Source organism: Streptomyces tatrensis, assembly GCF_049310065.1.
Taxonomy (GTDB): Bacteria; Actinomycetota; Actinomycetes; order Streptomycetales; family Streptomycetaceae; genus Streptomyces.
This window is the reverse complement of record NZ_JBMDLB010000011.1, coordinates 5,033,573-5,088,886: the sequence shown is the minus strand read 5'-3', so window position 1 is coordinate 5,088,886 and position 55,314 is coordinate 5,033,573. Positions and strand designations below refer to the sequence as shown.

At 70.8% G+C, this 55,314-nt stretch carries 54 protein-coding genes and 2 pseudogenes (2 of these 56 only partly in view); 28 read left to right on the top strand and 28 right to left on the bottom strand.

The genetic code is table 11. The features are described 5' to 3' along the window. Positions 1–356, bottom strand: the 5' portion of a protein-coding gene (locus ACODT5_RS39095; protein WP_422523751.1) for a WXG100 family type VII secretion target. 52 nt of this gene lie to the left of the window's left edge; only the first 356 of its 408 coding nucleotides appear in the window; it begins with the start codon at positions 354–356; the stop codon falls past the left edge of the window. Between the two features lie 576 nt (positions 357–932). On the opposite strand from ACODT5_RS39095, the gene ACODT5_RS39090 reads away from it, so the two are divergent. Then, positions 933–1,226: a hypothetical protein gene (locus tag ACODT5_RS39090; RefSeq protein ID WP_422523750.1), complete on the top strand. Its 294-nt coding sequence runs from the start codon at positions 933–935 to the stop codon at positions 1,224–1,226. Between the two features lie 130 nt (positions 1,227–1,356). Here the strand turns inward: ACODT5_RS39090 and ACODT5_RS39085 are convergent. Further along, positions 1,357–2,249, bottom strand: a pseudogene (locus ACODT5_RS39085) (tyrosine-type recombinase/integrase); the annotation flags it as partial. Between the two features lie 530 nt (positions 2,250–2,779). Here ACODT5_RS39085 and ACODT5_RS39080 point away from each other — a divergent pair. Genes ACODT5_RS39080 through ACODT5_RS39060 form a run of 5 tightly spaced genes read left to right on the top strand, consistent with a single transcriptional unit; the run spans position 2,780 to position 7,004 of the window. Further along, positions 2,780–3,595, top strand: coding sequence for an ABC transporter ATP-binding protein (locus ACODT5_RS39080; RefSeq protein WP_422523749.1), 816 nt, complete (start codon positions 2,780–2,782; stop codon positions 3,593–3,595). Beyond that, positions 3,592–4,440, top strand: coding sequence for an ABC transporter permease (locus ACODT5_RS39075; RefSeq protein ID WP_422523748.1), 849 nt, complete (start codon positions 3,592–3,594; stop codon positions 4,438–4,440). Before ACODT5_RS39080 ends, ACODT5_RS39075 begins: the two co-directional genes overlap by 4 nt. An 11-nt stretch (positions 4,441–4,451) precedes the next feature. Next, a complete protein-coding gene (locus ACODT5_RS39070) occupies positions 4,452–5,432 on the top strand; it encodes an LLM class flavin-dependent oxidoreductase (protein ID WP_422523747.1) in 981 nt (326 codons plus the stop codon). After that, the gene (locus ACODT5_RS39065) at positions 5,425–6,060 is read left to right on the top strand and encodes a flavoprotein (RefSeq protein ID WP_422523746.1); all 636 of its coding nucleotides are present in this window, start codon (positions 5,425–5,427) and stop codon (positions 6,058–6,060) included. Before ACODT5_RS39070 ends, ACODT5_RS39065 begins: the two co-directional genes overlap by 8 nt. Then, a complete protein-coding gene (locus tag ACODT5_RS39060) occupies positions 6,057–7,004 on the top strand; it encodes a hypothetical protein (protein WP_422523745.1) in 948 nt (315 codons plus the stop codon). Before ACODT5_RS39065 ends, ACODT5_RS39060 begins: the two co-directional genes overlap by 4 nt. Positions 7,005–7,116: 112 nt before the next feature. Here ACODT5_RS39060 and ACODT5_RS39055 read toward each other — a convergent pair whose 3' ends face one another. From ACODT5_RS39055 to ACODT5_RS39045, 3 genes are all read right to left on the bottom strand, one after another. Continuing rightward, positions 7,117–7,500, bottom strand: coding sequence for a helix-turn-helix domain-containing protein (locus ACODT5_RS39055; protein ID WP_422523744.1), 384 nt, complete (start codon positions 7,498–7,500; stop codon positions 7,117–7,119). Positions 7,501–8,155: 655 nt separating this feature from the next. Beyond that, on the bottom strand, positions 8,156–9,577 hold the full coding sequence (locus ACODT5_RS39050) for a M16 family metallopeptidase (protein WP_422523743.1): 1,422 nt from the start codon (positions 9,575–9,577) through the stop codon (positions 8,156–8,158). A gap of 3 nt (positions 9,578–9,580) precedes the next feature. Continuing rightward, a complete protein-coding gene (locus tag ACODT5_RS39045; RefSeq protein ID WP_422523742.1) occupies positions 9,581–10,894 on the bottom strand; it encodes a M16 family metallopeptidase in 1,314 nt (437 codons plus the stop codon). Positions 10,895–11,087: 193 nt separating this feature from the next. Between ACODT5_RS39045 and lxmK the strand changes: the two genes are divergently transcribed. The 5 genes from lxmK (at position 11,088) to ACODT5_RS39020 (ending at position 14,506) form a co-directional block, all read left to right on the top strand. Continuing rightward, a complete protein-coding gene (lxmK, locus tag ACODT5_RS39040) occupies positions 11,088–12,224 on the top strand; it encodes a class V lanthionine synthetase subunit LxmK (protein WP_422523741.1) in 1,137 nt (378 codons plus the stop codon). Beyond that, positions 12,221–13,201, top strand: coding sequence for a T3SS effector HopA1 family protein (locus ACODT5_RS39035; protein WP_422523740.1), 981 nt, complete (start codon positions 12,221–12,223; stop codon positions 13,199–13,201). Before lxmK ends, ACODT5_RS39035 begins: the two co-directional genes overlap by 4 nt. An 18-nt stretch (positions 13,202–13,219) precedes the next feature. Then, positions 13,220–13,564 (top strand): helix-turn-helix domain-containing protein, encoded by a 345-nt coding sequence (locus ACODT5_RS39030; RefSeq protein WP_422523739.1) that lies wholly within the window; start codon positions 13,220–13,222, stop codon positions 13,562–13,564. Positions 13,565–13,839: 275 nt separating this feature from the next. Continuing rightward, positions 13,840–14,031 carry an LxmA leader domain family RiPP gene (locus tag ACODT5_RS39025; RefSeq protein WP_422523738.1) on the top strand — a complete coding sequence of 64 codons (192 nt, stop codon included), beginning with the start codon at positions 13,840–13,842 and terminating at the stop codon, positions 14,029–14,031. A gap of 274 nt (positions 14,032–14,305) precedes the next feature. Then, the gene (locus ACODT5_RS39020) at positions 14,306–14,506 is read left to right on the top strand and encodes an LxmA leader domain family RiPP (protein ID WP_422523737.1); all 201 of its coding nucleotides are present in this window, start codon (positions 14,306–14,308) and stop codon (positions 14,504–14,506) included. 72 nt (positions 14,507–14,578) lie between these two features. Here the strand turns inward: ACODT5_RS39020 and ACODT5_RS39015 are convergent, their stop codons facing one another. From ACODT5_RS39015 to ACODT5_RS39005, 3 genes are all read right to left on the bottom strand, one after another. Next, entirely contained in the window at positions 14,579–14,932 is a 354-nt protein-coding gene (locus ACODT5_RS39015; protein WP_422523736.1) for a transcriptional regulator, read from the bottom strand. Further along, entirely contained in the window at positions 14,929–15,396 is a 468-nt protein-coding gene (locus tag ACODT5_RS39010; RefSeq protein ID WP_422523735.1) for a hypothetical protein, read from the bottom strand. The genes ACODT5_RS39015 and ACODT5_RS39010 overlap by 4 nt, the downstream gene beginning before the upstream one ends. 176 nt (positions 15,397–15,572) lie before the next feature. Then, positions 15,573–15,893, bottom strand: a complete 321-nt coding sequence (locus tag ACODT5_RS39005; protein ID WP_422523734.1) for a hypothetical protein — start codon at positions 15,891–15,893, stop codon at positions 15,573–15,575. Positions 15,894–16,417: 524 nt separating this feature from the next. Between ACODT5_RS39005 and ACODT5_RS39000 the strand changes: the two genes are divergently transcribed. Beyond that, positions 16,418–18,190: an ABC transporter ATP-binding protein gene (locus ACODT5_RS39000; protein ID WP_422523733.1), complete on the top strand. Its 1,773-nt coding sequence runs from the start codon at positions 16,418–16,420 to the stop codon at positions 18,188–18,190. A gap of 389 nt (positions 18,191–18,579) precedes the next feature. On the opposite strand, the gene ACODT5_RS38995 is transcribed toward ACODT5_RS39000, so the two are convergent. The 4 genes from ACODT5_RS38995 to ACODT5_RS38980 all read right to left on the bottom strand — a co-directional run bounded on the left by ACODT5_RS38995 (position 18,580) and on the right by ACODT5_RS38980 (position 20,807). Continuing rightward, entirely contained in the window at positions 18,580–18,819 is a 240-nt protein-coding gene (locus tag ACODT5_RS38995; protein WP_422523732.1) for a hypothetical protein, read from the bottom strand. Then, positions 18,816–19,361, bottom strand: coding sequence for a hypothetical protein (locus ACODT5_RS38990; protein ID WP_422523731.1), 546 nt, complete (start codon positions 19,359–19,361; stop codon positions 18,816–18,818). Before ACODT5_RS38990 ends, ACODT5_RS38995 begins: the two co-directional genes overlap by 4 nt. Then, complete coding sequence (locus ACODT5_RS38985; protein WP_422523730.1) at positions 19,358–20,098, bottom strand: helix-turn-helix domain-containing protein; 741 nt, start codon at positions 20,096–20,098, stop codon at positions 19,358–19,360. The genes ACODT5_RS38990 and ACODT5_RS38985 overlap by 4 nt, the downstream gene beginning before the upstream one ends. Before the next feature lie 304 nt (positions 20,099–20,402). Next, positions 20,403–20,807 (bottom strand): hypothetical protein, encoded by a 405-nt coding sequence (locus ACODT5_RS38980; RefSeq protein ID WP_422523729.1) that lies wholly within the window; start codon positions 20,805–20,807, stop codon positions 20,403–20,405. 170 nt (positions 20,808–20,977) lie between these two features. Here ACODT5_RS38980 and sigJ point away from each other — a divergent pair, with 170 nt between their 5' ends. Continuing rightward, the gene (sigJ, locus tag ACODT5_RS38975; RefSeq protein WP_422523728.1) at positions 20,978–21,925 is read left to right on the top strand and encodes an RNA polymerase sigma factor SigJ; all 948 of its coding nucleotides are present in this window, start codon (positions 20,978–20,980) and stop codon (positions 21,923–21,925) included. A 286-nt stretch (positions 21,926–22,211) separates the two neighbouring features. Here sigJ and ACODT5_RS38970 read toward each other — a convergent pair whose 3' ends face one another. Next, complete coding sequence (locus tag ACODT5_RS38970; protein WP_422523727.1) at positions 22,212–23,126, bottom strand: LysR family transcriptional regulator; 915 nt, start codon at positions 23,124–23,126, stop codon at positions 22,212–22,214. A gap of 71 nt (positions 23,127–23,197) precedes the next feature. On the opposite strand from ACODT5_RS38970, the gene ACODT5_RS38965 reads away from it, so the two are divergent. Both ACODT5_RS38965 and ACODT5_RS38960 read left to right on the top strand, forming a co-directional pair. Beyond that, positions 23,198–23,851 (top strand): maleylpyruvate isomerase family mycothiol-dependent enzyme, encoded by a 654-nt coding sequence (locus ACODT5_RS38965; protein ID WP_422523726.1) that lies wholly within the window; start codon positions 23,198–23,200, stop codon positions 23,849–23,851. A 312-nt stretch (positions 23,852–24,163) separates the two neighbouring features. Continuing rightward, positions 24,164–25,747 (top strand): right-handed parallel beta-helix repeat-containing protein, encoded by a 1,584-nt coding sequence (locus ACODT5_RS38960; protein ID WP_422523725.1) that lies wholly within the window; start codon positions 24,164–24,166, stop codon positions 25,745–25,747. Here ACODT5_RS38960 and ACODT5_RS38955 read toward each other — a convergent pair. From ACODT5_RS38955 to ACODT5_RS38935, 5 genes are all read right to left on the bottom strand, one after another. Further along, positions 25,681–27,102, bottom strand: a complete 1,422-nt coding sequence (locus ACODT5_RS38955; protein WP_422523724.1) for a UDP-glucose dehydrogenase family protein — start codon at positions 27,100–27,102, stop codon at positions 25,681–25,683. The two genes, ACODT5_RS38960 and ACODT5_RS38955, sit on opposite strands and share 67 nt — an antisense overlap. Before the next feature lie 72 nt (positions 27,103–27,174). Then, positions 27,175–28,197 (bottom strand): UDP-glucose 4-epimerase GalE, encoded by a 1,023-nt coding sequence (gene galE, locus ACODT5_RS38950; protein ID WP_422523723.1) that lies wholly within the window; start codon positions 28,195–28,197, stop codon positions 27,175–27,177. 91 nt (positions 28,198–28,288) lie between these two features. Further along, entirely contained in the window at positions 28,289–30,163 is a 1,875-nt protein-coding gene (locus tag ACODT5_RS38945; protein ID WP_422525164.1) for a glycosyltransferase family 2 protein, read from the bottom strand. 185 nt (positions 30,164–30,348) lie between these two features. Beyond that, positions 30,349–31,395: a UDP-glucuronic acid decarboxylase family protein gene (locus ACODT5_RS38940; protein WP_422523722.1), complete on the bottom strand. Its 1,047-nt coding sequence runs from the start codon at positions 31,393–31,395 to the stop codon at positions 30,349–30,351. 448 nt (positions 31,396–31,843) lie between these two features. Continuing rightward, the gene (locus ACODT5_RS38935) at positions 31,844–32,293 is read right to left on the bottom strand and encodes a hypothetical protein (protein WP_422523721.1); all 450 of its coding nucleotides are present in this window, start codon (positions 32,291–32,293) and stop codon (positions 31,844–31,846) included. A gap of 417 nt (positions 32,294–32,710) precedes the next feature. Between ACODT5_RS38935 and ACODT5_RS38930 the strand changes: the two genes are divergently transcribed. The 9 genes from ACODT5_RS38930 to ACODT5_RS38890 all read left to right on the top strand — a co-directional run bounded on the left by ACODT5_RS38930 (position 32,711) and on the right by ACODT5_RS38890 (position 42,528). After that, the gene (locus tag ACODT5_RS38930) at positions 32,711–32,914 is read left to right on the top strand and encodes a cold-shock protein (protein WP_383956891.1); all 204 of its coding nucleotides are present in this window, start codon (positions 32,711–32,713) and stop codon (positions 32,912–32,914) included. A 305-nt stretch (positions 32,915–33,219) separates the two neighbouring features. Further along, positions 33,220–34,755, top strand: coding sequence for a DEAD/DEAH box helicase (locus ACODT5_RS38925; RefSeq protein ID WP_422523720.1), 1,536 nt, complete (start codon positions 33,220–33,222; stop codon positions 34,753–34,755). A gap of 219 nt (positions 34,756–34,974) precedes the next feature. Beyond that, positions 34,975–35,292 (top strand): SCO5918 family protein, encoded by a 318-nt coding sequence (locus ACODT5_RS38920; protein ID WP_422523719.1) that lies wholly within the window; start codon positions 34,975–34,977, stop codon positions 35,290–35,292. 279 nt (positions 35,293–35,571) lie between these two features. After that, positions 35,572–36,741, top strand: coding sequence for a N(5)-(carboxyethyl)ornithine synthase (locus ACODT5_RS38915; protein ID WP_422523718.1), 1,170 nt, complete (start codon positions 35,572–35,574; stop codon positions 36,739–36,741). A gap of 607 nt (positions 36,742–37,348) precedes the next feature. Next, a complete protein-coding gene (locus ACODT5_RS38910; protein ID WP_422523717.1) occupies positions 37,349–37,687 on the top strand; it encodes a MerR family transcriptional regulator in 339 nt (112 codons plus the stop codon). A 47-nt stretch (positions 37,688–37,734) separates the two neighbouring features. Continuing rightward, the gene (locus tag ACODT5_RS38905; RefSeq protein ID WP_422523716.1) at positions 37,735–38,196 is read left to right on the top strand and encodes a hypothetical protein; all 462 of its coding nucleotides are present in this window, start codon (positions 37,735–37,737) and stop codon (positions 38,194–38,196) included. A gap of 156 nt (positions 38,197–38,352) precedes the next feature. Next, positions 38,353–40,050 carry a carboxylesterase/lipase family protein gene (locus ACODT5_RS38900; protein ID WP_422523715.1) on the top strand — a complete coding sequence of 566 codons (1,698 nt, stop codon included), beginning with the start codon at positions 38,353–38,355 and terminating at the stop codon, positions 40,048–40,050. Between the two features lie 31 nt (positions 40,051–40,081). Continuing rightward, positions 40,082–41,011, top strand: coding sequence for a hypothetical protein (locus ACODT5_RS38895; protein ID WP_422523714.1), 930 nt, complete (start codon positions 40,082–40,084; stop codon positions 41,009–41,011). Positions 41,012–41,037: 26 nt separating this feature from the next. After that, the gene (locus ACODT5_RS38890) at positions 41,038–42,528 is read left to right on the top strand and encodes a hypothetical protein (protein WP_422523713.1); all 1,491 of its coding nucleotides are present in this window, start codon (positions 41,038–41,040) and stop codon (positions 42,526–42,528) included. A 19-nt stretch (positions 42,529–42,547) separates the two neighbouring features. On the opposite strand, the pseudogene ACODT5_RS38885 reads toward ACODT5_RS38890, so the two are convergent. Beyond that, positions 42,548–43,505, bottom strand: a pseudogene (locus ACODT5_RS38885) (sigma-70 family RNA polymerase sigma factor). A 301-nt stretch (positions 43,506–43,806) separates the two neighbouring features. Here ACODT5_RS38885 and ACODT5_RS38880 point away from each other — a divergent pair. After that, positions 43,807–44,331 (top strand): hypothetical protein, encoded by a 525-nt coding sequence (locus ACODT5_RS38880; RefSeq protein WP_422523712.1) that lies wholly within the window; start codon positions 43,807–43,809, stop codon positions 44,329–44,331. A gap of 74 nt (positions 44,332–44,405) precedes the next feature. On the opposite strand, the gene ACODT5_RS38875 is transcribed toward ACODT5_RS38880, so the two are convergent. Beyond that, positions 44,406–46,235: an alkyl/aryl-sulfatase gene (locus ACODT5_RS38875; RefSeq protein ID WP_422523711.1), complete on the bottom strand. Its 1,830-nt coding sequence runs from the start codon at positions 46,233–46,235 to the stop codon at positions 44,406–44,408. Between the two features lie 115 nt (positions 46,236–46,350). Beyond that, a complete protein-coding gene (locus ACODT5_RS38870) occupies positions 46,351–47,211 on the bottom strand; it encodes a helix-turn-helix transcriptional regulator (protein ID WP_422525163.1) in 861 nt (286 codons plus the stop codon). A gap of 218 nt (positions 47,212–47,429) precedes the next feature. Here ACODT5_RS38870 and ACODT5_RS38865 point away from each other — a divergent pair, with 218 nt between their 5' ends. Further along, positions 47,430–48,257 (top strand): alpha/beta fold hydrolase, encoded by an 828-nt coding sequence (locus tag ACODT5_RS38865; RefSeq protein ID WP_422523710.1) that lies wholly within the window; start codon positions 47,430–47,432, stop codon positions 48,255–48,257. Positions 48,258–48,271: 14 nt separating this feature from the next. Here the strand turns inward: ACODT5_RS38865 and ACODT5_RS38860 are convergent, their stop codons facing one another. Together ACODT5_RS38860 and ACODT5_RS38855 are read right to left on the bottom strand one after the other, a co-directional pair. Continuing rightward, on the bottom strand, positions 48,272–48,844 hold the full coding sequence (locus ACODT5_RS38860) for a GNAT family N-acetyltransferase (RefSeq protein WP_422523709.1): 573 nt from the start codon (positions 48,842–48,844) through the stop codon (positions 48,272–48,274). A 12-nt stretch (positions 48,845–48,856) separates the two neighbouring features. Beyond that, on the bottom strand, positions 48,857–49,483 hold the full coding sequence (locus tag ACODT5_RS38855) for a TetR/AcrR family transcriptional regulator (RefSeq protein WP_422523708.1): 627 nt from the start codon (positions 49,481–49,483) through the stop codon (positions 48,857–48,859). Positions 49,484–49,738: 255 nt separating this feature from the next. On the opposite strand from ACODT5_RS38855, the gene ACODT5_RS38850 reads away from it, so the two are divergent. Further along, positions 49,739–50,725 carry a GlxA family transcriptional regulator gene (locus ACODT5_RS38850; RefSeq protein ID WP_422525162.1) on the top strand — a complete coding sequence of 329 codons (987 nt, stop codon included), beginning with the start codon at positions 49,739–49,741 and terminating at the stop codon, positions 50,723–50,725. Positions 50,726–50,739: 14 nt separating this feature from the next. On the opposite strand, the gene ACODT5_RS38845 is transcribed toward ACODT5_RS38850, so the two are convergent. After that, on the bottom strand, positions 50,740–51,681 hold the full coding sequence (locus tag ACODT5_RS38845; protein ID WP_422523707.1) for an alpha/beta fold hydrolase: 942 nt from the start codon (positions 51,679–51,681) through the stop codon (positions 50,740–50,742). 142 nt (positions 51,682–51,823) lie between these two features. On the opposite strand from ACODT5_RS38845, the gene ACODT5_RS38840 reads away from it, so the two are divergent. Then, positions 51,824–52,474: a TetR/AcrR family transcriptional regulator gene (locus ACODT5_RS38840; protein ID WP_422523706.1), complete on the top strand. Its 651-nt coding sequence runs from the start codon at positions 51,824–51,826 to the stop codon at positions 52,472–52,474. Here the strand turns inward: ACODT5_RS38840 and ACODT5_RS38835 are convergent. From ACODT5_RS38835 to ACODT5_RS38820, 4 genes are all read right to left on the bottom strand, one after another. Continuing rightward, positions 52,416–53,930, bottom strand: coding sequence for an alpha/beta hydrolase (locus tag ACODT5_RS38835; RefSeq protein ID WP_422523705.1), 1,515 nt, complete (start codon positions 53,928–53,930; stop codon positions 52,416–52,418). The two genes, ACODT5_RS38840 and ACODT5_RS38835, sit on opposite strands and share 59 nt — an antisense overlap. A gap of 74 nt (positions 53,931–54,004) precedes the next feature. Continuing rightward, positions 54,005–54,367, bottom strand: coding sequence for a hypothetical protein (locus ACODT5_RS38830; RefSeq protein ID WP_422523704.1), 363 nt, complete (start codon positions 54,365–54,367; stop codon positions 54,005–54,007). 40 nt (positions 54,368–54,407) lie between these two features. Beyond that, complete coding sequence (locus ACODT5_RS38825) at positions 54,408–55,157, bottom strand: CbtA family protein (RefSeq protein ID WP_422523703.1); 750 nt, start codon at positions 55,155–55,157, stop codon at positions 54,408–54,410. A gap of 30 nt (positions 55,158–55,187) precedes the next feature. Then, positions 55,188–55,314, bottom strand: the 3' portion of a protein-coding gene (locus ACODT5_RS38820; RefSeq protein WP_422523702.1) for a CbtB domain-containing protein. It continues 92 nt past the right edge of the window; 127 of the gene's 219 nt are visible here — the last part of the coding sequence; its start codon lies beyond the right edge, outside the window — the gene reads right to left on this strand; it ends in the stop codon at positions 55,188–55,190.

Below are 55,314 nucleotides of genomic sequence, written 5' to 3'. Positions count from 1 at the left end.
GCCCCCTGGTCCGGTACGGTCAACGCCTCGGCGGCCCGGGACACGTCCTCCCGGCTCTGCACCCGCTTGAACGCGGCCAGGACCTCCAGCTCCTGGGCCGTGAAGCCGTCACGGGAGGCCCGGGTGGCTTCTTCAAGGAGGGAGAGCACCTGCCGGATCCGCACGGCGTCCTCGGCGGCTCCCCGGTGCAGAGCGCGATAGGCCGTGGCCGTGGGCCCTTGCCAACCTGCCGCGATGTTGTCGACCACCCTGTCCATATCGCGGATTTGCCGCTCCAGATGACCCTGCATCTGATCGAGATCGTCAGCGAGGCTGGTGAGGCCGTCCTCCGAGACCTTGAGGTCGCCGTCCTGCATGTCCACCCCTCTTAGGCGCTACTGTGCCAAAGAGGCACGTATGCCTAAGAGTTTCGCAGCGGCCTTCGGGTTCTTCTGCGTCGGGCTGTCGCCGATGGCCCTTCGCCTCCTGCGGCGACGCCGCGAGCGACCGCTTCGACGCCTCGTGCGAGATCGCCTTCCCGGTGTTCAGGTCCGGCCTGCTCGCCGAGCTGCTCGTACCGATCGCCGCCCGGGGTCTGCCCTGGCAGCGGCGGCACGCCCTCGACGCCTTCGCCACGCCTCTCGGCTGTACGGCTGGGCCGGCAGAGCCAATCTTGCCTGGGATGCGCGCTACGAGGAGCTGTATAGCGCAGAGGGGGGGTGGGGGGGCGGGGGCCGTGTACCGCAGTGACCAGGGATGCGGCTATGCCTCGCTGATGGTCATGACGGGCCCGCACCGAGGTGCCATCTGGGAGGATCTGAGACCAGCAGATCGAGGGATCGAGCCGACCGGACACGATTTCTCGCACTGGTACCTGAGCCGGCTCGACCGTACCGAGCAACAGCTCGAGACCTGACTGGGTGAGGACGATGCAGTACTGCGAGCGCCATGAAATGCACAACTGCGCAGACTGCGCTCCCCGCGTACCGCGCAGCGGCGCGCCCACCAGCGAATGGGACGGCTGGCCGACGGCTACGATCATCATCCACACCAGCGGCAAGGCCCACCTTCCTGGCTGCATGCACATCGTCCCGGCCGACATCCAGCCACCCCGCTACGGCTGGGTCCCCGCACCGTCCCCCGGGGCATGGCGACGTCTCGCGCCCTCCAACCCTCTCCGCGCCACCCAGGGCAACGCCGAGCGGGTGGCTGTGAGCCGCTGCGAGAGCTGCGACGCGACGCAATAGGGACGCTTACTCCCGGGCCGCGGTGACCCGGTACGGCGGCGCGATGCGTGACCCCGTGCCCCTACCGTGCCCTTCAGGGCGGTGAACAGCGGGCGGCCCGCGATGGGGGCCTACGTCACACGCTGGGGCGTCACCTCCTCCGAGCGGCCCCACCGGGAGCCGGAAGTCGTGGCACCAGCTTGTGGACGGTGGCTGCCGTGGTCCCGCCCTTGTGCCGGTCCGGCTGCGTGCGCCGGCGGCGGACATCGGCGTCGATGTTGTCGGCGAGCGCGCGCTGATGCTCCTTGGGGAGTGCTGGTAGATCAGCTGCGCCCGCTCCGAGGACTGGCCCGCGCGGACCATGAGGTCCTTCAGCTTGGCGCCGGTGTCCGCCGCGAGGGTGTTTCCGGTGTGGCGCAGGTCGTAGAAGCGGAACTCCGCCGACATGCCCATCGCGTCGCGAACCTTGCGCCGCTTGCGGCCGAAGGCGGTGCCGCGCAGGGCAGCGCCCTCCTCTCCCACGAACACCAGGCCCTCGGGTCCGGGCTGGGCGTACCAGTCCAGGTACCGGCGTACGTCGAGGATGACGAAGCCTGGCAGCATGATCTCCCGCTTGCCCGCCCGGGATTTGGGGTCGCCGATCACCCTGCGTCCGGTGTTCAGCTCCGGAGCCGCACGTCGGACGCGCACGGATCCGGTGTCGAGGCCGATGTCGCCACGGCGCAGCTCGGCCAGCTCCTCGGGTCTCATGGAGGCGAAGGCGCCCAGCAGCAGCATCAGTCGCCAGCGGATACCGATGGCCTGGGCGAGCGCGAAGACCTGGGCGATGGTGGCCACGGGCCGCTCGTCCGCGTCCTCGCGTCCCGCACCGCGGATGGAGCAGGGGTTCCGGCGGATCAACTCGTCCTCGACGGCTGTCTGCATGACGGCTTTCAGTAGCCGGTAGGACTTCGCCGTGGTGGTCGCACCGGTCGCCGTACGCCGTTCCGCGCACCAAGTCCGCGCCTTGGCAGGGCTGATGGCGTTGACGTACTGGCCGCCGAAGGCCCAGCGACCGCTGGGCCATCACCCGGTTCACCTCCGGGACAACAGGGCATCCGCCCCAATGACAGGGGCATTCCCCACCCCCGTGTGGTCTATGTGTGCACTGCGGCTTACTCCTTGAGCACACCTTCCGCCTGTTCAAGCAGACCGCCGACCTGCGGACCTGCCGACCTGTGGACCTGTGGACCTGTGGACCTGGCTGATCATCGCCGCCCACACCCGGCGGCGTGCTCCGGGGCGCCCCCGACCGTGCGGGGTGTCCACGCCGGGGCCCAAGCGGCTGCCAAGAAAGCACCGACGTCATTTAGTTGGGAAACCACGTGCCGGAGAATGCGTTTGCCCAGCTCAGAAGCCATATGTGGCGCGTGGGGGAGGACACATGGATGCTGGGCCAACTTCCTCCGGGAGGCCTGGCGAAGATCGTCTGATCGTTAAAGTCCAGCGATATGGCCCTTCCCTCAGCAGCGCCGCCGGTGACGGCGCCATCCCCCGAACCCGTCCCTCCCGCGATCCGTATCCGGAACCTGCGGATGCGCTACGGATCACGCGATGTGCTCCACGGAGTGAACCTGGACGTCCGGCGCGGGGAGGTGCTCGCGCTGCTGGGACCCAACGGGGCCGGCAAGAGCACCACCATCGAGATCCTCGAGGGGTTCCGCCGCCGTTCCAGCGGGGACGTCAGCGTGCTGGGGACCGATCCCGAGCACGCCGACGACGCCTGGCGGGCCCGGCTGGGCATCGTCATGCAGTCCTGGCGCGACCATGCCCGCTGGCGCGTGGGGGAGCTGGTCGAGCACTTCGCGCGGTACTACCCCGACCCCCGCGACCCGGCCGAGCTGCTGGAGACCGTCGGGCTGACCGAACAGGCCGGACAGGAATGCCAGAAACTCTCCGGCGGCCAACGGCGGCGCCTGGACGTGGCGCTGGGCATCATCGGCCGACCCGAACTGCTCTTCCTCGACGAGCCGACCACCGGATTCGACCCGGAGGCGCGCCGCGACTTCCATACCCTGGTGGAACGGCTCACCGCGGTCGAAGGCATGACGGTGCTGCTCACCACCCATGACCTGGCCGAGGCCGAACGCCTGGCCGACAGTATCGCGGTGCTGGTCTCGGGCCGGCTCATCGCCGCGGGGTCCATCGACCAACTGGCCGCGCAGATCCAGGCCGATGCCGAGGTGCGCTGGTCCGAGGCCGGTCAGCGGCGCCAGCAGCACACCAAGGACCCCTCCGCTGTGGTGTGGGACCTCCACGCCCGGCTCGGCGGCCCCATCCCTGACCTGGAGGTGCGCCGGCCCACGCTGGAAGACACCTATCTGGGCATGCTCCACCAGGAGGAAGCGTGATCAGCCGACAGTCCCTGGCCGTTGGGCTGCACCGGGGGACGACCGAACTGCGCCAGACCGCGCGCACCCCTCGCGAGTACCTCGGCCATCTGGGCAACCCGGTGATGTTCCTGCTCACCGCGTCGTTCCAGACCGGGAACATCCCGGGCAGCCCGGTGCCGTCCTCCCGTATGGTGATCGCCGGGAGCGTCGCCGCACTCCTGGTGATGATCGCGATGGTGTGGCTGCCGCAGCAACTGGCCACAGAACGCGAGGACGGCACGCTGCTGCGGCTGCGCGGCGTGCCCGGCGGCATGGCCGCCCACCTGGTGGGCAAGACCGTGATGGTCCTCGCGATCGCCGTGCTGAGCACCGTGCTGCTGCTGGTCGGCGGCGCGCTCACCTCCGGCTCCGGGTTCCCCCAGCGCCTGGACCAGTGGGGCACCCTGCTGTGGGTCATCACCCTGGGCCTGGTCGCGCTGTCCCTGCTGGGTGCGGCGATCGGCGCGGTGCTGCCCAACCCGCGCCAGGCCCTGGCCGGGGTGATGATCCCGATGCTCGGGCTGCTGTTCATCTCGGGGATCTTCTTCCCGGTCACGAGCATGCCGCAGTGGCTGCAGATCACCGGCCAGGTCTTCCCGCTGAAGTGGATCGCCCAGGGCATCCGCTCCGCCCTGCTGCCCGACAGTGCGCTGGTGGCCGAGACCGGCCAGAGCTGGCAGCACTGGCAGACCCTCGGCGTGCTCGGCGCCTGGACGCTGCTCGGGCTGCTGCTCGCCCCGCGGCTGCTGCTGAAGTCCTCCCGCCGGGAGTCCGGCAGCCGCCTGGCGGCCCGCCGTGAACTCGTCGGCCAACGTTCCTACTGAGGGGTGACCCCATGGCCTCCACACACAACACCAGCGTCATGTACCCGATCCAGCCCACCAACACCGGGCAGATCCTTCCCTTCGCCCGGCTGCTGCAACGCCGCGGCGCCGGCCGGCTGTGGCTGGGGCAGTCCCTGCGCCTGGACACCCACCAGCTCTTCGCGACCCTGGCCGGCATGGGCTACCGCATCCCGATGGGCAGCGGCGTCACCCTCGCACCCCTGCGCCACCCCTACGACGCCGCCGTGCAGGCCCGCTCGGTGGCCGCTCTCACCGGTGCCCCGTACGTGGCCGGCATCGGCCCGGCCGCCCCGGAGTTCCAGGACTCCCTGCTGCCCGAGCCCTACGCCAAGCCCCTCACCGCGATGCGGGAGTACATGACCTCCATGCGCGAGCTGCTCGACGGCCAGCTCGCCCGCCGCGATGGCGAGTACCACTCCATCGACGCCCAGCTCATCGCCCTGGACGCCCCGCCGGTCGAACTCGGCCTGGGGGTGCTGCGGCCGCGGATGGCCGCCATGGCCGGCGCGGTCGCCGACGTGGCCGTGACCTGGATGACCCCGGCCGACTACATCGCCGACACCCTGGTGCCCGCCCTGGCCGAGGGCGCCGCCGAAGTGGACCGCACGCCGCCGCGGGTGGCCACCGTGGTCCATGTCGCCGTCGCCCGCCCCGGCCGCGACATCCGCCTGGCCGCCCGCCGTGGCGCCGGCGCCCACCTCAGCGCCGCCCACTACACCGACATGCTGCGCCGCGCCGGCGTCCCGGCCTACGCGCACGACCCGGACGCGGGCGCGGACGCCCTGGTCGAGGCCGGAGTGTTCGTCGCCGGAACGCCCGACGAGATCGCCGCCGAACTCCACCGCTACCGCAAGAGCGGCGTCGACGAAGTCGTGCTCAATCCCGCCGGCGTGATGCATATCGAAGGGCTGGGCGCCGTCATGACCGACCTCCAGGACATCTTCGCCGCCCTGGACCGCCTCCATGGCTGAGACCGCCGCACCCCCGGCCGAGGCACCGGCTCCGCCCTTCGGCGCGGGCAAGGTGCTCTTCGTGGGCACCGGCTCCATCGGGGTGATGTTCATGCCGATGTGGCTCAACTGGCTGCGCACCGCCTATCCGGACACCGAAGTGCGCACCATGCTCACCCGGTCCGCGCAGCGGTTCGTCACCCGCGACGCGCTGACCGCGTTCGCGGGCGGGACGGTCCTGCAGGACGTCTGGCCGGACGAGCCGGAAGAAGGCGCCACCCACGTCGAGCTCGCCCAGTGGCCGGACGCGATCGTCATCCACCCGGCGACCTTCCACTTCGTCAGCCGCCTGGCCCTGGGCGTCGCCGACACCCCGCTGCTGCTGGCCCTGCAGTGCACCCAGGCGCCCATCGCCCTCGCCCCCGCGCTGCCGCCCGGCGGCGCGGAATCGTTCGCCTACCGCCAGCACGTCGCGGCACTGGCGGCGCGCCCCAATGTGACCGTGGTGCCCCCGCAGCCGGGTTACAGCGTGACGACCGGCCGCCCGGGCGCCACCGTCGCCACCCCCCTGCCCGCGATCATCCCCGCCCTGGAACGGCTCCGGGCCCGGCTGGCCGCCGTCCCCTCCCCCAACACGGAGCAGCAATGACGCCGACGACCGCGCCGGCGGTGGAGGAGTTCGCCACCGGCTTCCTGCGCACCGCCATCCACGCCGACGGCCCGGAGTTTGTGTGGATCCGCCGCCCGGGCGCCGACCGCCCCACCCCGCTGGGCGCGCCGAGCGCGCCGGTCCGTGCCGCGCTCAGCGCGCTGCGCCCGGACGGGCTACGGCTGGCGCTCCCGGAGGCGGTGGGTGACGCTCTGCATTACCAACTGCCGGGCCCGGTCCCGGTGGCCACGCTTTGCGTGGGCCGCGACCCGCGCCAGCGCCCCGACCTGGTGGCCGGGGCGCTGGCCGGGACGGGTGCGGCGCTGCGCTTGCTGCACACCGCGGTCCCGGCGTCTTTGGCGACCGCCGGGCCGCCGGGCCCGGCCCGGCTGGCCACGTGGATGCGCGACGGGCACGGGCCGCGGGCCGCGACGGGCTTCCACTCCATCGTCCGCCGCCAGTTCGGCACGGCCCGGTGGAACCGGGTGCAGGGCTGGTGCCAGGCCCTGGCCACCGACCTGGCCGGTGACGTCTTCCTGCACGGCGCCCCCAGCCTGGGCTCGGTCATCGTGGGCCACGCGCCGGACGGCGGCTGCCTGCTGGCCGGCGAGGATACCGCCCGCGGGCCGGCCGACTTCGATGTCGGCTGGCTGCTGGGGGAGTTCGTCGAATGGCGGATGGCCCTGCTGCGCCGGACGCCGGGCGTGGACCTGGATCCGGGCGACTTCCACGCCGCTCTGGCCGCCCTGGCCCGGGGGTACGACGTGCCGGCCGATCCGGTGGTGGCCGGGCGGGCGGCGGTCTTGCGGGTGTTCACCCATGCCCATGACTTCGCCGCGTACATGGGCTGGCATCCCGAGCTGCTCGAGTACGCGGTGAAGGTCGCGGAGCTGATCGACGACGAGGGTGCGCAGGCCCGGCCCGAGGCGCTGGCGCGGGTGTAGAGGAGTGCCGGACATGCCGGTGCCCCGGGCAGCGATCGCTGCCCGGGGCACCGGGGTCATCCGCGGATCATGTCGCGCTCAGCTGCACCGGCCCGATGGCCGGGCGCGTGATTCATCTTCCAGCGCGTGTAGGTACGCCGAGGGATTCCCAGGATCTCGCAGTACCTCGAGACATTGATCCTGGCATCCTCTCGGATGGCCTCGAGGTCTGAAAAGGGACCGTTCGGTACTCGCCCGACTTCCGCCGCACCCGCAGCTGGACGTATGCCTCGCCCAGTGCGGTCTTCAGTTCCGTGATTTCGGAAAGGAGATCGCGTTCACGCTGGGCGTTCCGTGACGTTCCGCCTTCGAGGCCGGTGCGTCCGCCCTCGAGGAACTGACGTTTCCAATTGCCTACGGACTGTTCGGATACGCTGGCACGGCGGGCGGCCTCGGCGATCGTCTGAGTGCCTGACAGCACCCCGAGGACAATATTCAGTTTATCGGCAGCTGGCATTACCGGAGGGCGTGACATCGCCTCTCGTCTCCAATTCATAACGCGCGGGACGCATGCATGGACCTACGTCCCGCAGCAGATCTGGCGGGGCGCCGGGCGGAGCGGAGGTCATCTCGTTCCGCCGGGCGCATCCCGCGTGAGCTGCAGCTCCTGCGAGTCCAGGTCCAAGCCAAACGGACTGAAAACCCAGCTCAAACAGTCCTGAGGCGGTTCACGAACATTCGCGGGAACCGGAATGCCGGCGGCGGACAGCGTCCGGGCAGGCGGGTGCGGCTCTGTTTTTTGGTGGCTCCACTTTGTTTCCCCCTCGGAAAGGCGGGTCAGGCCTTTCTCGTGAACTCGCGTCGGTCGTGCCGGTTTCCGGCAGCGGTAAGGCGTCCCACCCGGACTGCGAAAAGCTTTCCGCGCCCGCAGTGAATGACTTCCAACAACAAGATCATATCTCTGGCGCATTACGCGGGGCAACAAACTTGGGCCATATTTGAGGTTGCATGTTCCGGACATATCGCATCATAGGGGATGTGATGTTTCCGTCTCCGGAGTCCGCCGTCGAGGGGTTCGGATGAGGCCGGGGCCGGACGGGATCCGCCTGTGGGCGGCAAGCACGTGGGCGCTCATCACCTACGTCGAAGAACACGCTTGACCTCACGGCCGGTCAGGGCTGCGTCGCGGAGTCCGCGAGCTCGACTCCGCCGACCGCGCGCAGCCCGGAGGCCAAACGGTCCGCGTCCCCGACGATGACGCCGGCGAACGCCTCGGGAGCGAAGAAGTCCCGGGCCACTTGGGCGACCTGGCCGCGGGTGACGCTCCGCAGCAGTTCGGGAAAGGCCGTCACCCGCTCCGGTTCGTGCCCCAGGCACACCGCGGTGGCCACGCTGGAGGCGAACCCGGCCTGGGACGCCAGGGTGAGCATCGCCATGCCGACGGTGTACTCGCGCGCCGCGTCGACCTCCGCCGCCGACGGCGGCTCAGTTGCCAGGCGCCCCAGTTCGGCCCGGATTTCCTGGTAGGCCTGGACCGTTGCCTGCGTGGCGGTGTCCGCGTCGACCGTGAGCACCAGCTGGTCCAGGTGGTCCTCGAACCCCGCCTCCGCGCGGTAGGCCAGCCCCTTCTCCTCCCGGATGTTGGTCACCAGCCGGGAGGAGAAATAGCCGCCGAACACCAACGTGGCCAAGCTCAGGGCCGGGAAGCGGTCATCGGTGCGCGCGACCGCCGGGCGCACCAGCTTGATCTGGGACTGGACCGCGTCGGCCCGTGGCACCAGTGTGACCCGCCCACCGCGCAGCGGCGACAGCATGAGGGGCGGCACCGCCGGCCCGGTGTCGCTCCAGGACGCGGTGGCCGCGGCCACCAGCGCCACTGCGCGGTCCGGATCGAGGTCGCCCACCAGCACCAGCACCGTGCCGCGCGGGCGCAGTCGCTCCTGGTGCAGGGACCGGACCGAGTCGGCGGTGACGGCGGCGACCGGCGCGGGAAAGGGCACCTCCTGCAGGCCGGGCAGCGTGCCGTAGCAGTGCGTCACCAAGGCTTCTTGTGCGACCACTGGTGGCTGCGCGCGGATCATCGCGATCTGCCGCACCATCCGCTCGCGCACCGGTGTGATCTTCGCTTCGTCCGTGCCCGGGTGGGTGACCGCGTCGGCCAGCGCGTCCACCAGGGTGTCCAGCGCGCGGCCGGGTGCGGACCCCGACACCTGCAGCCACTGCGAGGAGCGGTGGGCGGCCAGGGTGACGCCGTGCCGGGCCATCGCGGCCTCCCGGCCCCCGTTCCCGCCGCGCCCGCCCCGGAACAGGACGGTGGCCAGGACTTCGGCGGTGGCCGCGTGCGCGAAGGTGGCGCCGGCGAAGGGCACCGACATCCGCAGCTCGACCATCGGGATGGACGGCTGGCGGGCGGCGATCACCCGCAGGCCGTTGGGCAGCACGGTGTCGGCCAGCGCCGGAAGGCGGTGGCCGCGGCGGGCCTCCAGCGGCGGCAGCGGGCGCGGCCCGGCCGCGGTGCGGCCGATCTGCGCTGCGCTGCGGTGGGCGCGGGCGGGTTCCCCCGTGGGGGAGGGCACCAAGGAGGTGACGGTCACGGATCAGCTTCCTGACAGGCTCGGCGGGCGGGCGGGCAACGCGGCGGGGTGCAGGCTCAGCACGGCGCGGGCGTCCGGCCGCAGTGACGCGGCGGCATGCGCCAGGTCCTGCGCGCTCACGCGGGCGAGCCGGCCGGGCAGTTCGTCCACGAGTTCGGCCTTGCCGAAGAGCACCTCCTGGGCCCCCAGCGCGCGGGTGCGGGCCAGCAACATGTCGTACTTGCGGTGCATGCCCACGCTGCTGAGCGCCGTGGCCCGCGCCAGCTCCGCCTCTGTGGGGCCGTCCGCTGCCAGTGCCGCCAGTTCGTGGTCCACCACCTCCAGCAGTTGGTCGGTCGCGGTCTCTTGCGGATGCGTGGCCACGCACAGGAACGTTTCAGGGTCCCGGGCCTCCAGCGCGCCGAACAGTCCGCAGCCTGTGCTCACATCGGTCACCAGCGGGGCGGCGCCGTGGATCAGCCGGCGCCGGAGCCGGGAGGACTCGCCGGAGCCGGTGAGCACCACGCACAGCACCATGTGTGCCAGGTAGGCGTCCAGGTCGATGCGCGGGTCCGGCATGCGGTAGCCGATCGCGGTGGCCGGCATCGGCGCATGCGGGTCGGCATGGTCGCCGCGCAGTTCGCGGTCCGGCGCCGGCTCACTCAGGTCCACCGGCGCCGGAAGGACCCGCGCCGGGACGTCGTGGAAGTGCCGGTGGACCAGCTCGGCGGTCCGGCCCGGGGCTATGTCGCCCGCGATGGTCAATACCGCATTGCCCGGTGCGTAGTGGGTGTCGAAGAACGCGGCGCATTCCTCGACCGTGGACTGCCCCAGGTCGGTGAAATCCCCGTATCCGTTGTGCGCATTGGGATAGGTCTGGAAGAGCAGGCCGGGCAGCACGGTCCACGGGAAGCCGCCATAGGGTTTGTTCAGCACATTGAGGCGGATCTCCTCCTTGACCACGTTCACCTGGGTGCGCAGGTTCTCGTCGGTCAGTTTCGGTGCGCGCATCCGGTCGGCTTCGAGGAACAAAATGCGTTCCAGTGCCGCGGACGGAACCACCTGGTAGAAATCCGTGTAGTCCTGGTGCGTCGATCCATTGGCGGTGCCGCCGGCCGCCTGCACATGCCCGAAGTGCTCGAGGCGGTCCACGCTCTCGCTGCCCTGGAACATCAAATGCTCGAAGAGGTGGGCGAAGCCGCTACGTCCCTGGGGCTCGGACCGGAACCCGACGTCGTAGTGCACGCTGACGCCGACCGCCGGAACACCGGAAATCGGATACAGGACGACCCGCAGGCCATTGGGCAGCGTGAAACGGTGCAGGTTCGCAAGCGACATACCGGGTACCTTAGGGGATCGCGGTGGCGGCAAGAAGGCCCCAGAAAACGCGTTACTTTGGCCCAACAAGCCCGCCTCATAGCGCTGCTGACCCCGTGTCTCCCCGGCTCGGCAGCCCGCCCCCACCTAACAATGCCGCGATAGTGAGCCATCGGTTGTCGGCGCTGACGAACGATCCCTACGCTCCGTGATCGTGATTACAGATCAAGAATCGAAGTCCCTCCCGACCCGCGTCCGCTTCGACCCGGTCGGCCTGGACAAGGCCCCCGAAGTCGAGGCGTTCCTCGGCCGGCTCGGACTGGGCAGCTTCGACGCGGACACCGTCGTCGCCCACATCGGCCGCAACGACAACTGGGCCGGCACCACCACCACCGGCGCCAAGGTCTTCGTCAAGCGGGTCGGCGGCGGCGACCCGGCCGACGTCCTGCGGCGCTTCCACCGCATCATGGCCTTCGAAACGATCGCGTCACGCCTGAGCGGCAGCGAACTGCAGGGCCCCGAACTGCTCGGCTCCGACGAGGAACACCGCCTGGTGGCCTTCACGCGTCTGGAGGACGCCCAGTCCGGCTTCGAACTGTCGGCCGACGACGCCTTCGACGACGCTCTGTGCCGCCGGAGCGGCCGCATCCTGGGCCTCCTGCACACTCTGCCGGTCGAGCCCGGCATCCTGGACAATGACCCCCACCCGTCCCCGTCGATGGACCACTTCGACGCCTTGGCGCTGCCCGTCTTCATCCACTCGGCCTTCGCCGAGATCGAATCGTGGTCCCTGCTCCAGCCGGACGCCGAACTGACCGCCGCCCTGCACGAGCTGCGCCGCCGCGAAGCGGCCGCGCCCCAGGTGCCCGCGCACTGCGACATCCGCCTGGACCAGTACCTGCTGGCCGACCGCGACCTCTACCTGACCGACTGGGAGGAGTTCCGCTTCGGCGACGCCGCCCGCGACATCGGCGGATTCGTCGGCGAATGGCTCTACCGGGTGATCCAGGGCATCCCCAAATCCATCAGCGAGGACCCCGACTACGCCTTCGGCCGCGAAGCCACCCACGACGACATCCTCGCCCACGGTGCCCGCGAGATCGACCGCCTGCGCCCGCGCATCGAGGCCTTCTGGGCCGGGTACCGCGAAACGCGCCCCACCGTCGAGGACGGCTTCACCATCCGCGTCGCGGCCTTCGTCGGCTGGCACATGATCGACCGCATGCTCGCCGGCGCCAAATTCGGCACCCGGCTGTCGGCCAGCGACCGCGCGGCCTCCGGCATCGGACGCACCGTCCTGCTGGCCCCGCAGAACTTCACCTCCGTCCTCGGTCTGGAAGGCACCTCATGACCACCGCCCTTGGCCTCATCGCCCCCGAGCTCTCGGCCGCCCTGGCCCGGACCGAGGTCGCCGACGGCGGCCTGACCGCCGTCGTCGGCGACCAAGACCTGGACGCCAAGACCCCCGGCGCCCTCGCCAAACAGCTCGGCGGCGTCTTTTACCAGGACCTGCACGCCGGCATGGAGGACCAGGACGACACCACCCGGCAGCGCAGCCTGCGCGACGACGCCTTCGACCAGCAGCTCTTCGCCGCGATGCCGCACCGCACCACCCTCGTCCCGGCTACCGTGCTCGGCGACGGCCCCACCCCGGACAGCGTGATCGTCAACCTCGACGGCCTGCGCGTCCACGTCCCCCGCGACAGCATCACCGATCGCCGCCCGGACGCCGCCTCCGCGCAGGTGACCTTGCGCATCCCGGCCCCGCGTCCCTCCTTGTCGACGGGCTTCTTCCTCACCGACGGCTCCCGCGGACGCGTCACCGGCTCCCCGATGCTGCGCCTGTACTTCCACCTGACCCACGCCGCGGCGGCCCCCGAGGCCTGGGGCACGGTGCTGTCGCAGCTGGAGGCGCTGCAGCTGAGGTACCGGGCCAAGGTCACCTCGTCGCTGAAGCATTTCCCGCGCCGCGACGCGCTGGTGGTGTACCTCGGCTCGGACGCCTGGCACGCGGCCGCCGACATCGCCGCGTCCGTCCAGGGCCTGCCCGGCCTGGGCACCACCACCTCCCCATTCGTCCGCCGGATCGCCGACGGGGTGGGGGCCGCGTGGGAGCCGGACGACCCGCGGCCGGGCAAGCGCAACCTGAGCTTCGGCGAACACCGCTGCCAGGTGCTGGCCGAGGCCCTGGTGGGACACGCCGTGCGGGCCGACGGCGGCTCCCGCGAGGCCGTCGTAGCCGAGGCGTACCTCAATGCCGGCGCGGACCCGCTGATGCCGGCCCGGAACCTGAACTCTCCCGTCCTGCCAGGAATCGGCCTGGCCTGACCCCTGGTCGGTGAGCCGATGGAAACCAGCACATCCCCCGCACCCCCCGTGCCCCCGGCGCTGTCGGCCGAGGACAAGGCCAGACTCGTCCTGCGCGTGCTGTCGGGCCACGAAACCGTCGCCGAAGTCGCCGGGCGGTACACCCACCTGTCCGAACAGTGCCTTCAGGGCTGGCGGGAGGCGTTCCTCGAAGGCGGGCTGCACGGACTGCAAGGGACCGCAGCCCACCGGCCGCCGGCGCGCGAGAGCCAGCTCGAGGCCGAGGCGGCCGAGCTGAAAACCGCGTTGGGCGAGGTCTGCCTCGAACTGAACGTCTGGCAGGCCATCAGGGCCCACCTGCGGCGCAGTCCCGAGCCCCGGTGACCGCCGCCCGCGCACCCCAGGCAGGAAGCCTCCACCCCTCCCGGTGGGGCTTCCTGCATTTTCCGGGGGTAATTTCCTCGGCTCCCGCCGTCCCCATCTTTGAAGGAGCAAGGTGGTGAGCCAATTCCTGTGGAATGGGCGATGAACGTGCAGGTCGCGCGGGCGGAGACAAAGTGTCCAGTAATTTTTTCGTAGCGCTCACGCCGATGGATGCGGTCGAATAGGTGCAGAGCGGGAAAGGCCCCGCTTCGCACCTCACTCAGTGAAGGAACGTCATGAACACTGCAGACCAGCTCCTCGCCGGCTACACCGCCTACACCAACGCCGAGGACTTCGGCGCCAGTGCGGACGCTCAGGCCCCGGCGGCGACGCCCACCATCACGACTGTCTCCTCCCCTGAGTGCATCTACTTCTCCCTCGGTATGTCCGCGGGCGGCATCGCCAGCACCAAGGCGTGGGGCTGCTGACCCGTCGCCACGGATTGACCCAGTGGGTGTCCGCCCAAAAAGGCGGACACCCACTTTTTCGTTATCCGCAACCGGGAGAGAACGGCGTCCCAAACTTTCCCGCCCAGATATGTGCGCAACGAGGTTGGGGTCCGCGGGAAAAAGTGCAGGTCACGGCGGCGGGATTGCCAAATATCGATAAGATTTCCGTGGTCGCGGAGCCAGGAATGTGGTCGAATTGATCTCGGGCAGGAAAGATCCCGCCCTTCCTGTTGGATTTCAGTGAAGGAATCTCATGAACACTGCGGACCAGCTCCTCGCCGGATACACCGCCTACACCAACGCCGAGGAGTTCGGCGCCGGCGTCTCGGCTGACGCCCCGGCCATCACCCCGACCATCCTCAGCTTCATCGGTGGCTCCAGCGGCGGCTGCGGCGCGGCTGTCAGCGCCATCTCCGGCGCCGGCGTCTCCGCCACGGCGCACTGGGGCTGCTGAACCGCCTACCTGCTTGCAGGTAGCACCTCACCGCTGGGCGCCTGTCCCCCTTCCAGGCGCCCAGCGGTATCTCTATGTCCGCTCCCCGTCCGCGCCGCCGTCGGCCGGCGCGCCGGCTCCGGCCCGGCGGGCGGCTCCGGCCAGTGCCTCCAGCGCGGCCAGGTGCGCGGCGAGCGCGGTGCGGCCGGTCAAGGTGAGCGCCACCCAGGTGCGCGGCCGCTTGCCGAAATAGCCCTTGCGGACGCTGACGTAGCCGGCCTTCTCCAGGGCGGCGACCGTCTTGCTCATCACCGAATCGGTGATCCCGCAGTAGTCGCGCACTGTGCCGAACTCGGCCTCCGCACAGCTGGACAGGAACGCGGCCACCGTCAGCCGGGTCGGGTGGTGGATTTCCTTGTCCAGGCCGGGCAGGTCCGCGTCGGTCACGACGCCTCCCGGGCACGCGTGCGCCGGCGGCCGGCCTGCACCCAGGACGCCGCGCCGGCCACCACGCCGAACCCGACGAACCATCCGGCCGTGCCGTAGAAGACCGCCGCCAGGAGGCCCGCGGCGAAGGGGATCAAGGGCAGGCCCCACGTGCGCCACGAGGCCCCCCGCTCGCGCCTGGCGAACCACGGGGCGACCCCGGAGGTGTGCAGCATCATCCAGGTCACCACGAGGAAGCCGACCGAGCACACCAGCGCGGCCGCCAGGAACCCGCCCTGCCACTGGGGCCACACCCGCGCCAGGCCGAAGCCGCTGATACCGGCGGCGAGCAGCAGGCCGTGGGTGGCGGGGTACCAGCCCGGCACCGCCCGCGGTTGCCGGGCCGCGCTCTCGGCGGCCCGCGCGCTGCGCAGCGCCGCCGCGGCGGACTCGGCGCTCGGCTGCATCGCTCCTGAGGTGTTCATGGGTTCTCCGGCTTCCGTACGAACGAGGGACGCGTATAGATGCCAGACTGGCATGTACTTTCCAGACTGGCAAGTACATTCCGGCAGGCGTCGGGATGCGCAAGAGCCCCACTGGGGCCAGGACCGGGACCGGGACCGGGACTCGGTGGGGCTCTCGCCAACAGCGCAGACGAAGGTCACGCACCCTGGGCGAGCTTCGCCTCCCGCGCCAGCTCAGTGGCGGCCGTCAGGCTCAGCCCCGGCAGCTCCTGGCGCAGGGCCCGTATCGCCGCCACCTCGTGGCTGACCGGGTCCACACCGTCGCGCTCCAAGATTCCCCGGGCCCACCGCACCCGCGGTTCCCCGCCCCGCTCGGCCAGCCCGTCCAAGATCTGCGCGGCCCGCCGCAGCCCGGCAACCTCGTCACCGGGGGCACCCGACAATGCCCGGCGCAGCGCATCCCGTGCGTCATCGAGATCGCTGAGCGCAATCAGGTGCACTTCCTTCTTGCTGAACATGTCCGTTCCTTCTCTCTCTCGCCGACCGTCCGCAATCGCCATCCGGCAAAAGGGCCGGATGACTGATCTCCCGGTCACGCTACAGGCCGCCCCAGGCACCCTCTCCGCCACCCGGAAGCATCCCGCCCGCGATACCAAACCTTGCCGCCCCCGAAGCTGCGCCAAACTATTGACGCCCCGGCGTATTGCCGCAGATCGTCCCGGCAGGCCAAGGATAGGAGTTACTTTGCCGCACACACGTGTGGTGGACTGGCTCAGGCTCAAGCGCGGGACAATGCAAACGGCCATTGTCATGGAGAGGCAGAGGAATTCGTGAATTACGAGAAGGACCCACGGCCGCGCACACTCCCGTCCTGGAAGGAGGGTCTCACACTGGCTGCCGCCGTCGTTATCGGCATAGCGTCCCTAGCCGTGAAAGCGCGCCTCCCGGTGACCTTGGGACTCCGCCATAGGTCCGCTATCTCGGACCGCAGGACACTGCACCGCTGAATACGATGTCTTCTCACACGAGGTGGAACAAGCGAATGTCCGTCGCCCGCAATAAACCTGCGCCCGGCCTGCGGCTGGGCGCCGACCTCATCAGCAGCGCCCGCCTCCAGCTGGCCATCGCAGCCCTGCTGGCGCTGATATCCACCGCCGCGACCCTGGCCGTGCCCCTGATGGTCAGGGACCTCGTGGAAGCCCTGTCCGGAACCGGCGGACTCATCTGGCCGGTCATCTTGATGACCGCCGTCGCTCTCGTCGGCGCCCTCACCGCCACCGTCTCGGGCTACCTGCTCGCCCGCATCGGCGAAAAGATGATCCTGCGCCTGCGCTCGCGCGTCATGGACCACACCATGCGCCTCCCGCTGCGCGAAGTGCGCACCCAGGGCCCGGGCAACCTCGTCGCCCGCGTTACCTCCGACGCCATGATGCTCCGCTCCGTCATCGACGTCGGGGCGATCCAGCTGCCCCTGTCCACCATCACCGTGGTGGCCACCCTGGTCGTCATGAGCATCCTGGACTGGGTCCTGGTGCTCATCACCGTGGGATCCTTCGCGCTGGCCGGCGCCGTCATCGGCCTGGTCATCGTCCGCGTACGCCGCAGCATCGATGCCCAGCAGACCGCCCTGGGCGAGCTCGCCCAGCGCTTCACCGCCACCCTGGCCTCCCTGCCCACCATCAAGGCCTACCGCGCCGAGGACCGCGCCACCGAGGCCCTGACCCAAGACGCCTCCGATCTGACCGACTCCACCCTCCACAGCGCCCGCCTGCAGTCCCTCATCGGCCCCGTCATGGGCCTGGGACAGCAGATCGCGCTGGTCAGCATCATCCTCGGCGGCGGCGCCCGCATGGCCTCCGGCGACCTGGCCATGCCGGACTTCATCGCCTTCCTCCTCTTCCTGCTCCAACTCGTCGCCCCGGTAGCCGTCGTCGCCTCCAGCATCAGTCAGCTCCAGGCCGGCCTCGCCGCCCGCTCACGCTTCGACGAGCTGCTCTCCCTGCCCCAGGAAGCCGCCGGCACGGCCACCACCAGCCCCGTCCCCGTCCAGGGCGCCCCCGGCGTCGAGTTCACCGGCGTGGCCTTCGCCTACGACGACGAGCCCATCCTGGGAAATCTGACTTTCGCCGCCCCCCGCCGCGGCCTGACCGCCCTCGTCGGGCACTCCGGCGCCGGAAAGTCCACCGTGCTGACCCTGATCGAACGCTTCATGCACCCCGACCAGGGCACGATCCGCGTGCTGGGCCACGACGTGCACGACTGGCCGCTGGACGACCTGCGCCGCCGCGTTGCCTACGTCGACCAGACCTTCACCCTGCTCGAGGGCACCGTCCGCGACAACCTGCTGCTGGGCAGCGACACCCCCCTCGATGACCCCGCCCTCCTGGGCGCCCTCGACGCGGTGGCGCTGCGGGACGAGGTCCTGCGGCTCCCCGACGGCCTGGACACCGTCCTCGGGCGCGCCACCGACCTCTCCGGCGGACAGCGCCAACGCCTGGCCCTGGCCCGCGTACTGCTCACCGACGCCGACGTGGTCCTGCTGGACGAACCCACCTCCCAGCTGGACAGCATCAACGAACAGCGCCTGCGCGATCTGGTCACCCAGCTCGCCCAGAACCGGGCCGTGGTGGTCGTGGCACACCGGCTGTCCACCGTCCAGCACGCCGACCACGTCCTCATCATGGAGTCCGGCCACGCACTGGATGCCGGAACGCACCAGGAACTACTGGCACGCTGCCCGCAGTACCAAGACCTCGTCCGCAACCAGCAGTGGTCGGCGGACGCGCACGACGTCCTGCAGGACGTCCTCGCCTAACGGCGTGGTGTACGCGAGAGCGGCGACGGCCGGGCCGTGACGTGACGTGAAGAGAGCCGTACGGGTTTGTTGTTGTACGGTCCCGACCGGTCCAGAGACGCGTGCCACAACGTGCCAGTGGCCGCGGTAAACGCCGGTCGCTCAGGGGCCGGACGAGTCGCCCACAGAGGCCGCACAGTTGCGCGTTTTCGCAGGTCAGGCGCGGTACACACGTTCAAGTGCCGGGTGATTCCCAAGCTTGTAGCGCGGGTTCGATTCCCGTCATCCGCTCCACAGCAAAGCCCCAGGTCAGCAACCTGGGGCTTTCGCGTTGCCCAGCCCTGTTCAGGAGTCCCGCACCACTTGTGCACCATCTTGACGGCGACGAGGTCGCGGGCCTTCGGCCGTTCTCACGTCATTGCAGGCGGAGACAAGAACGCGTACATGGCCTGACCGTCCGCCCGGGCGTCCTCGTCGGCCAGTTGACGCCAAGCTGCATGCTGCGGATCGTTCAAGGCCTTCGCGAACGCGAGCTTCTTACGGTCGCCCTTGTCGAGTTGATCTCTGAGTTGCAGCGGATTGGCGGGCAACGAGAGCAAGAACGCCAGATCGCGGTAGTGGCGCTCCGGTGAAGCGGTCTTGATGCTCACCGCCGCAGCCTCCGCCACGATCGCCCCCCAACAGGCTGGGGGCATCGGATCCGGCCGTTCCGCGGCCCCAGTTGCACACTCACAGCCTCGGTTCTCCGCGCAGCCTGCCGGCCGCCCGGCACCTCCAGCGTGCGGCCGGGTGGCGTCGTTGTGAGGTCTGCACGGGGGCCGAGGTTGGCAGGCGCCAGCAGATCCACCACCAACCGCTGCGGCTCCACACCGCGCTGATAGCGGTGCAACAGGTTGCCCTGCGGCGACATGCCGGCGGGGGAGAATCCGAGCCGTTCCAGCGCCGCGACCAAACGGCGCAAGCTCTGCTGGTCCGACTGCACGTCAGCCAGGACATCCAGGTCGGCGCTCGCCGCCGGTGGGGTCCGACCGTGCTCCAGGCCGTGGAGGAGCACCATCTGCCCACCGATCAGCGACCAGGCATTCGGCACCTGCTCCGAAAGGTCGAACAACACGCCCCACAACTCCACCAGCGGACCGGTGAACAGGCCCGACTCCAGTCGTACGCCGGGCAGATCAGCCGCCGTGATCACACCTTCCGAGGCTGCGCGTAGCGAGTCAGCAGGGACTCGAGCAACCCAGATGCGGCAGCGTCGGCTCGGCTCTCATGGCGGTCCAGCAAGTCGGCCGCCACCACGGAGGCGGGGACGTCATGGCCCTGCCCTGGGGCTTCAGACCTTGAGGTCAAGAACGGCCACATCTCCGACGGGGGGATTCGGACCGAGACATTGCCCCGCTCTTCATCACGGACCATGCCGAACGCGGCTTCCAGCTTTTCGACCCGGTCGGGATGTACGTAGATCTCCGCACGGCCGAGGGAGATGTAGTCCGCCCCTGCCCGCGCCGCAGCACTCGCTCCCCCCCGCACCACATCCTGAGCGGCGAGCAGAACTGGCAGTACGCCTGAATGAACGCGGTACGAGCGAACCTCGGCACGGGCGGCCAGGAGCTCCCGGACCAGAGCTGGAGACAGTTGCCCGTGGGCAAGGAGGTTCCGCAACCGCGTCCTCACCCGGGACTTCTCTGCATCGGACAGGCCCACCGGCTGATGGCCGTCCAGCACCGCCAGAACGCCCCATGCATTGCGCGCCGACAGCGGTCTTCGCGAACGACGGCCCCGGTCCTTGCGATCCCGGACGCTATCCCCGGCGACCAGCCAACGGCCACCGACCCGCTGCCCTTGCAGCTTTTTGTCATGCAGCAACTGACGGACGCGCGAATCATCCACCCCGAGCAGGGCCGCAGCCGCTTTCACCGACAGCAGTTCCATGACCATCCCCTTGCGCCTCCTCTCACAGATTCGGGAGAGAACACGCAAGCAGTCTTCCACCCAGACCCCCTTGCGTCAAGCCTCACGTTTCCAGGAGGCAAGGCGCAACCATCGCGGCAGGGACGTGCCGCACGACCCGGGCCAACGGACGCATTCCCCATCCGTGCCCTTCGGAGCGGCGAACAGCGGTCAATACAGGTACGGGCGGACCCTCGCGGCAGCTCCCCTGGCAGGGCGTTTCCGCAGGTCAAATGCCCTACCGATGCCCCGCACGTCAGCCGAGCAGGTCTGGAGCGTGCGGCGGCTACGACCGGGTGCCGGTGCGCTCCGACAAGCGGGTGGACAGGACCTGGCCCAGCACCAACACACTCAGGCCGAACATCAGGATGCCCAGGGGTACATGGAGCGACGGCATGTGCGCGATGCCGAGCACCACCTGCACCGAAGCGAGTACGAGGAAGCCGGACGCGTACAGGATGGGGCGGGGTGACCCGCCGCCCGGCCGCCACGCCAGGATCGCGGCGAGCACGTACAGCATCGACGCCCCGTACATCACCTTCGATCCGGCGTCGTGCAGTACATGGCCGTGGGACGAGGACAGCAGCATTCCGGCGGTGACCGCCTGGAAGAAGAGGGCCAACGTCTGCAGGGCTATCGCGACCTGCGGGAACGTGACTCTGCCCCGTACTGCCGTCGTCTGTGTGGCCATGACGCGGTCCCCTCTTCTGCCTCGCGGCGGTGGATCAGTAGTGTCTCGGTGGTCCGACGACGCAGCTCCTCGAAATGTGAGGCGAAGCGCCGGCCTCACACTCCGGTGCGGTGTTTCGTCGAAGTGTCGAGAGCGGAATCGGACGAGAAGAAGAGGGAGCGGTCGCGACCATGAGCACCCCATCCGAGCCAGGGCACGAACGGTCCGAGCCGGGTCTGAGCGCTGTCGTCGACGAGCGGCGACAGCTGATCAATCTCGCCTACCGGCTGCTCGGTTCGCTGGCCGAGGCCGAGGACGCCGTGCAGGAGACCTACACCCGCTGGTACGCGATGTCGCGCCAACGGCAGGAGGCCATCGAGTCTCCCGGTGCCTGGCTGACGACGGTGGCCAGCCGCATCTGCCTGGACATGCTCGGCTCGGCTCGGGCCCGTCGCGAGCGCTACGTCGGCGCATGGATACCCGAGCCGCTGCCCGACCGTACGGAGTGGTTCAGCGGCCCGGCGAGCGGCGGCGGGACCGAGCCGGCCGACCCCGCCGACCGGGTCACCCTGGACGAGTCGGTGAACATGGCCTTCCTCGTCGTGCTGGAGTCGATGACCCCGGCCGAACGCGTGGCGTTCATCCTGCACGACGTCTTCCGGTACCCCTTCGCCGAGGTCGCCGAGATCGTCGGCCGGACGCCCGCGGCCTGCCGGCAGCTGGCGTCCTCGGCCCGTCGGCGTATCGGCGCCGCGCAGGCTCCGGCCGCTGCGACGACCGGGCAGGCCGGTCTGGTGCGGGGTTTCAAGGAAGCGTGGGAGGCCAAGGACATCAAGGCCCTCGTCGACCTTCTCGACCCCGGCGCCACAATGACCGCCGACGGCGGCGGCCTGGTCGGCACCGTCCTGCGCCCGGTCGAGGGCAGCGAGCGCATCGCCCAGTACCTGATCCACATCGCCGACAAGGCCCTTGGGCTGACGCTCCTGGAGCGGACGGTCAACGGCCGACCCGGCCTGGTCGCCCAACAGGACGGCGTCACCGTCACCGTGGCGGCGTTCAGCCTCACCGGCGGCCGCATCACTCACATCTGGGCGGTCCGCAACCCTGAGAAACTCCGTCCGTGGACCGACTCCTCCTGAGGCACCAACACGAGGGGCGTGCCCCGACCGTGCCCTTAAGGGCGGTCAACAGCGGTCGGAACCAGAGCACGGGGAGGCCCCGGCAGAAGCCCAGCAGGGCTGATTTCGCAGTTCAGGAGCCATGCGAGACCGTTCCGCGCATGGATTCCCAAGCTTATAGACCGGGTTCGATTCCCGTCATCCGCTCCACAGCAAAGCCCCAGGTCAGCGACCTGGGGCTTGCGCGTTGCCCAGACCTTTCCCATTGGCCCCGTGCCATGCGCGCCCTAACCGCCCTTGCTGAGCGTCAGGTTGGGCTGAGAGTTGTACGCAGCAGGTCGAGGACGACAGTGGCTGCGGGGCTGCGAGGGCCGTCCGTCCGCCAGGCCAGAGCGACCCGGCCGCGTAGCTGCGGCTCGGCGATCTCCAGCGTCCGTAGCCCGAAGGCCGCCGCCGCGCCGGCCGGGAGGGCCGGAACCACCGCCACGCCGAGACCGCGGGCGGCGAGCTGTGCGAGGAACAGCGGAGCTGCTGCCTCGAAGGCGATGCGGGGCTGGAAACCGGCCTCCGCGCAGGCCCGGTCGAGTGCTCCGCGGATGCCCGTGCCACGCGGCAGACTGATCAGCGGACGATCGCGGAGCTCGGCCAATGGAATGCTCGCGCGGTCCGGGGGCGTGAGCGCGAGGTCGTCCGGGGCGACGGCCGCGACCAGGGGTACGTCGACGAGGACGTGGAGGGAGACGCCGGGCGGGGGCTCCTCGTCCGCGAGTCCGATCACGGCGATGTCGAGTTCCCCGCGGTGCAGCGCGGCGAGCATCCGCTCCGAGGTGTCCTCGGTAAGGGCGATCTCGACCTTTGGATGGTCCTCGTGGAAGTCGGCCAGGACGGACGCCAGGTCGAACTCATGGGCTGCCGCGGCTGCGCCCGAGACGAGGCCGAGGGTGACTTGCCCGCGCAGCAGCCCGGTGAACTCCTCCGCGGTCTGCCGCACCGCTTCGACGGCGGTCAGCGCGGCCCTCGCGTACGGCAGTACGGCCTCACCCATCTCCGTCAGGGTCACCGACCGGCCGGAGCGGTCGAGCAGCTGGTGCCCGAGTTCCCTTTCGAGCCGGCGGACTTGGGCACTCACCCCCGGCTGCGCCAGGTGCAGACGGGCGGCGGCACGGGTGAAGTTGGCTTCCTCCGCGACGGTGACGAAGTACCGCAGCTGACGAATGTCCATAACGGATCATTCTAGTTGCGAGACATGCAAACTCTTGGACTTATGGTGGGCCGACCGAGAGCCTTGAAGCCATGGGAAACACGACGCACCGGAGAACGACGGCGGACGTCCGAGCCGCGATCGCAGCCGAACGCCGGGAGCTGGCAGCTGTGCTGGACGGCTTGTCGGCCGAGGCGTGGGACGCGCCCACCCTGTGCGGCGGGTGGCGGGTCAGGGAAGTCGCGGCCCACATGACGATGGGGTTCCGGTACTCGCTCCCCAGGATGGCGCGGGAACTGATCAGAGCGCGGGGCAGCCTCCACCGGATGACCGATCGATGCGCCCACAAGGACGCGGCGGCCCATTCGACGCGTGAGCTCGCCGCATTCCTTGACGCCAACGCGGACCACCCCTGGAAGCCGCCGGTCGGCGGGATCGAGGCTGCCTTGGGACACGACGTGATCCACGGCCTGGACATCACCGTCGCGCTCGGCCTCGGCCGCCGGGTTCCCGAGGACCGTGTGCGCATCCTCCTCGACAGCGTCGACGCCAGGACCCTCAAGTTCTTCGGAGCCGACCTCGGCGGCATCGAACTCCGCGCCGACGACCTCGACTGGTCCTTCGGCACCGGCACACCCCTGTACGGCGCCGCACAGGATCTCCTCCTGCTCGCATACGGCCGACGGCTCCCACCGGGACACCTCCGCGGCGAACCGGGCGACCGCTTCCTCGCTGCTCAGGCGTGACGAACATGCGCATCACACTCGCCCCCTGGGCGGTCCGCGCAGGCACCGTTCCGGCTCGCGTGTCCGATGTGCACAAGATATTACAGATGAGCGCTATTCGGGCATCAGGTTAGAGATAGGGACGTATCGCCATGTCACGGACGTAACGCACCTGCGGCTTCTGGCACCTTGTTACGCGAAGTGCGGAGCCGACGGAATGGGGACACCGGGATGATGCGCGACCGTCGGACCGTCGGGTGGGGTCGCCGTGGTGGGGCGAAAATCGTCGCAGGTGTGGCCGTGGGTGCCCTCGCCCTTCTTTGTGGATGCGATGTGCTCACGCCCTACAAGCCACCGCGGCCGCCCGCCAAGGGGGCCCTCACCTTCTACGTGAGTCCGGACGGCGACGACGATCACGACGGGCTGTCCGAGGCGACCGCGTGGCGCACCCTCGGCAAGGCCGACCAGGTGCCGTTCCGGCCGGGAGACCGTCTCCGGCTCAAAGGCGGCGCGCGCTTCCCGGGTGGGCTGACCATCGGCACGGGTGATGCGGGCAGCGCGCCGAGGCCTGTCGTGATCGATTCGTACGGCACCGGTCGGGCCGTCATCGCGCCGCGGGGCTCAGCGGGAATCGCCGTGTACAACACCGCCGGCGTGGAGATCCGGAACCTGGCGATCGTCGGCGATGCCAAGGCGCAGGGCGTTGCGGACGGCATCAGCTTCTTCAACGACCGCCCGGGCGGGAAGCGCATGGGCCACGTGCGGATCTCCGGCGTCGACGTGTCCCGGTTCCAGAACGGCATTCGCCTCGGAGCGGGCCCGAAGTCCTCCGGGTTCAGCGACGTCCAGATCAGCGATTCGGCAGTGCACCACAACCAGGACGCCGGGCTGGTCACCTACGGGCCGCATTTCAAGGCCAAGGATCCCGGCTACGCGCACGAGAAGCTCACGATCACGCGCGTCAGGGCGTACAGCAATCCCGGAGACCCGACGGCGGACGACCGCAACACCGGCAGCGGCATCGTTCTCGGCAGCGTCCGGGACTCGACCGTTCAGCAGTCGGTCTCGTACGACAACGGGGCGAAATCCTCGGCCCTGGCCAAGGAGGGGCCGGAGGGGATCTGGACCTACGACTCGACCCGCGTGACCATCCAGAACAACAAGGCCTATCGCAACCGCACCGGATCCCGCGTCGACGGCGGGGGTTTCGGCCTGGACAACAACGTGTCGTCCTCGGTGCTCCAGTACAACCTGTCCTACGGCAACGACGGCGCGGGCTTCCTCGTGTATTCGGGTGACCCGACCAACGCGCACAAGGACAACGTCGTGCGGTTCAACTACAGCTGGGACGACGCCAGAAAGCTGTCCTGGTACGGCGGCATCGTGGCCTTCGGCGACCTCCTGCGGAATCTGGACATCTACCACAACACCGTGATCATGCGGTCGAGCGGCACCGACCGGCCTCCCGCCCTGCGACTCCGGAACGGAATGAGCGGAGTCGGCGTCCGCAACAACATCTTCGTCACCAACGGTGCTCCCGTGGTGGATTCGGACACCAACTACACGCAGGGCCTCGTCCGTCTGCAGGGCAACGACTACTTCAGCACGGGCGACTGGAAGGTGCAGTGGGGCAAGACCGGGTACTCCGACCTGGATGCCTGGCGAAATCGGGCCGGACAGGAACTGCTCGGCACCGTCCCTACGGGCAGCGACGCCGACCCGTGTCTCGCGGGCACGGTGGCCCCGGTCACCGATTCGGCCGGGGCCACCCCTCTCGTCTCGCAATGCGCCGACCAACTGGACGGCACCGTCGCGCTGCCGTCGGTCGGCGTCAACCCGGGCCGGGTCGACTACTTCGGGGCACGGCTGAGCACGGCGCCCTCCGCAGGTGCCGCACAGCCGCGCGGCGAGGACTGAGCAAGGGCGCCGCCGCGCTGGGGTGCGGGGACAGTGGCAGGGGCGGGCCTGCCCAGTGTCCGGACGTTCCAGCCGGCGGAGCGCCACAGACCCGCGTCGAGGTTGTTGCGGGCGTCGACCAGACGCGGTGCGCACACCACGCGTGCCAGCTTCACCGGGTCGACTTCCCGGTACTGGCTCCACTCGGTCAGGTGCAGCACGACATCCGCTCCCCGGCACGCGGTCAGCACGTCCGCCTCGTAGCGCAGTTCGGGGTGGGCCACGTGGGCGTTGTAGATCCCCTCGGGGTCGTGGACCCGTACCTCACCGCCCTCGCGGTGGATCGCCGCCGCCACGGCAAGGGCCGGCGAATCGCGGACGTCATCGCTGTTCGGCTTGAAGGTGGCGCCCAGGACCGCGATCCGGTGGCCGGAGAACGCACCGCCGACCAGGTCACGGGCGATGTCGACGGTCCGTCGCCGCTGGCGCAGGTTGATGTCGTCGACCTGGCGCAGGAAGCCCACCGCCTCCTCGACGCCGAGTTCCCGGGCCCGTGCGGTGAACGCCCGGATGTCCTTGGGCAGGCAGCCGCCGCCGAAGCCGAGACCGGCGTTGAGGAAGCGGCGCCCGATGCGGGTGTCGTGGCCGAGCGCGTCGGCGAGGGTGCTCACATCGGCACCGGCCGCGTCGCAGACCTCCGCCATCGCATTGATGAACGAGATCTTGGTCGCGAGGAAGGAGTTCGCCGCGACCTTGACCAGCTCGGCGGTGGCGGGGTCGGTGCTGATGTACGGGATGCCGGCGGCCAGCATGGGGGCATAGACCTCGCGAAGGGTCCGGTCCGCGCGCGGTGAGGTGACGCCCGCCACGAGCCGGTCGGGCCGCAGCGTGTCCTCGACCGCGAACCCCTCGCGCAGGAACTCCGGGTTCCAGGCGACCTCCACGTCCGCACCTGCCGGGAGGAGCCCCCTCAGCCGGCTCGCGATGCGGGGTGTGGTGCCCACCGGGACGGTGGACTTGCCCACGATCAGGCAGGGACCGGTCAGGTGGGGGGCCAGTCCGTCGATGACGGCGTCGACGTAGCGCAGGTCGGCGGCATCCGAGCCGGCCTGCTGCGGGGTGCCCACGCAGACGAAGTGCACCTCGCCGAAGGCGGCCGCCTCGCTGAGGGAGGTGGAGAACCGCAGGCGCCCGGAGTCGAGGGCGCGGGTCAGTACGTCCTCGAGGCCGGGCTCGAAGAAGGGGGGTCTGCCCTCGGCGAGGGCTCTGATCTTTTCGACATCGACGTCGACGCCGAGGACCTCGTGTCCGATGTCCGCCATGCACGCCGCGCGCACGGCTCCGAGGTATCCCGTACCAATGACGGTCAAGCGCATGCGCATCTCCTGTCTGACGAACTGCTGTGAGGGGGGCGGGCGGGATGGAGCGGGGAGACGGGCTCGGACGCGTCAGCCCGTGTAGCCCGAGGGGTTGAGTTCCTGGAAGCGCCACGCGTCGCGGCACATCGCGGCGAGATCCCGGGTCGCGGCCCAGTTCCAGGCTTGGGCCACCGCGGTGGGATCGGCCACGAGCTCGGTCACGTCTCCCGGGCGGCGCCCGGTCACCTCGTAGGGGATCGGCCTGCCGGAGGCCCGCTCGAAGGCGGCGACGAGGTCGAGGACGGAGGACCCCACCCCGGTACCGAGGTTGAAGACGCGCATGCCGTTCTCGTCCCCGAGGTGCTCCAGTGCGCGCCGGTGGCCCTCGGCCACGTCCATGACGTGGATGTAGTCGCGGATGCCGGTCCCGTCGGGGGTGGGGTAGTCGTCGCCGAAGACACTGAGCCGTTCGCGGCGGCCGACGGCGACCTGCGCCAGGTACGGCATGACGTTGTTGGGCACGCCCCGGGGGTCCTCGCCCAGCAGTCCGGACGGGTGCGCGCCGACCGGGTTGAAGTACCGCAGGGCCAGCACGCTGAGCTCGGGCAGGCGGCGGCAGGTGTCGGCCAGTACTTGCTCGCAGAGCCACTTCGTCGAGGCGTACGGGTTGGTCGGGGCCGCCGGATCCCCTTCCGTCAGGGGCACCTTGGTGGCGTCCCCGTAGATCGAGCAGGACGAGGAGAACACCAGCTGGTGCACTCCGTGCGCGTGCATGGCCGACAGCAGGGCCGTCGTGCCGCCGACGTTGATGTCGTAGTAGGTGATCGGGATCTCCACGGACTCGCCCACCGCCTTCTTCGCGGCGAAGTGGATCACTGCGTCGATCGGGTGTGACGCGAATACGGCGTCCAGCGCGCGCCGGTCCCGCATGTCGGCCCGGTACACGGCGGCGATCGGGCGTCCGGCGATCTTCGCGACGCGCTCCAGGGACTCGGGTGAGCTGTTCGAATGGTCGTCGACGACGACCACCTCGTAGCCGTTCTCGAGGAGGTCGACGCAGGTATGGCTGCCGATGAAGCCGGCGCCGCCGGTGACCAGGACCGTCGTGGGCATGGGGTGGGGGATCCCTTCTCCGTGATCGTCGATCGTCTGTGGGGGTGAGGTGGGGTGAAGTGGGGGGTGGACGGCCGGTCCGGCGCCGGTGTCACCAGCCGAAGATGCCTGCCGCGTAGACGGGGAACAGGCCGATGGCCAGGGCGAGCGGCAGCAGCGTGAGGGTTCCGGCGAGCAGGGGCAGCCGGGCCGTCACCACGGCCTTGTGCTTGGGCACTCCCGAAGCCCGGGCCATCTCCGCGATGTGCAGGCCGGCGATGGTGAGGGTGACCAGCGCGTACGAGAGCGAGCCGAGGATGCACAGGAAGACGTATCCCGCGGCGGGACCGGTGAGCTCGCCGGTCACAGCCGCGCAGGAGAGGGTGGTGGTGATGATCAGGTAGGGCGCCACGAGCCGCAGCGGCAGGCGCTCGAGCCCGTCCGTCGACTTGGGGGTCACCTTGAAGACCACCGGCCGGGGGCGCAGCTTCTGCACCAGGGCCGCGCCCACCCCCCAGGCGACGAAGGGCCAGCGGGCGAGCCCGAAGAGCCAGCTCTCCCAGCTCAGGACCGGGGCCTTCGCCGGGCGGAGCAGGCCGCGCCGGCGCACGAGCACGGTCAGGAGCATCAGCCATACGGACATCGCCCAGAAGTGGCCGAGGAACGAGAAGTAGTTCACGTTGATCCACGGCAGACCGGTGACGGCCGCCACGGGAGGCAGAGCCAGCCCCATGGTCGCGGTCACGGCGAGCAACGGGTAGTACGACAGGGCGAACGCGAACCGCAGGCGCAGCCAGCCGCGCATGCGGCCCAGGTGGCGCGGCAGCATCCCGAAGAGCATCACCGCGAGACTGCGGGACCACTGGAACTCCTGGGTGGCCATGGCGGCGAAGGTGACGGGGCCGTCGCCGCGTGCATGGGCGTCGATGGCGAACGACCCCTGCCAGCCGGCCGAGTTCATCAGGAAGGTGGTCGAGAAGTCCTCGGCGAGTTCGGGCCCGATGCCGCCGATGTCCCGCACCGCCTCCGTACGCACCGCGTAGTGCGAGCCGATGCACAGGGGCCCCAGACCGGCCGAGTGGCCCAGCTGGACCGCCCCGTGGAAGACGGCCTCACGGTGCAGCCGGCCCCGGGCGGACCAGGAGACTTCGGCGTTGGCATCGCACACGCTCGGGGCGGCGACGTAGCCGATCGCCGGATCGGAGAACGGCCGCACCATCTCGGTCAGGTACGTCCGGCTCGGCACGTGGTCGCAGTCCAGTTGGGCGACGACGTCGTAGTCCCGGTAGCCCCAGTGGTCGTAGAAGAAGGCGAGGTTGCCCTCCTTGCAGCGGGTGCGGCGCGGCCATGTGAGCCGGTGGTAGTCCGGGCGGTCCTTGCGGCAGGAGACACGCACGCCGTTCGCCTCGCACCAGTCCAGGACGTCACCGGAAGGGTCCTCGTCGCACAGCCATACGTCGTAGGGGTGCAGGTAGTCCTGGTGGAGCATCGCCTCCAGGGTGGTGCGGGCGATGTCCCAGTGTTCCGACGGAGCGCGGGTGACGACGAACGCCGCACGTACCAACGGGACTTCGATCTGCGAGTCGAAGCGGCGCAGGCGGACGACAGCGACCAGGAAGTGCACGGGCAGCAGCGCCAGGTAGAACAGCAGCGCGCTGTTGACGGCCAGGCCCACCCAGCCGATCCGGTGCTCGGGACGCAGCCACCAGACCCAGAACCAGACGAGGCAAGCCACCCACCCCAGGGTGAGCGCCGCCACCTTGACCCGGTCGGCCGTTTCGAACTGGCGGACGAAGCTCGTGGGGCGGGTCTCCAGAGCGCGGCGCGGATGGGCGAACACGGGCCCGTCGGGAGGAATCTCGGCGACGCGCCCCCGGGAGAGCTCGCGGATCTGGTCCTCGAGCGTGGTCTCCGCTCCGGACGGGCCGGGGATGCGCCCGTCGGTCGCGGCGGCCTCGCGTACGGGCCCTGGCTTGGTCGGGGTCATATGAGCGTGCTCCGAGATGGTCTTGATGTGGCGGCGCGAGAGCCTCACGGCCGCAGTGGAGAGAAGGGGCCCGGCGGGGAGGGTCGTGCGATGACGCCGCTCCCCGCCGGAGGGGCTGGTCCGGGGCTGGTCCGGGTCTGGTCCGGGTCTGGTCCGGGGCTGGTCCGGGGCTGGTCCGGGCTCGTTCAGGCCTGCGCGGGGACGGATTCCGCAGCGACGGACACGGCGCCGGCGTACCTCCTCGGGGGCGGCATCCCCTCTTCCTGACCACCGCGGATCGCGGCGGCGCCGGCCGAGAGGTCGGCGGGGCGGGAGGCGAACCAGTCGCTCGTCCTGCGCAGCCCCTCCTCGATGTCCACCTCGGGCGACCAGCCGAGGGTGTCCCGCGCCCGGGAGATGACCGGGCGCCTGCGGGTCGGGTCGTCGACGGGCAGCGGGTGGTACTGGATCTCCGACGGCGAGCCGGTGAGTTCCAGCACCATCTCGGCGAGCTCGGTGACCGTTCGTTCGACCGGATTCCCCAGGTTGAAGGGTCCGGCCTCGGAGGAGTCGAGCAGGGCGATGAGACCGCGGACCAGGTCGTCGACGTAGCAGAAACTCCGGGTCTGCTTTCCGTCGCCGTAAATGGTCAGGGGCTCGCCCGTGAGGGCCTGGGTGATGAAGCTGGAAACCACCCGTCCGTCGTGCGGGCGCATGCGCGGACCGTAGGTGTTGAAGATCCGCGCGATACCGACATTCAGACCGTGGGTGCGGCGGTATGCGACCGAGATCGCCTCGGCAAATCGTTTCGCTTCGTCGTACACGCTGCGCGGTCCGACAGAATTGACGTTGCCCCAGTAGTCCTCGTCCTGCGGATGGACCAGGGGGTCGCCATAGACCTCACTCGTCGACGCGAGGATGAACCGGGCACGGTGGCGCAGCGCGAGACGGAGGGCGTTTTCCGTCCCCCTGCTGCCGACGGCGAGCGTCTCCAGCGGCTGGCGGAGGTAGTCGGGCGGTGACGCGGGGCTTGCCAGGTGGGCGACGGCGTCGACGCGGCCCGGGACCTCCACGGTGGCGCTGACATCCGCACGGATGAATTCGAATGCCGGATCGGGGAGCAGGTGGGCGATGTTCCTGGGCTCGCCTGTCGAGAAATTGTCCAGGCACACTACGGAGTCCCCACGCCTGAGCAGGGCCTCGCAGAGATGTGACCCGAGGAATCCACCGCCACCGGTGACGGCAACGCGCATACGGTTCTCCAGGAATCGGGAGCGGAGAGCCTCATGTCGCATTCCTGGTGCAGCCGGGCCACATGCACGGGCGGCCGGAAGCGAACGGGCTCGGGGGGAACTCAGGCAAAGAATATGGACATAGGTAAGGCATTTTTGTGCAGCGCAAATCCGCGCTACGCCGATTGGCCGCCAGGTCCGATGCGCCACATGCCGTCGGCCCAAGGCGCCCTTGCCCTCGCGCCACGATCAGCGCACGTTTCCGCCTCACTCGCCCGTGTGAGCCGCCGCCGCGCGCGTCAACGGCCGGAGGGCGCGAGGCCGCGCACACGACGCTCCCGGCCCCTTGCTCGGTCAACGGGTGCGGATACGCCGACGGGGCGGACGCAACGTGCTGCTGCGCCCGCCCCGTCGCCCGCATCGGTGAAGCCCTCGGGGCGCGCTCTTCTGCGACCGGAGGGAACTGCCATCAAGCCGTTCGGTTCGATGCAGGTCCGGGGATCACGGTTCGTGGATCATCGATGTCAACTCTGACCTTGAACCCCGAGGTTGAGCCAAAGGTGGCCACGTCTCCGGACAGCTGGATCCGATCAAATGGGTTGGATTCCGTGAAGAAGATCGCCCAGATCAGCTCACGGTCAACGGTCAACCGCGCGATGAACCCCTCCGATCCGTACGAGCCCTCGCCGCCCCAAAGCAGCCCTCTACTCCCCAGGTCCACTGCCGCCAGCCCATCGACCGAGGACACCCACGACGGGTCGCTCTCCAGGAGCTCATCCAAGTCGAACGGGGCGAGCACCCTCAAACCGCCCGGCTCGTCGGAGTCGAGGTCGACATCGCAGGAGTGCCCGTCTGCACAATGCAGGGCGTCCCTGATGGGAAGCTCAAAATCGGCCCATAGGCGTTCGATCGCGGTCATTTTGTCTTGCACTCTCCGTTGCGCACGTGCTGTGGCCCCTCCTGCAGGTCGTGACGGCGCCGGTGGTCTCGTCGTGCTGGGTGACCATGCGCCCGAGCGCGTCCCGCCCCGTCGAACTCCAGCACTCGGGGCGAATCAATATCTGTCCCGGCGGTCTGAGAATTTGACGGGCGTCGCTAGGAGAGTTTTTACCGCAGCGCAGGGGTTGAATTTATTCTGCCCCTGCGTTCCACTGCGACGTGCTACTGTCGATCTCGGTTGCAGTTTTGGTTCCCAAAAACTTAAGGCGTCTCCAGTCGGCCTCCGCGTCGCATGGTGGTGCTTCATATTTCCGGTCATTTTCCGGGCGGGGCATCATCGCGGCGACACGGTCTCCGCACAGTGCGGACGCCGGGTACTGCCCCAAGGAGATATGACATGGCTGCTGGCACCGTGAAGTGGTTCAACGCGGCAAAGGGTTTCGGCTTCATCGAGCAGGATGGTGGCGGCGACGACGTCTTCGCCCACTTCTCGAACATCGCCGCCCAGGGCTTCCGCGAGCTGACCGAGGGCCAGAAGGTCGTCTTCGACATCGCGCCGGGCCCGAAGGGTCCGACGGCGGAGAACATCGTTCCCGCCTGACGCCGACTCGCGTTTCGCAGCTGGGGCCCGCATCCCTCGGGGTGCGGGCCCCAGCTGCACATATCCCCCGCGGTGGGTCCACCCGCGGGACCACGTACGGGATGCCTCCTCGGAGCCGTACCCGAGCTCATTTCTCCAGTTTCGCGTCCGCATGACGCCACACTCCTTGCAGTGACCGTACCCGCGCACATTTCTCGCGGGCCGGATCTGCCTCCGCATTCCATTCGGTCCGTTCTCGCAATTCTCTGCGCTGCTCTTCTGCTGCGGGAATTCCTTGATACGTGCCGTATCAAGGAAGGTTTTGAATGAACCCCACACGCAAGAACGAGCGATCGTCCCGTACCCGCAGCCGCACCGGCGGCCCTGCTTTCGGCAACGGCAACGGCAACGGCGCCGGTTCGGAGCGGGGCAGCCGATTCGGCTCCTCGGGCTCCCCGGCTCGGAGCCGTTCCGCAGGTCCGAGCCGCTCGGGCGGCTCAGGCCGCCGGCCCGCCGCGATTCAGGGTGAGTTCGCGCCGCCGAAGACGATCACGCCCGCGCTGGCCGCCGTCGAAGCCTTCGCCGATCTCGACATGCCGACCGAGCTGCTGACCGCCCTCGGAGCGCAGGGCGTGAGCGTGCCCTTCCCGATCCAGGGCGCCACCCTGCCCAACACCCTCGTGGGCCGTGACGTCCTCGGCCGTGGCCGCACCGGCTCCGGAAAGACCCTCGCGTTCGGCCTCGCCCTGCTGGCCCGCACCGCCGGGCAGCGTGCCGAGCCCCACCAGCCGCTCGCGCTGATCCTCGTACCCACCCGCGAACTGGCGCAGCAGGTGACCGACGCGCTCACCCCGTACGCCCGCTCGGTGAAGCTCCGCCTGGCCACCGTCGTCGGCGGCATGCCCATCGGCCGCCAGGCGAGCGCCCTGCGCGGCGGCGCCGAAGTCGTGGTCGCCACCCCCGGGCGTCTGAAGGACCTCATCGACCGCGGCGACTGCCGGCTGAACCAGGTCGCGATCACCGTCCTCGACGAGGCCGACCAGATGGCCGACATGGGCTTCATGCCCCAGGTCACCGCCCTCCTCGACCAGGTGCGCCCCGAGGGCCAGCGGATGCTCTTCTCCGCCACCCTCGACCGCAACGTCGACCTGCTGGTGCGCCGCTACCTGACCGACCCGGTCGTGCACTCCGTCGATCCCTCGCAGGGCGCGGTGACCACGATGGAGCACCACGTCCTGTACGTCCACGGCGCCGACAAGCAGCGGACGACGACGGAGATCGCCGCCCGCGACGGCCGCGTGATCATGTTCCTCGACACCAAGCACGCCGTGGACCGCCTCACCCAGGACCTCCTCGACAGCGGGGTCCGCGCCGCGGCCCTGCACGGCGGCAAGTCCCAGCCGCAACGGACCCGGACCCTGGCCCAGTTCAAGACCGGACACGTCACCGTCCTGGTCGCCACGAACGTCGCCGCCCGTGGAATCCACGTCGACAACCTCGACCTCGTCGTCAACGTGGACCCGCCGACCGACCACAAGGACTACCTCCACCGCGGCGGCCGTACCGCCCGCGCCGGCGAGTCCGGCAGCGTCGTCACCCTGGTCACCCCCAACCAGCGCCGCGAGATGACCCGCCTCATGCAGGCCGCCGGGATCGTCCCGCAGACCACCCAGGTCCGCTCCGGCGACGAGTCCCTCAACCGGATCACCGGCGCCCAGGCCCCCTCCGGAATCCCCGTCACCATCACCGCGCCCGTCGTCGAACGCGCCAAGCGCGGTACGGCCTCCCGCGGCAGGCGGCGGCCCGTTTCGGGCGCACGGCGCGCGGGTGTGCGGCAGTCCTCCTTCGACGCGGCGGCCTGACCACCACGTGATCAGAAGACTGACCTATCGCTTCAGGAGGCACGTCGTGACGCTGGTCCGGATGCGGCCCCGCTCCGCCAGAGCCAACCCGGCGCCCCGGACGGTGGACGACCCCATCGAGGCGACAGGCCCGCAGGTCTGTGACGAGTACGGCCTCGCCCGCTGACCCGCCCCACCACGACAGAACCGTCCCCCCGCTCCTTCTTCCTGTGAGGCAACATGCGCTGTGTCATCGCCCGCTTCCCGTTCGAGCTGACCAAGAGCGGCGTCCTGGAATCGATGAAGGACATCAAGCCCGAAGAGGTCGTCGGCGACTCCGTGATCATCGGCCGCCGGGTCTACCCCGTGAAGCAGGTCGGCCAGGTCCTCACCCGCCAGGACAGGCGTGACTTCAGCATCGGTGAAGTCCTGCGGGCCATGACCCAGCTCGGCTTCACCTGCCGCGGACTCCCCCGGCCCGCCGCGCCCGCGCCCGCGCGCGCCCTCAGTCGGATCCAGCACGCATCCGCGATGCTCGGCGCACCTGCGGCGGTCTGACCGACTCGACGACTCGACCGGTGCGAGCCGGCACCCGGACGGGGAGGAGGGCCCGACCGGCACACGCCGGTCGGGCCCTCCCGCGTACACAGCGGCTCCTTACGTGGCCACCCGGGCCAATGGCGCCGATTTCCTCATTCTCGACCGCATGAAAATCTATCGCGGCCGGAGCAGACATTGGGTGGTGGCGTGGTGCTGGCTTCTCTCGTAGCCCAGGCCGCCGCCGAGATCCCCCTGCGCTCCGGCCCGCGTTGGCCAGACAGCAATCAAAGGGGCACCTTGCAGCAGCTCAAGCTCGGAATCATGTCGCAGACCCGCAAAGAGAACGAACACCGTCTGCCGATCCACCCGGCGCACTTCGAACGCATCGATGCCGACCTTCAGCCCAGCATCTACCTGCAGACCGGTTACGGCGAACACTTCGGCGTTTCGGACGATCAGCTCGCACCGTGGGTCGCCGGTTTCCGCTCACGCGAGGAGCTGATCGCGGAGTGCGACGTCATCCTGCTGGCGAAACCGCTGCACGAGGACCTGGAGGACCTGCGGGACGGGCAGGTGCTGTGGGGGTGGCCGCACTGCGTGCAGGACGAGAAGGTCACGCAGGCCGCCATCGACCGCAGGCTCACGGTGATCGCCTTCGAGGCGATGAACCACTGGACCCGGGACGGGGGATTCAGCCTCCACGTCTTCCACAAGAACAACGAGCTGGCCGGGTACTCGTCGGTGCTGCACTCCATGCAGCTGACCGGGGCGACCGGTGACTACGGGCGCCGGCGGCGTGCGGTGGTGATCGGCTTCGGCGCCACCGCCCGTGGCGCGGTGACCGCGCTCAGCGCGCTGGGCGTTCACGATGTGGATGTGCTGACCGCCCGCGGCATCGCCGCCGTCAGCTCACCGATCCACTCCGCGCGGATCGTGCACTTCGATCACGACGCGGCCGACGACACCCTCGATCCGCGGCGCAGCATCGTGGTCACCGAGGACGGCCCGGAGCCGCTGGCCGACTTCCTCGCCGGGCACGACATCATCGTCAACTGCGTGCTCCAGGACACCGCGGCGCCGCTGATGTTCCTGATAGAGGAGGACCTGCCGAAGCTCGCGCCCGGCACCCTCGTCATCGACGTCTCCTGCGACGAGGGCATGGGTTTCGCCTGGGCCCGGGCCACCACCTTCGACGCGCCGATGTTCACCGTCGGCGACCAGGTCCACTACTACGCCGTGGACCACAGCCCGTCCTACCTGTGGGACGCCGCCACCTGGGAGAACAGCGAGGCGCTGATTCCGTTCCTGCGGTCGGTGCTCGAAGGGCCGACCGGCTGGGACGGTGACCACACCATCCGCCGAGCGATCGAGATCCGCGGCGGCACCGTCCAGAATCCGGCAGTCCTGGCCTTCCAGCAGCGCGCCGCACAGTACCCGCACGCGCTGCTCTCAGCCGATGGCGCCTAACGGGCGACACCGATTACCTCTTCGCCGGCCGAACGAAAATCTATCGCGGCTGGAGTAGACATTGGGTTGCGGCGTGGCTATGGTTTCTCTCGTAGCCCAGAGAGACAGCAAGGCCTGGCAGAGACGAACTGCCGGGCAGTGGTGCCCGCGGTACGAGTCATCGCAGTTCAGCAGTTCAGCAGAGCGGTGCGGGCGTGGAGTGTCGAAGCCAGAGCGGTTGCAGGACGGCGACGGGACTGACGACCGGACCGGGCGGCCCGCAGTGATCAGGGGCAGCCGAGAGAAGTACCGCGGTCGACGCAGTGGCAGTACCCGTGAATGCAGTGCGCAGTAGCAAGAAGTTGATCACCGAGGGAAGAACGGAGGAGCCGAGCACCATCAGGATCGCCCGGGTGGAAGCCTGAGCCCGGGTACCGCAGGACATCGATAGCGAGGTGGTCTCCGGTCAAGCAATCGCGATCCCCGCACCCCCGGCAGCATCTCGGCCGGGTCGGCGGAATCACAGGGTCGGCGCAGTATCAGGGCCGACAGATGGTGTAGTAGTTCCTTCGGGGCCCTGGTGCCATAGGCGCCAGGGCCCCTCCACGCGTTCCACGAGAGAGGTTCAATGACAGCAGACGACTCGTTCGGCCGTCTCGACGACGACGACTACCCCGCCTACACCATGGGCCGGGCCGCGGACATGCTCGGCACCACGCAGGGATTCCTCCGGGCACTGGGCGAAGCCCGCCTCATCACGCCGCTCCGCTCCGCCGGCGGACACCGCCGCTACTCCCGCTACCAGCTGCGCATCGCTGCCCGAGCCCGCGAACTCGTCGACCAGGGAACCCCCATCGAGTCGGCCTGCCGCATCGTCATTCTCGAGGACCAGCTCGAAGAAGCCCAGCGCATCAACGCCGAGTACCGCCGCGCCGCGGAAGCGTCCACACCGTCGGACCCGGCCTGAGTGGACTGCGCCGCGGTTCGCCCGCGCACCGGGGCGGGAGCATAGGCATGGGCCTTCTGGACCACTACTTCGGCACCCGGCGTCCCGACGGGGGTGTCGCACCGCGTACGCCCCCGGAGGTCCGGTCGGCGCTCCTGGCGCTCAACGGGCCGGGCGTCCCCTTCGCCGTACGCAACGGGACCCCGCAGGAGGGCGACCTCGTGGCCGAGTGCCGGCTCCCCGAGCTGCGCGTGCGGCTCTGGACCCGAATGCGCCTGGACGCGGCGCAGCACGAGGTGCGGGCCGTCGACGAGCAGTGGGAGGTCTCGCTGAGCGAGCACGTCCTCGGGCAGCGCTCCCGCGGGCCGGCGAACGCGGTGTACCGGGTGTGGGGGAAGGAAACGGGGCCCGACGGGCGCGAGCGCAGGGTCGAGACGCTCCGCTTCGAGACCCGGGAGATGAAGGACCCCCTGCGCCAGGCTGTCCTCGACGCCGGCTGGACCTGGCGCGGAGTGCTGTTCCGGCTCTGACGGGCCATGGCCGGTCGACCAGTCAGCCAGTCAGCCAGTCAGCCAGTCAGCCAGGATCGGAGAAACCCCTCCGCCCCGCGTGCTGGGGGTAGCCCCACCGCGGGTCGGGGGGTGACCGGCCTGTGGGCCGCGCCCCGGATTCATACGCTCGTATACATGTTGAAGCGGACAGCACACGCAGTCATCGCCGGCGCCCTCGCGCTGAGCACCGCCGCAGCCGCCCTCGCGGTCCCCGCGTACGCGGCCTCCGCCGCCGGGGGCACCGCCTTCGCGGCCGACCGTACCGGCGGCCCCCGTGGCGGGACCGTCGTCCGGACCGACAAGGGGGTCGTACGCGGGACGCTCACCGGCAGCGCGCGCACCTTCCGGGGCATTCCCTACGCGGCGCCCCCCACCGGGGCTCGTCGCTGGGCGGCCCCTGCGCCCGCCGAGCGGTGGGAGGGCGTCCGGGACGCCACCGGGCCGGGGGCCGCCTGCCCCCAGACCGGGTTCCTCTCCCCCGTCGGCCCCGCGTCCGACGAGGAGGACTGCCTCTTCGTCAACGTGACCACCCCGCGGGCCCCTTCCGTCCGCCCCCGCCCCGTGATGCTGTACCTGCACGGAGGCGACCACACGGACGGCGCCGGGGCCATGTACGGGGCCGAACGGCTCGCCGCCCTGGGCGACGTGGTGGTCGTCACCGTCAACTACCGGCTCGGCGCCCTCGGTTACCTGGCCCATCCGGACCTGGAAGCGGGCCGCGGCGAGTCCGGGAACTACGGCTTCCTGGACCAGCAGGCCGCCCTGCGCTGGGTGCAGCGCAACGCCCGCGCGTTCGGCGGGGACCCGGACCGGGTCACCCTCTTCGGCCAGTCCGCCGGCGGCTACAGCACCTGCGCCCACCTCGCCGCCCCGTCCTCCGCGGGCCTCTTCGACCGGGTCATCCTGCAGAGCTCGCCCTGCACGGGGCCCGACGGCAGCCGCGACCGCACCGAGGCCCTGGCCGACGGTACGGACGCTGCCGAGGCGATCGACGCCGGGGCCGAGGTCGCCGACTGGCGCACCGCCGCACCCGAGCACCTCGTCAACCCCTTCGGCGAGGGCCCCGAGTACACGCCGGTCTACGGGGGCGGGCTGCTGCCCCGTACCCCCGGCGAGGCGTTCGCCTCGGGGCGGTTCAACAAGGTCCCGGTGCTGCAGGGCATCAACCGCGACGAGGAGCGGGCGCGGGTCTACGGCCTCGAGCTGGCCAAGAAGCGGGACACGCACGATCCGGACGCCCGGCTCGACGAGACGGACCGGCTGGAGGTGCTGGAGGACACCTTCGGCAAGGAGCGGGCCGCCGTCGTCGCGGCGCAGTACCCCGCCTCCGCCTACGGGGGCTCCCCCGGCCTCGCCCTCGCGGCGGCCCTGACCGACGGGAACTGGGCCCGGCACTCCGTCGAGACCGGCCGGGCGCTGTCCCGCCACGTGCCCACGTACACCTACGAGTTCGCCGAGCGCACCACACCCTGGTACTCCGACCCGCAGTTCCCGAAGCCCGGCTTCGAGACGGGCGCCGGCCACACCTTCGAACTGCCCTACCTCTTCGAGGCCGACGCCTACGAGAAGCTCACCCCGCGGCAGCAGGGGCTCTCCGCCGAAATGATCGCCGTCTGGGCGGACTTCGCCCGCACCGGCACGGCCGGCTGGAAGGCCACCACGCCCTCGGCCCCGAACGCCCAGTCCCTGGCCTCCGGCCCCGGCGGGATCCACCCCGTGGACTTCGCCGGGGACCACCGGTACGCGTTCTGGAAATCCCTCGAGCCGCGCCAACCGGCCACCGGGATCAACACCTTGTTGCAAAATGGTGTGGATCAGCAACCCGCGGAGTAGGTGCCGCGGCCGTGACGGGGGGACGGTTCGGGTGGGCATAGCCATCTTCGACGCGATGGGGCTGGCCCGTAAGAACGGGAAGCGGCACAAGGAGCTGGTCCGGCGGCAGGAGCGGCTCACCGAGTGCCTCGTGGCCGAGTCCGCGGCGCAGGAGCGGGCACGGCGCAGGGCTTACGGCAAGGCGCTCGTGCCGTTCGCCGATGTGTTCTCCCGCCTGAAGAACGTGGACCTCGCCGAGCTGGTGGCCACCGCCGAGCCCGCCGGGGCGGGACTGCCGGATGTGGAAGTACGCCGTATCCAGCTGGACGCGGTGAACGCGATCGCCACGCTGGCGGGCGGTGTCGCCGTCGGAGCCGGAGCGGGGGCGCTGACGTTCGCCGCGGTGGGGGCGTTCGCCGCCGCGTCCACGGGTACGGCCATCTCCGCCCTGTCCGGAGCGGCCGCGACGAGTGCCACGCTCGCCTGGCTGGGCGGCGGCTCGCTGGCGGCGGGCGGCGGCGGGGTGGCGGCGGGTACGGCGGTGCTCACGGGCATCGTGGCACTTCCCGTCCTGCTGGCGCTGGGCGGCTTCTTCGAGTGGAAGGGCCGCAACGACCTGCGCGAGCAGCGCGTCGCCGCCGCCGAGCTCAAGAAGCTCGCCGCCGAACTCCGTACCGAGGAAGCGCGCGGCGCCGCCTCCGCCAAGCGCAGCCGCCAGGTCCGGCAGCTGCTGAACCGGCTCCGCAAGGAGATGCGGCGCAGGCTGCCCGCCTTTCGGGACCTGGTGGACGGCCAGGACGACTACGCCGCCTACTCGGCCGCGCAGCGTGCCGAGGTGGCCGTGCTCGTCGGGCTGGCCGGTGCCGTGGTCGCCGTCATGGGCACTCCGCTCACCGACGAGGACGGCCAGGTCACCGACTTGTCGAAGCGCGTGGTGAAGGACACCCGTGCGCGGGTCGGGGCCCTCGTGGCCACCCTGTGAGTGACCGGCCGGTCAACGACCAGCCCGTGAGCGACCGCCCCGCGAGCCGCCGGCCGCCGGGGCCGGACCCCGGCCACGCGCTGCCCGGTGGCGTCGACGCCGCCGCCTGGGCGCTGGCCGACGGTGCGACCCGGCGCCTGGCGCTCGCCACCCTGGAAACGCTGCGGGTCAGGGAGACGGCGGGCGCCCTGGCCGCGCGCTACGTGAACACCGGCAACGAGCAGCGCGCGGGGCACCTCTTCGAGCTGATGCACGCGCTGTCCTTCAACCTGTCCGCCATCGGCGAGGGCTCTTCGGCGCGTGCGGTCGTCACCGAGTGGGCCCGGGGCGGTTCGCAGACCGACCCGTCCGACCTGAATCTGCTCCACGGAGGCCGCCTGGTGGGGCAGGTGCAGGCAAAGCTCTACCAGAACGCCCCCTCCACGGCGGAGCAGCTCGCCCGGCCGCACTACGACGGGATGGGGCGGCTGGTGGCCTCCGACCGGCTGTCCGCCGTCGAGGACCTCCTGGACAAGCGGCTCACCATGCCCCCGGAGGGGCTGCGGTACGAGAACTACCGGGACGCCCGCGCCCACGTGAGCGACCACGTCGAGTACGGCGGCGCGCGGAGCGAGGGCGTCACCCTCGACGAAGCCCACCGGGCGGCCCGGGACCCGCGCCTGTGGGCGGACCGGCAGTTCGCGCGCGCCGGGGCGCGGCAGCTGGCGGGCGCCGCCGGGCCCGCGGCCGTGCTGGGCGGGATCGCCGCCGGGGTGGGCGCGGTGGTCCGCGAGACGGCCAGGGTGCGGGCCGGCGAGACCTCGGCGGCCGTAGCCGCCTTCACCGCGGTCGGCTCCGCTGTCCGCGGGGCGGCCCGCTCCGGTGGGACGGCCGCGCTCGGCGAGGCCGTCCGGATCTCCGCCGCTGCCGGCGTGCTGCCGGCCGTGCTGGGTGGCGGGACGCTCCCGGGAGCCACCGCGCAGGCCGCGTTCGCCGTGGCGGAGGCCGGGCTGGACCTCGCGCGGGGGCGGTGCGACGCCCGGCAGTTCGCCGCGCGCGCCGCGAACGCGGCCGTTTCGACCGGCCTCGCCTGGGGCTGCGGTGTCGTCGGCCAGACGCTCCTGCCCGTGCCCGTGGTCGGCGCGCTGGTGGGAGGGGTGGTGGGCCAGGCGGCCGCCGCCGTCGTCGTCCAGGGGCTGCAGATCGCCGTGATCGCGGCCCGCGCGGATGCCGCGGCGGAGGCCCGGGTCCGCCTCCTGGAACAGGAAGCCGCCACGGCGGTCCTCATGGCCGACGCCCTGCGCCGTGCGACCGAGCGGCTGGCCGGGGAACGGAACGCCTACGTCGCCCGCGAGGTGCTCCCCCGGTTCGGCCGCGTACAGGCCGCACTGGCCTGCGACCGCCCCGCCCGGGCGGTCGCTGAACTGGCCGCCCTCACGCGGCAGTTCGGCGGGCAGCCGGTCTACGGGACGCAGGAGGAGTTCGACGCGTGGATGCTCGACGAGTCGGCCCCGCTCACCCTGGACCCCAACTGGTGAGTACCCGTACGCCTGCGGGTCACCACTCCGCGATCAGCGGCGCCTCGGGGGTGTGTTGCCGCCAGGCTTCCGTGAGGCGGGCGAGGCGGGGGCGGGGCGGCGATGCCGCGTACCGTTGCGATCTTGTCTTCGGTGACTTCGAAGGCCACGGCGCCCATGACCTGGTCGCCGAGGACGAAGAGGACGGCGGGGGCGCCGTTGACGCGTGCGTAGTGGAGGGCGAGCGCGCCGCCGGCGAGGCGCCGTTTCGCGGGGGTGGGCTTGAAGCCGCCCCGCATGATGGTGGCGACGCGCTGCGGAGTGTCGTAGCGCAGCAGCTTCTCGGCCAGGCCGGCGCCGTCGGAGATCGCGATCACGTCGTCGGTGAGCAGTGCCACCAGCCGTTCGGTACGGCCCGAGGTGGCGGCGGCCAGGAACTCCTCGACGATCCTGCGGGCGGACGCCGGGTCGACTTCGCCGGCGCCGCGGCGGCGGTCGGCGCTGACGCGGGTCCGGGCGCGGTGCAGGTGCTGCTGGCTCGCGGACTCGGAGATGTCGAGGATCTCGGCGATCTCCGCGTGGCCGTACGAGAACGCCTCGCGCAGGATGTAGACGGCCCGCTCGACGGGTGACAGGCGCTCCATGACGGTCAGCACGGCCAGGGAGACCGATTCGCGCTGCTCGAAGGTGTCGGCCGGGCCGAGCATCGGGTCGCCGTCGAGGAGCAGTTCGGGGAACCAGGCCCCGGCGGTGCGTTCGCGGCGGGCCTGCGCCGAGCGGAGCCGGTCGAGGCACAGGTTGGTGACGACCTTGGTCAGCCAGGCTTCGGGCACCCTGATCTGCCGCCGGTCGGCGGCCTGCCAGTGCAAGAAGGCGTCCTGCACGGCGTCTTGGGCGTCGGCGGCGGAGCCCAGCAGGCGGTAGGCCAGTGAGGCCAGCCGGTTCCGGCTGGCCTCGAACCGGCTGGTGTCGAAGCGGTCGACGCCCGTGCTGTCCATGTGGATCACCCTAGGCCGTCTCTTTCGGATCTTGTCGGTCAGGCCCGCGTCGTCCGGTGCCGTGCCTCGGCGCACAGAGGGCGACATGCACCGAACCTATGGACGCCGCCCCGCCGCCACCCTCCTTTGTTGGGTCATACGGGGGACCCGGGCGGACCCCGACACCCTCATGGCACCACCGATCGCGAACATGGCGCCACAAAGGCCTCGCCGTGGTGCCACTGATGTGCCATCATGACACCACGGCGGCGCGGTCCGCGGTCCGCGGGTTCCACGGAGTCACCATCGGAGGGGTTGGATCATGGAGACAGTGCAGAGCCGGACGCACGCGGCAGCCGGGGCCTTCACCGCCTTCTCCCGCTTCGTGCTCTGCGGCGGAGGGGTCGGGGTCGCCTCCAGCTTCGCCGTCGCGGCCCTCGGCTCCTGGGTTCCCTGGATCCTGGCCAACGCCCTGGTCACCGTGGTCTCCACGCTCCTCGCCACCGAGCTGCACGCCCGCTTCACCTTCGGCGCGGGCGGGCGGGCGACCTGGCGCCAGCACGCGCAGTCGGCCGGATCCGCGGCGGCCGCGTACGCGGTGACCTGCGCGGCGATGCTCGTCCTGCGGCAGCTCGACGCCTCGCCCGGCGCCCTGCGCGAACAGGTCGTCTACCTGTCCGCCTCCGCGCTCGCCGGTGCCGCGCGGTTCGCGGTGCTGCGCCTCGTCGTCTTCGCGCAGCACCGCTCGCAGACCGCACCCGCCGTACGCACCACCCGGGCCGTACCCGCGACGGTGGCCCGCGCCACGGCCCCGGCCGGCCCCGCGGACCTCTGCCGCGCGGCCTGACCCCGATCCGCAGATCCGCAGATCCGCAGATCCGCCGGGGCCTCAGGGCCTCAGGGCCTCAGGGCCTCAGCACTTCAGGGCGTGACGATCGGGAACGCCGGGTCGGGCTTCGTCACGTAGGAGAACAGGCGGCTGAGGAGGGCCGGGGACCCGCTGGTGGAGATCGTGTCCGGGGCCTGGCCCGCCAGGACGGCCAGCAGTTGGGGCTTGGTGAGCGTGAGGGTCAGGCCCGCCGGGGTGCGGGGATCGATGACCGTGCGGTGGGTGAGGGCGCCGTTGTGCAGGGTGAGGCGGTGGCGGCGGTCCTCGTCGGTGAGGACGAGGTCGATGGTGAGGTCCTCGTCCCAGGCCCGGGGGCCGTCGATGCGGACCGCGATCGAGTCGAGGAGCATGTCGGTGGTCAGCGCCATCGCCATCTCGGGGTTGGCGGTGTCGAGCAGGGCCGCGTTCTCGCCCTGGCGCAGCTCCATGGCGGAGGTGAGGTAGAAGTTCCGCCAGGTGCCGTTCTCCGCGCCCTGGCCGAGCCGGTCGTAGACGGCCGCGAGGTCCTCCTTGGCGTCCGCACGGCCGGGCTCGGCGAAGATCAGGTGGTTCAGGAGGGTGGCCGCGAAGCGGAGGTCGCCGGAGTCGGCGTAGGCGCGGGCCTTCGTCAGGGTCTCCTCGGGGCCGCCCATGGAATCGACGTAGCGCTTGGCGATCTCGACGGGCGGGTGTTCCCACAGGGTCGCGGCGTTGCCGTTGAACCAGCCGAGGTAACGCTGGTAGATCGCCTTGACGTTGTGCGAGAGGGAGCCGTAATAGCCGCGCGCGTGCCAGGAGTTCTCCAGGGCGGGCGGCAGCTGCAGCTCCTCGGCGATCTCGGGTCCCGTGAGGCCGTCGTTGAGCAGGCGCAGGGTCTGGTCGTGCATGTACGCGTACAGGTCGCGCTGGGCGGAGAGGAACGCGACGACGTTCTCCCGGCCCCAGGTGGGCCAGTGGTGGGAGGCGAAGGCCACGTCGTAGCCGTCGCCGAAGTACTCGATCGCCTCGTCGAGGTAGCGCGACCAGATGCGGGAGTCGCGCACGACGGCGCCGCGCAGGGTCAGGATGTTGTGCATGTTGTGCGTGGCGTTCTCCGCCAGGCACAGCGCCCGCCTGTCCGGGAAGAGGAAGTTCATCTCGGCCGGCGCCTCGGTGCCGGGGGTGAGCTGGAAGACGATCCGTACGCCGTCGACCGTCTCCTCCTGCCCAGTGGAGGTGATGTCCACGGTGGGCGGGATGAGGGTGATGGTGCCGGTGGAGGTGGTCATGCCCAGGCCGGCGCCGATCTGGCCGTCGGGGGCCTTGGGCAGCCGGTCCCCGTACATGAAGACGGCGCGGCGGGTCATGGCGTTACCGGCGTACACGTTCTCGCTGACCGCGTGCTCCAGGAAGCCCTCGGGGGCGAGGATCGGCACGCCCTCCTCCGCGCCGCGCGGGAGCACGCCGCGGGCGCCGGCGAAGTGGTCGCCGTGCGAGTGCGTGTAGATCATGCCGGTGACCGGGCGGTCGCCCCGGTGCTCGCGGTACAGCGCGAGCGCGGCGGCGGCGGTCTCGGCGGAGATGAGCGGGTCGATGACGACGACCCCGCGGTCGCCCTCGACGAGGGTCATGTTCGAGAGGTCGAGGCCCCGCACCTGGTAGATGCCTTCGGCGACCTCGTAGAGGCCCTGTTTGGAGCTGAGCTGCGCCTGCCGCCACAGGCTGGGGTTCGCGGTGGCGGGGCAGTCGGCCTTCAGGAAGCCGTATGCGTCGTTGTCCCATACGGTGCGGCCTTCGGCGCCCTTGACCACGGCGGGCACGAGTGCGCCGATGAATCCGCGGTCGGCGTTCTCGAAGTCGGTCACGTCGTCAAACGGGAGGGCTTCGAAGGGGAGGTTGGCCATCTGTCGCTCCATTCAGCGGGGGTCGACGCCGGGCATCGCCCCATCTGAACATCGGAGCCGGTTGGGTGCACTTTGGGATGGTTTGGGGAAGGGGATGGTTTAGGAGGACGGCGCCTCAGCCGGGCTGCGCGAACTGTTCGGTACCGACCACCCGGAGGAGGTTCAGGCGTTCCGCCGCGTCGGTGCCGGGCGGGGGCGTCAGGAGCAGGAGGCGCTGGTCGCCCTCCGGGGCGAGGAGCACCTGGCAGTCGAGGTCGACGGGGCCGACGACCGGGTGGATCACCCGCATGCGGCTGTGGCGGCGGACGGCGACCTCGTGCAGTTCCCACAGGGCGGTGAACTCCTCGCTGGCCGCACGCAGGCGCTCCACCAGACGGGTGGCGGCCGGGTCCGAGGAGCGCCGGCCGACGGCCGCCCGCAGGTCCGCCACGTGGAGCCGGCTGTACTGCTCGTGTTCCCCGGCCGGGTACGCGTCCCGCGCGGACGGGTCGGCGAACCAGCGCCAGACGACGTTGCGGCCATGTTCGGAGACCGTGCACACGCCGCCCAGGAGGTTGCGGGCCATCTCGTTCTGGGCCAGTACGTCGCCCAGGTCGCTGAGGACCTGCGCCGGGGTTCCGGGCAACGCCTCGAGCAGGTGCAGCAGGCCCGCGCCGACCTGGTCGCCGGCGACCCGCGCGGCGGGCGGGCGGTGTCCGGCGAGCAGGTGGAGGTGGCCCTGCGCATCGTCGCCGAGGCGCAGGGCGCGGGCGAGGGCGGACAGGATCTGCGGCGAGGGCTGCGGGCCGCGGGCCTGCTCCAGCCGGATGTAGTAGTCGGCCGACATGCCCGCGAGCTGGGCGACTTCCTCGCGCCGCAGCCCGGGCGTACGCCGCCGGGGCCCGACGGTGAGGCCCGCATCCTCGGGGCGCACCCGCTCGCGCGATCGGCGGAGGAAGTCGGCGAGCTCACGGCGGTCGATCGTCATGTGGATCATCATGCCGGCCCCCTCCGGAGCGGCCCGGCCCGCGGCAGTTCCGCGCCCGCGCATCCAGCAGGTCGGCGCCCGCGCATCCAGCAGTTCCGCGCCCGCGTATCCAGGGATCGGCGGTCCCAGGTTCGAGGGGTCTCTCCCTCCCCCGGCCGCGCGGCGGCAGTGTGGGCGGAGCCGGAGGGGAGACGCCCCCGGCGCCCCGCACGCCAGGAGGAGCAGCCATGTCCACGACCCTCGCCCCCGCCATCGTGAGCGCCACCGTGCGCGTCGCCGACGCCGAGGTCTCCTACGAGCGCACCGGCACGGGCCCCGCGCTCGTCCTCGTCCACGGCACCGGCTCGGGCGGCTCCGCCGTGAACTGGGGGCAGACCCGGCCCCGTTTCACCGCCGACCACACGGTGATCACCCCCGACCTCTCCGGCAGCGACCGCACCACCGACGACGGGGGCCCGTTGACCGTGGAAGGGCTGGCCGCGCAGGTCATCGCCGTCATCGAGGACGCGGGCACCGGGCCGGTGGACCTGCTCGGCTTCTCCATGGGCGCGCCGGTGTCCGCCGCCGTCGCCGCACTGCGCCCCGATCTCGTGCGCCGGCTGATCCTGGTCTCCGGCTGGGCCCACACCGAGGGGGACGAGTACCTGCGCAACCTCTTCACCCTGTGGCAGCAGCTCGGCGCCTCGGACCCGGCCGCCTTCGGCCGCGCGGTCACCATGACCGGCTTCAGCCGGGGCTTCCTCAACGCGATGGGCCGCGAGCAGGTGGAGCTGTTCCTCATCCCGAACCTGCCGCCCACCCCCGGCACCCTGCGCCACGTCGACCTCGACACCCGCATCGACATCCGCGCCCTGCTGCCGCGCATCGAGGCCGAGACGCTCGTCATCGGCGCCACCCTGGACATCACCGTCCCGGTGGAGAACAGCCGCGCACTGCACGCCGCGATCGCGCACAGCACGTACGCCGAGATCGAGGCCGGGCACGTCGCCTTCTTCGAGAAGGAGGACGAATTCGTGGAGCTGGTCGGCCGGTTCACCCGCGGGGGCGGGGCGTAGCCGCAGGACCGCGGTCAGCGCAGGTCGAGCCGCATCAGGACCCGGGGATGACCGGCCAGCACCGAGGTGGTGTCGGCGGCGTGGGTGAAGCCGGCGCGTTCGAAGTTCTTGCGGATCCCGGCGTACGCCATCGTGAGGTCGACCCTGGCATCACCGTTGTCGAGCGGGTACGCCTCGATCGCCGGTGCGCCGTGGGACCGGGCGAAGTCGACGGCACCGGCGATGAGGGCGTGCGAGACCCCCTTCTTCCGGTGACCGGGGCGTACCCGGATGCACCACAGCGACCAGACCGGCAGGTCGTCCACGTACGGGATCTTCCGGCTGCGCGCGAAGGAGGTGTCCGAGCGCGGTGCCACGGCGGCCCAGCCGACCGGCTCGTCGCCGTCGTAGGCGAGCACTCCCGGCGGGGTCCCGGCCCCGCACAGTCCGGCGACGTGCTCACCGCGGGCCGGTCCGCGGAGCTCGTTGTTGAGCTTGGACGGGATCCGGTAGCTCAGGCACCAGCAGACGTTGGCATCGGGCGACTTCGGACCGATCAGGGTGCGGACGTCCTCGAAGACCGAAGCCGGGCGGATTTCGATGGCCATGGGGCCACGATGTCACGCCGGGGTCGCTCCCGTGAGGGTGTCGACCAAGGCCTGGGCGAGGACGGTCGCGGCGCCGATCCGCGTGTCCTCCCGCTCGTCGCCGGTGACCTTGCCGATCACCGCGTCCCGTACCGACCGGGAGATGTCCAGGGCCCCGTACAGCTCGGGGAAGGACAGCGCCATCAGGCACACGCCGACGTTGGCGGAGAGGATCGACTGTCCGGCCAGCGCCGGGGCGGTCCGCAGCCGGCCGGCGTCGCGGCACCGCTCCACGGCCGCCAGGAGCAGGGCCTGGGCCTCCCCGATCGCCTGCGGCTTGGCCGCTCCCGCCGGGGTGAACATCAGCCGGTAGAGGTGCGGGTTGCCGAGCGCGAACGCCACGTGGCTGTCCCAGGCCGTACGCAGGTCCGCCACCGGGTCGTCGGTCCGCGGATTGCGGCGCTTGTTGGCGAGGAACCGCTCGAAGCCGATGTCGGCCACCGCGGTGAGGAGCCCCTCCTTGTCGCCGAACTGGCGGTAGATCTCGGGCATGCCGACCTTGGCCCGGTCGCAGATGGCACGGGTGGAGATCGCCGGTGCGTCCTTGGTGGCGAGCAGCTCGGCGGTGGCTTCCAGGATGCGCTCTCGGGCCGTTGACATGGCGTCGATGGTAGCAGCGCTAACAGTGGTGACCTGGGGGTCGATGCGGCTCCATCAGGGCATCACAGAGTTTCGTAAGCACCGATTACGTGATGTGTTAGCGTTGCAAACATCATTCTGTGAGCGACGTCCGGAAGGACCCACGGAGGCGTCATGGAAACCACGGACACCGCAGACACCACGGACACCACGGACACCACAGACACCACGGAGACCTATGGACACCGGCTGGACCCGGACCCTAATTCCGCGCCCCTGGAGCCCGTCGCGCGGCTGATCGTGATCGTGCTCTTCGAGGGCGTAGACCTGCTGGACGTCACCGGGCCGCCCGAGGTGTTCTCCCTGGTTCCGCGGGAGACGGACGACGCGGCCGGCTACCGGGTGGTCCTGGCCGCCCGGACGCTCGACCCCGTCACCACCTCGGCCGGGGTGCGCATCCTGCCGGACCTGACCTTCGCCGAGGCGGCCGCGCGGAGCATCGACACGCTCCTGGTCCCCGGCGCCGTCGAGCTGGACGCCGAGCGCCGCGTCCGCGCCCTCACCGACCCCGAGGTGGTCGACCGGGTGCGGACGCTCGCCGCGCACGCGCGCCGGGTCGTGTCCGTCTGCGTGGGGGCGCACCTGCTGGCCGCGGCCGGACTGCTCGACGGCAAGCGGGCCACCACGCACTGGTCCACCGCGGAGCAGCTCGCCGCCGACCACCCGGAGGTCGAGGTGGACGCCGACCCGGTCTTCATCCGGCAGGGCGAGGTGTGGACCGGCGCCGGCATCAGCGCCTGCCTGGACCTCTCGCTCGCCCTGGTGGCCGAGGACTTCGGCGAGGGCGTCGCCCTGCGCGTGGCCCGGCAGCTGGTGATGTACCTGAAGCGGCCGAGCGGGCAGAGCCAGTTCAGCGTGCCCCTGGAGCCCGTCTCCGCGACGCGGCGCGGCGAGGACCTGCGGCACTTCGTCCGGCGGCGCCTGGGCGGCCGGCTCAGCCTGGCCGACATCGCCGCGTACGCGCACGTCAGCGAGCGGCAGTTGGCCCGGATCTTCAAGTCCGAGCTGGGCATGACCCCGGCCGCCTACATCGAGTCGGCCCGCGTGGAGCTGGCGCGGGGCCGGCTCGAGGCCACCGATGCCACGCTCGAACGCATCGCCTCCACCTGCGGGTTCGGCACCGCCGACACCCTCGTACGGGCGTTCCGCCGCACGCTCGGCACCACGCCGACGGAGTACCGGCTCCGCTTCCGGACCGGCTGAGCGGCCCGCCGGCGTTACGCGGCCCCGCGCGCGGCCGGGTCGAGGGAGTCGACGTCCTCGAAGAAGCTGAGCATCCGGGCGTTGACCAGCTCGGGGTGGTCGATCTGCGGGCCGTGCCCGGTCGCGGAGACGATCTCGGCGCGGGCTCCGGGGATCACCCGCGGCACCCGCTCCAGCTGGCGCTTCGGGTGCACGAGCAGGCTCCGCTTGCCCATGATCAGGTAGAACGGCGTGCGGATCGTGCCCAGTTCCGCGTCGGACAGCGGCAGCGGCGCGGGGCGCCGGATCCGGAAGGCGCGGACGCTCCTCTGGATCATCGTGCGCAGTTCGGGGTCGATCAGGACCGGCTGCTCCAGCCACTTGGCCAAGGCGGGGCGCATCGCCTTGGGAGCGTAGGTCGCGAAGAGACTGGCGAAGATCCACACGAAGAAGCGCAGGCCCACCTTCTCCAGGCCGCCCGGATCCAGGGCGGTGACCGAGGCGAGGCGGCCGGGGCGCAGGTGCACCTGGTTGATGACGAGCCAGCCGCCGTAGGAGGAGCCGACCAGGTGGACGTGGTCCAGGCCCAGCGCGTCGAGGGCCTCGTCCATCCACTGGGCCGCGCGCTCGGGCTGCCACATCACCTCGCGCTGGACGCTGCGGCCCGGGTCTCCGGGGGTGTCCAGGGCGTAGACGGGCCGGTCGGCGCTGAGGGCGACGGTGCTGGGGTACCACTGGGCCGAGCAGCCGCCCGAACCGTGGATCAGGACGATCGGCGTACGGGACTCCGCCGCCGGGTTCGCGGGGCCGTACCGGTAGACGTGCGTGGTCCCGAAGCTCGTCTCCACGTCCGTCTCGGAGCGGGCGGGCGCGCCCTTCGCGTAGAGGGCGTCGCACGCGGCGAAGTAGCGGTCGCGCAGCTCGTCGCTCACGTAGTGGCCGATGTCGCGGCGTACACGGGGCTTGTTGTCGGGCACGGGGGCACCTCCTGGAGGACCGGGAATCCGTTCTTCGTGATACGACCGTACCATGATGTTGATACGGCGGTACCATGAAAACGAGCCGCGGGCTCATCACCGACGAACATCCACGGGCACCGACGGGCGGAGACACCAGCACATGCCGAAACGCGTGGACCACGAGGAACGGCGCACCCAGATCGCCGAGGCACTCATCCGCGTCGCCGGACGGCGCGGACTGCACGCGGTCGGCATGCGCGACGTGGCGGCCGAGGCCGGGGTCTCCCTGCGCCTGGTCCAGTACTACTTCCAGACCAAGGAGAGGCTGCTCTTCTACGGGCTCCAGCACCTGACCGACCGCTTCACCGCCCGGGTCGGCACCCGCCTGGCCGCCGCCGGCCCCACTCCCGGCCCGCGCGCCACGATCGAGGCGCTGCTGCTGGCCTCCCTGCCGACCGACGAGGAGAGCCGCACCTTCCACCTCCTCTACAGCTCCTACTCGATCCTGTCCGTGACCGACGAGGCCCTCGCCGCCCAGCCCTTCATCGACAACCCCGACGCCGCCGAGAACGCGGTGGCCGGGCTGATCGGCCAGGCCCAGGAAGCGGGCCTGGCCGACCCGGAGGCCGACGCGCGCACGGAGGCGATCAGCCTGCTCGCCATGGCGGCGGCCATGGGCACCAGCATCCTGGTGGGGCAGCGGGGACCCGAGTCGGCCGTCGCGGTACTGCGTCACCACCTGGACCGGATCTTCAGGACGGGCAAACCGAGTCCCGGAGCGGACGCTCCCCCGTCGTCAGGTACGCGGTGACCGTGCGGTCGGAGCAGGCGCTGCCGTTGCCCAGGTAGACCCCGTGGCCGCCGTGGTCGACGGTGAGCAGCCGGGCGCGCGGGCCGAGGGCCTCGCGCATCTTCAGGGAGGCGGCGTACGGGGTCGCCGGGTCGCGGAGGTTCTGGACCATCAGGATGTTCGAGGGGCCCCGGTCGGTGATGCGGGTGGGGCGCTCGGCGGGGGCGTCCTTCCAGAAGGCGCACGGGGTGACGTTCGCGGGCATCCCGGCGGTCAGGGGGTGCGCGGCCCGGTCGGCGGCCACCGCCCGCTCGTACCCGGAGACGTTCTTCGGCCAGGCCACGTCGTTGCAGATGACCCCGACCATCAGCGCGGCGTCCGAGTCGGGCAGCACCCCGGCGAGCTCCCTGGGCAGCTCCGGGACGGCCTTGGGATCCTGGGCCGCGCGGACCAGGCGGGCGAAGGCGGGGAACTGGGCGTCGCCGTAGAGGGCGAGCTGCATGGCCTGGCGCAGCATCGTGCCGGTCAGCGGCAGCCTGGGCACGTCGGAGGGCTTGGGGGAACGGTCCAGCTCGGCGGCCAGCGCCAGGAACAACGGGCGTACGTCGTCCGGGTGTTCGGCGAGCCGCAGCCCCTCCCCCGCCCGCGCCGGGTCCGCCGCCCAGGCCGCGAAGTCGGGGAAGCGGTCGTCGGCGCCCTGCGCCATGTTCGCGAGCCAGCCCCGCGCGACCCGCTTCGGGTCGGGGTCCCCGCTGCTGTCCAGCACCAGGCGGTCGGTGCGTCCCGGGAACTTCTGCGCGTACACCGCCGTCACGTAGGTCCCGTAGGAGACGGCCCAGACCGACAGCTTCCGCTCGCCGAGGGCCTCCCGGAAGCGGTCCATGTCGCGCGCCTGGTTGGCGGTGGTGAAACTGCGCAGCACGGCCCCGCCGTTCGCGGCGCAGGCCTCGGCCACCCGGCGGGAGCGCTCGGCGTTCTCCGCGATCCCCCCGTCGGCGCCGGGCCAGGAGCGCAGGGTCGTCAGGCGCCGGTCGGCCGGGTCCAGGCCGCACGCGGCGGTGACGCTGCGGCCGACCCCGCGCGGGTCGAGCGCGACGATGTCGTACGCGCCGGCCAACTGCCCCGCCAGCGCGGCCCCCTTCTGCGAGAGCCGCTGCACGCCCGAGCCACCCGGCCCGCCGGGGACCACGACCAGCGTCCCGCGCCGGGCGGCGGGGCGGGTGCTGGGCAGCCGGGACACGGCGAGGTCGACCTGCGGGCCGGCGGGGTCGGCGTAGTCGAGGGGGACGGACAGCTTCGCGCACTGCTGGCCGTCGAGGTGGCCGGTGTGGGTGCACGCCGCCCAGGCGAGGGCCGGCGCGGCGGCGCGGCTGGTGGTGGCAGCGGTGGCGGTGGCGCCGGCGGTGCCGGTCAGCGTGGCCGCCACGGCGGTGGCGGCCAGGGCGACGAGTGCGGTCTTGCCGCGGTAAGTGGTCATGAAACGAGGATGGTTGAGCGGCTGCCGCCCTCACATCCGGCAGCCGGGACAACCGTCCGGGGGCTAGCCCCCGGTCAGACCACCACGACCGTGACCGCCGCCGCACCCATGAGCACGGCGGCGGAGTGGATGGCCGCGTGGCCGTAGTCACCCGACCAGAGGTGACGGGCCAGACCGCCGATGGCGGTCAGGCCCGCGATGATGCCGATCTGCGCGAGCAGAGTGACGGCGGTGAAGGGAGTCAGCAGCAGGATCACCGAGTTGAGCCAGAACGGGGCCGCGCCCGTCCAGCCCCGCCACTCCCGCACGTCGCGCCACTGCTGCCTGTTCGGCAGGTGCGGCAGATGCGACCGGTGCAGCAGGTGCGGCCGGTGCAGCGCCTCCCGGCGGCCTTTGGGTCTTCGGTGGTCCCCGAGCTCTCGGGTCGCCGTCGTCACCGCGCCGTCACCAGCCTCTCAGTCACTTGCACGCAAGACGTCAACTCGCAGGCTGTACAGCCTCCTTGGGAGTCCGGGCGGGGGCAAGGGCCCGTTCGGCAAGAAATCCGAAAGCCAGGCCGAAAGTGGTCCACATCGCGGCCTGAATGGCGAGCGAGGCGAGCCGGAACTGCCAGACGAGCGCTGCCGGGAAGCCTTCCGGGACCTCGTTGATGCCGGGCAGGAACGCGTAGGCGATGCCGACGGCCACCACGAAGGCGAGCGAGGCGGCGACCGAGGCGTTCCAGTTGCCCAGGCGCGGCGCGAGGCGCCGGCCCAGGATCAGCGCGGCCGCCGCGAGCAGCAGGCCGAGCGCGAGCATCAGGACGTAGAGGGTGGTCCGCTGGGCCGAGGTCTCGGGGTCCCCGACGGCCGGCGGGTTGGCGGGGTACTTGAAGAACGGCACCAGGGTGACGGTGACGAACAGACCGCCGGAGACGAACAGCGCCGTGGCCCGGGGGCCGAAGCGGCCGATCCGGCCCAGGGCGTAGCAGTAGACGAGCGCGGCGATGCCGCCGAGCGCGATCCCGTAGAGCAGTGTTCCGGTGCCCAGTCCGGCCGTGGCCTGGAGGGCCCGGCTGACCGGGGCGGCCTCGCCGCCGTGGTCGTGGGATCCGGCTTCCTCGATGGCGATCGCCGCGTCGACCTGGGATTCACCGAGGAAGTACGCGACGAGGAACGCGGCGACTCCGGCCAGCAGGCCGGCGAGCATGCCCCTGACGAGGAGCGCGCGGGGGGAAATGGGGTTCATGGAGTTTTCGGTCCCTTGCGGATCGGTGGATCAGTGGCAGGGGAAGCCGAGGAGGTGGCGACCGTCGTGCATCCACTCGTGGATGGTGTCGCCTTCGAAGATCGCGGTGGCGCCCTGCTCGGCGCCGACGAGGTAGAGCAGGACCAGCATCAGAACG

Excerpts from the sequence above, each read along its gene's own strand:
- ACODT5_RS39090 (WP_422523750.1), top strand. The coding sequence starts at position 933 with ATGCACAACTGCGCAGACTGCGCTCCCCGCGTACCGCGCAGCGGCGCG.
- ACODT5_RS39080 (WP_422523749.1), top strand. The coding sequence starts at position 2,780 with ATGCGCTACGGATCACGCGATGTGCTCCACGGAGTGAACCTGGACGTC.
- ACODT5_RS39070 (WP_422523747.1), top strand. The coding sequence starts at position 4,452 with ATGGCCTCCACACACAACACCAGCGTCATGTACCCGATCCAGCCCACC.
- ACODT5_RS39065 (WP_422523746.1), top strand. The coding sequence starts at position 5,425 with ATGGCTGAGACCGCCGCACCCCCGGCCGAGGCACCGGCTCCGCCCTTC.
- ACODT5_RS39060 (WP_422523745.1), top strand. The coding sequence starts at position 6,057 with ATGACGCCGACGACCGCGCCGGCGGTGGAGGAGTTCGCCACCGGCTTC.
- ACODT5_RS39055 (WP_422523744.1), bottom strand. The coding sequence starts at position 7,500 with ATGCCAGCTGCCGATAAACTGAATATTGTCCTCGGGGTGCTGTCAGGC.
- ACODT5_RS39045 (WP_422523742.1), bottom strand. The coding sequence starts at position 10,894 with ATGTCGCTTGCGAACCTGCACCGTTTCACGCTGCCCAATGGCCTGCGG.
- ACODT5_RS39035 (WP_422523740.1), top strand. The coding sequence starts at position 12,221 with ATGACCACCGCCCTTGGCCTCATCGCCCCCGAGCTCTCGGCCGCCCTG.
- ACODT5_RS39030 (WP_422523739.1), top strand. The coding sequence starts at position 13,220 with ATGGAAACCAGCACATCCCCCGCACCCCCCGTGCCCCCGGCGCTGTCG.
- ACODT5_RS39025 (WP_422523738.1), top strand. The coding sequence starts at position 13,840 with ATGAACACTGCAGACCAGCTCCTCGCCGGCTACACCGCCTACACCAAC.
- ACODT5_RS39020 (WP_422523737.1), top strand. The coding sequence starts at position 14,306 with ATGAACACTGCGGACCAGCTCCTCGCCGGATACACCGCCTACACCAAC.
- ACODT5_RS39010 (WP_422523735.1), bottom strand. The coding sequence starts at position 15,396 with ATGAACACCTCAGGAGCGATGCAGCCGAGCGCCGAGTCCGCCGCGGCG.
- ACODT5_RS39005 (WP_422523734.1), bottom strand. The coding sequence starts at position 15,893 with ATGTTCAGCAAGAAGGAAGTGCACCTGATTGCGCTCAGCGATCTCGAT.
- ACODT5_RS39000 (WP_422523733.1), top strand. The coding sequence starts at position 16,418 with ATGTCCGTCGCCCGCAATAAACCTGCGCCCGGCCTGCGGCTGGGCGCC.
- ACODT5_RS38985 (WP_422523730.1), bottom strand. The coding sequence starts at position 20,098 with ATGGAACTGCTGTCGGTGAAAGCGGCTGCGGCCCTGCTCGGGGTGGAT.
- ACODT5_RS38980 (WP_422523729.1), bottom strand. The coding sequence starts at position 20,807 with ATGGCCACACAGACGACGGCAGTACGGGGCAGAGTCACGTTCCCGCAG.
- sigJ (WP_422523728.1), top strand. The coding sequence starts at position 20,978 with ATGAGCACCCCATCCGAGCCAGGGCACGAACGGTCCGAGCCGGGTCTG.
- ACODT5_RS38970 (WP_422523727.1), bottom strand. The coding sequence starts at position 23,126 with ATGGACATTCGTCAGCTGCGGTACTTCGTCACCGTCGCGGAGGAAGCC.
- ACODT5_RS38965 (WP_422523726.1), top strand. The coding sequence starts at position 23,198 with ATGGGAAACACGACGCACCGGAGAACGACGGCGGACGTCCGAGCCGCG.
- ACODT5_RS38955 (WP_422523724.1), bottom strand. The coding sequence starts at position 27,102 with ATGCGCTTGACCGTCATTGGTACGGGATACCTCGGAGCCGTGCGCGCG.
- galE (WP_422523723.1), bottom strand. The coding sequence starts at position 28,197 with ATGCCCACGACGGTCCTGGTCACCGGCGGCGCCGGCTTCATCGGCAGC.
- ACODT5_RS38945 (WP_422525164.1), bottom strand. The coding sequence starts at position 30,163 with ATGACCCCGACCAAGCCAGGGCCCGTACGCGAGGCCGCCGCGACCGAC.
- ACODT5_RS38940 (WP_422523722.1), bottom strand. The coding sequence starts at position 31,395 with ATGCGCGTTGCCGTCACCGGTGGCGGTGGATTCCTCGGGTCACATCTC.
- ACODT5_RS38935 (WP_422523721.1), bottom strand. The coding sequence starts at position 32,293 with ATGACCGCGATCGAACGCCTATGGGCCGATTTTGAGCTTCCCATCAGG.
- ACODT5_RS38930 (WP_383956891.1), top strand. The coding sequence starts at position 32,711 with ATGGCTGCTGGCACCGTGAAGTGGTTCAACGCGGCAAAGGGTTTCGGC.
- ACODT5_RS38925 (WP_422523720.1), top strand. The coding sequence starts at position 33,220 with ATGAACCCCACACGCAAGAACGAGCGATCGTCCCGTACCCGCAGCCGC.
- ACODT5_RS38920 (WP_422523719.1), top strand. The coding sequence starts at position 34,975 with ATGCGCTGTGTCATCGCCCGCTTCCCGTTCGAGCTGACCAAGAGCGGC.
- ACODT5_RS38910 (WP_422523717.1), top strand. The coding sequence starts at position 37,349 with ATGACAGCAGACGACTCGTTCGGCCGTCTCGACGACGACGACTACCCC.
- ACODT5_RS38905 (WP_422523716.1), top strand. The coding sequence starts at position 37,735 with ATGGGCCTTCTGGACCACTACTTCGGCACCCGGCGTCCCGACGGGGGT.
- ACODT5_RS38900 (WP_422523715.1), top strand. The coding sequence starts at position 38,353 with ATGTTGAAGCGGACAGCACACGCAGTCATCGCCGGCGCCCTCGCGCTG.
- ACODT5_RS38880 (WP_422523712.1), top strand. The coding sequence starts at position 43,807 with ATGGAGACAGTGCAGAGCCGGACGCACGCGGCAGCCGGGGCCTTCACC.
- ACODT5_RS38875 (WP_422523711.1), bottom strand. The coding sequence starts at position 46,235 with ATGGCCAACCTCCCCTTCGAAGCCCTCCCGTTTGACGACGTGACCGAC.
- ACODT5_RS38870 (WP_422525163.1), bottom strand. The coding sequence starts at position 47,211 with ATGATCCACATGACGATCGACCGCCGTGAGCTCGCCGACTTCCTCCGC.
- ACODT5_RS38865 (WP_422523710.1), top strand. The coding sequence starts at position 47,430 with ATGTCCACGACCCTCGCCCCCGCCATCGTGAGCGCCACCGTGCGCGTC.
- ACODT5_RS38860 (WP_422523709.1), bottom strand. The coding sequence starts at position 48,844 with ATGGCCATCGAAATCCGCCCGGCTTCGGTCTTCGAGGACGTCCGCACC.
- ACODT5_RS38855 (WP_422523708.1), bottom strand. The coding sequence starts at position 49,483 with ATGTCAACGGCCCGAGAGCGCATCCTGGAAGCCACCGCCGAGCTGCTC.
- ACODT5_RS38840 (WP_422523706.1), top strand. The coding sequence starts at position 51,824 with ATGCCGAAACGCGTGGACCACGAGGAACGGCGCACCCAGATCGCCGAG.
- ACODT5_RS38835 (WP_422523705.1), bottom strand. The coding sequence starts at position 53,930 with ATGACCACTTACCGCGGCAAGACCGCACTCGTCGCCCTGGCCGCCACC.
- ACODT5_RS38825 (WP_422523703.1), bottom strand. The coding sequence starts at position 55,157 with ATGAACCCCATTTCCCCCCGCGCGCTCCTCGTCAGGGGCATGCTCGCC.